The organism is Streptomyces humicola, from assembly GCF_024436035.1.
GTDB classification, from domain to species: Bacteria; Actinomycetota; Actinomycetes; order Streptomycetales; family Streptomycetaceae; genus Streptantibioticus_B; species Streptantibioticus_B humicola.
The window spans coordinates 1-56,980 of record NZ_JANFNG010000031.1 but is presented as its reverse complement, the minus strand read 5'-3'; the positions used below and the strand labels follow the sequence as shown (position 1 = coordinate 56,980).

Here is a 56,980-nt window from a genome sequence, read left to right as displayed (position 1 = left end):
GGGAGGCGGAGGAGGCCCCCGCCGACGAGGAGCCCGACACCTCGGAACGCGACCGCCTCGCCGCCGACGGCGCCAATGCCCGCCAGACCGAGATGGAGGCGCGGCTTCAGGTCAGGACCCACGAGGAGCGGGTCAAGGGCCTGGCAGGACGCGCCGACGCACTCGACCGCAGTGCCCGCATGGAGCGCGAGGCGCGCGCTCGCGCCGCCCAGCGCAGGGCGCGCCTGGAGCACGAGGCGCGGGTCGCCTCTGCGGTGCTCGCCGGTGCGCGCGGGCTGCTCGACTATGTCACGGTCTCCCTCGGCCGCGCCGAGCAGGAACGGGCTGCCGCCGAGCGGGCGAAGGCCGAACGCGAGTCCGCGCTCAGCGCCCAGCGCGAATCGTCCCGTGCCCTCAAGGCGGAGCTGGACACACTCACCGACTCCGTCCACCGCGGCGAGGTGCTCGGTGCCGAGAAGCGGCTGCGGATCGAACAGCTGGAGGCCAAGGCGCTGGAGGAGCACGGCGTCGAGCCGGCCGGCCTCGTCGGCGAGTACGGCCCCGACCAGCTGGTCCCGCCGCCGCCGGCGCCCGAGGGCGAGGAGCCGTCCGACACCGGGCCGCGCCCGTACGTCCGCGCCGAGCAGGAGAAACGCTTGCGCGCCGCGGAGAAGGCGTACCAGCAGCTCGGCAAGGTGAACCCGCTGGCGCTGGAGGAGTTCGCGGCACTCGAAGAGCGCCACAAGTTCCTCAGCGAGCAGCTGGAGGACCTGCGCAAGACCCGCGCCGACCTGCTGCAGGTGGTCAAGGAGGTCGACGAGCGCGTCGAACAGGTCTTCACCGCCGCGTACCAGGACACCGCGCGCGAGTTCGAGGGCGTCTTCTCGCGCCTGTTCCCGGGCGGCGAGGGGCGCCTGGTGCTCACCGACCCGGACGACATGCTCGCCACCGGCGTCGATGTCGAGGCGCGCCCGCCCGGCAAGAAGGTCAAGCGGTTGTCCCTCCTGTCCGGCGGCGAGCGGTCGTTGACCGCCGTGGCGCTGCTGGTGTCGATCTTCAAGGCGCGTCCGAGCCCCTTCTACGTCATGGACGAGGTGGAGGCGGCGCTCGACGACACCAACCTGCAGCGGCTGATCGGGATCATGCGGGAGCTGCAGGAGAGCTCACAGCTGATCGTGATCACTCACCAGAAGCGGACGATGGAGGTCGCCGACGCGCTCTACGGGGTGTCGATGCAGGGTGACGGCGTCTCCAAGGTGATCAGCCAGCGGCTGCGGTGACGCGGCCTTCGCCAGCTGCCTTCAATATCTGAACGAATGGACTGGCATGCCGTGTCCCAATCGTTTCACTTTCCTCTATTGACTTAGAAACTTGAAGGCATAGTCTCTGACGCGTTGCTTTTACATTCGAGTGGTGGCGGTCGGGGGTTGGCCGAACACTCGAACGCCCCAGCCCCACCGGGACGGCTCAGAGCAGAGCCTCAGGAGATCACGTTGACCACCATCGCTCAGGCGACAGGGACCGGCGGTCGCAAGACCGCGCCGGAACATCTCGGCCATGTCATCTTCATCACCGCCGCGGCCGCCATGGGCGGCTTCCTTTTCGGCTACGACAGCTCCGTGATCAACGGTGCCGTCAACGGCATCCAGGGCAAGTTCGGTATCGGCTCGGGCGAGCTCGCCCAGGTCGTCGCCGCGGCGCTGCTCGGGTGCGCGCTCGGCGCCGCGACGGCGGGCCGCATCGCCGACCGGATCGGCCGCATCCGCGTCATGCAGATCGCCTCCGTCCTCTTCGTCGTCAGCGCGATAGGCTCTGCGCTGCCGTTCGCCGTCTGGGACCTGGCCGGCTGGCGCATCATCGGCGGCTTCGCCATCGGCATGGCCTCCGTGATCGGCCCCGCGTACATCGCCGAGGTCGCCCCGCCCGCCTACCGCGGCAGGCTCGGCTCGTTCCAGCAGGCCGCGATCGTCATCGGCATCGCCATATCGCAGCTCGTCAACTACGGCATCCTGCAGGCGGCTCACGGCCAGCAGCGTGGCACGATCGCCGGCCTGGAGGCCTGGCAGTGGATGCTCGGCGTGATGGTGGTCCCGGCCGCCGTGTACGGTCTGCTCTCCTTCGCGATCCCGGAGTCCCCCCGCTTCCTGATCTCGGCGGGCCGCTACGACGCGGCGAAGAAGGTTCTCGGTGAGGTCGAGGGCGAGGGCAGCGACCTGGACGCCCGCGTCGCGGAGATCGAGAACGCGATGCGCAGCGAGCACAAGTCCACGTATCGGGACCTGGTCGGCAAGGGCGGACTGCTCCCGATCGTCTGGATCGGCATCGGCCTGTCGGTCTTCCAGCAGCTCGTCGGCATCAATGTGATCTTCTACTACTCGGCGTCGCTGTGGCAGTCCGTCGGCATCGACCCGACGAGCTCGTTCTTCTACTCGTTCACCACGTCGATCATCAACGTGATCGGCACCGTGATCGCGATGATCTTCGTCGACCGGATCGGCCGCAAGCCGCTGGCGCTGATCGGCTCCGTCGGCATGGCCGTCTCGCTCGGCGTCGCCGCGTGGGCGTTCTCCTACAAGACCGGCACCGGTGCCAACATCTCCATGCCGCACCTGCAGGGCACCCTCGCGCTGGTCGCCGCGCACAGCTTCGTGCTCTTCTTCGCGCTGTCGTGGGGAGTGGTCGTCTGGGTCCTGCTCGGCGAGATGTTCCCGAACAAGATCCGCGCCGCCGCGCTGGGCGTCGCCGCCTCCGCGCAGTGGATCGCCAACTGGGCGATCACCGTCACCTTCCCGTCGCTGTCGGACTGGAACCTCTCCGGCGCATACGTGATCTACACGCTCTTCGCCGTGCTCTCGATCCCGTTCGTGCTGATCTTCGTCAAGGAGACGAAGGGCAAGACCCTGGAGGAGATGGGCTAACCCCCCCGCCGCTCGTCTCTTCCAGTCCTCCGCGGTGCCCCTGCTCATCCCTGAGCTGGGGCACCGCTGTTTTGCCTCCGGCCATGGCACCGACTCTATCATTGTGATATCACTTTATTAGGGAGCAGGAAACAGGGGAGGTGGGGGGACCATGGGTCACAGACGGCTGGAGGTCGACGGGGTCTCCAAGCGCTACGGCGAGACCGTGGCGCTGGACGCGATGACCTTCGACGTCCACGCGGGGGAGATCTTCGGGTTCGTCGGCAGCAACGGCGCCGGCAAGACCACGACCATGCGCATCGCGCTGGGCGTGCTCGCCGCCGACGCCGGCGAAGTGCGCTGGGACGGTGCGCCGGTGACGCATCGGACCCGGAACCGGATCGGCTACATGCCGGAGGAGCGCGGTCTGTATCCGCGCATGCGGGCAGGCGAGCAGCTGGAGTACCTCGCGCGCCTGCACGGGCTGAGCCGGTCCGAGGCGAGCCGAGCCACCCGCCAGTGGACCGAGCGCCTGGGCGTCGCCTCCCGGATCGGCGACGAGGTACAGAAGCTCAGCCTCGGCAACCAGCAGCGCGTCCAGCTCGCCGCGGCCCTGGTGCACGACCCGGAGATCCTCGTCCTGGACGAGCCCTTCTCCGGCCTGGACCCGGTCGCCGTGGATGTGATGAGCCAGGTGCTGCGGGACAAGGCCGATGCGGGCGTTCCGGTGATCTTCTCCAGCCATCAACTGGAGCTGGTCGAGCGACTCTGCGACCGGGTGGGCATCGTCCGCTCGGGAGCGATGGTGGCCTGCGGCGCGGTCGGCGAGCTGCGCTCGGGCGGTGCCGAACGGATCCTCGTGGACGCACCCCAGGCCCCGCCCGGCTGGGCCGCCGGGCTCCCCGGCGTCACGGTCGTGGGCGACGCCACCGGCCCGACACTGCTGGAGCTCGCGCCCGGCGCGGACGACCAGGCGGTGCTCCGGGCGGCTCTGGCCACCGGCCCGGTACGGGAGTTCGCCCGGCGACTGCCCTCCCTGACCGACCTGTTCCGCCACGTCGTCAGCAACGAGCACACCGAGCACACCGAGCACGTCGAGGACACCGGGGGGACGGCGGCATGAACCGCACCGCGCGCGAGGCCGTGGGGCTCATTGCCCAGCGGGAGTTGACGATGCGTCTGCGCAGCAGGGCGTTCCGGATCACGTTGGTCCTGATGGTGCTCATGGTGGTCGGCATGAACATCGCGCTCCACCTGGCCCACAACAGCGGCCCGAGCATCATCAGGATCGGGCTGCTGCGGCAGGACACCGCGCTGTCCGCGCCGCTGCAGGCCGCAGACCGGAACGTGGCGGCGGTCACCGTGCCGGACCTGGCGAGCGGGCAGAGCGATGTCCGCAAGGGCACGCTTGCCGCGTTCGTCCGAAGCGGCCCCGACGGGCTCGCGGTGACCGTCGCCAAGACCCTGGACCCCACCCTGGGCGGCGCCCTGACCACGGTGGCCCGCGAACGGGCCCTGGCCGCCCAGATCATCCGCCTCGGCGGAGACCCGGTGCTGGTGGCGCGCGCCGCGGGCGCGGCGACCGTCCATGTCACCTCGCTCCAGCCGCCCGCCCCGGCGCGTGACCAGCAGCGCCTGATCTTCGGCATCGTCGTCCGGCTCCTGCTCTACCTCACGTTCATGATCTGCGGACCCCTGATCGCTCAGGGCGTGGTGGAGGAGAAGAGCAGCCGGGTGGTCGAACTGCTGCTGGCCACCGTCCGGCCCTGGCAGTTGATGGTGGGCAAGGTGCTCGGCACCGGAGCGCTCGGCCTGCTCCAGATCGTGGTGGTGGGCGGCGCCGGGCTGATATCCGCCCGCCTCGCCAGGACGCTCACCCTGCCGCTGAGCGGTTCGCTGGGTACGCTGGCGTGGTCACTGGCCTGGTTCCTCGCCGGGTTCGCGCTCTTCTCGCTGCTCTTCGCAGCGGCCGGGTCGTTGGTCTCTCGTCAGGAAGACCTCAGCGGCGTGCAGTTCCCGGTGCTGGCGCCCATCATCATCGCGTGGGTGCTGGGCATCTCCACGCTGCCCGGCCACCCGGACAGCGGCCTCGTCGCGGCGCTGTCGATGGTGCCGTTCTTCGCCCCCGTCCTCATGCCGATGCGCATCGCGCTGGGGACCGCGCCGGTGTGGCAGGCGTTCACCGCCCTCGGCCTCACACTGCTGCTGGCCTTCCTGATGGTCCGCCTAGCCTCGCGCATCTACCGCAACTCCGTGCTGCGCAGCGGAGCCCGCGTCACCTGGCGGGAGGCGCTGCGCGCGGCCTGAGCATCCGGTCCCGGAGCTCAGGCCGCGCGACCCGCCGGCCGATCAGGACGACACGCGGACCGGAGCGGCCTCTTCCGTCCCGCGGGAACGCACCGGCCGCACAGCGGCAGCAGGCCGCGGAAGCACCGCGTAGACGCCCGCCGCCAAGGCGATCGTCGCCGCCCACCCCAGCCCGTTGCGCCCGGTCCAGCTCCCCGCGAGCGGCCCGGCGAACCACGACACCGAGGTGAAGCACAGCCCTGCCACCAGCGCGGCGGCCCACGCGGTCATCGCCTGCCAGCAGAAACCGCCCCGGTACCAGTACGCGCTGGTGCGCGAGGTGTCCATCAGCGCCTCCGCGTCGTACTCGCGCCCGCGCAGCATGTCCACGCCGAAGACGCCGATCCACGCGGAGAAGGAGACCGCGAGCAGCGTCAGGAAGGAGATGAAGGAGCTGATGAAGCTCGTGGCCACGATCATCAGCAGCGAGCCGAAGACGAGGCTGATCACCGCATTGACGCTCACCGCCCATGCCCGAGGAATGCGGAAGCCCAGTGTCTGGGCGGTGAATCCGGCCGAGTACATCGACATGCTGTTGATCAGCAGCATGCCGATCAGCGCGATGAACAGGTACGGCACCGACAGCCACGTCGGCAGCAGCTTGCCGATGAAGGAGACCGGGTCGGTGGCGTGCGCGAGATCCGGGGTGCCGACCGCCATGACCGCGCCCATCAGCACCATCGGCACGACGACGATGCCCGCGCCGCCGATCGTGTTCCCCACGATGCCCTTGCCGGAGGCGGTGCGCGGCAGGTAGCGGGCGAAGTCCGCGCCGGACGGCGCCCAGCTGATCCCTCCGGCGGCGATGGTGCCGATACCCGCGATGAGCAGCGCGTTGCTCCCAGCCGGCCGGGAGAAGACGGACGACCAGTCGGTGTTGGCGATCAGATAGCAGAGCACGGCGACGCTGAAGGCGCCGAAGAGATACGCCGACCACTTGTTGCACACCAGCAGCACCTTGCGTCCCATGCCGCTCACGGTGAAGGTGCAGCCGACGAAGAGCAGCAGGGTGACCACGATCAGCACCGTGTTGCTCTTGATGCCGAAGAGCAGGTCGAGGATGGTCAGCAGCGCGTAGGCGCCGGTGACCGCGTTGATCGTCTCCCAGCCCCAGCGTGCGATCCAGGTGACCGCACCGGGGAAGAGGTTGCCGCGCTGCCCGAAGACCGCGCGCGAGAGCGTCATGCCGGGGGCGCCGCCGCGCTTGCCGGCAATGCTCAGGACGCCCACGATCCCGTACGAGACGACGGGAGCGAGGATCGCGACGAGCAGGACCTGGTAGAGGTTGAGTCCGTTGGAGACCACCAGGCCGGCGCCCATGGTGAGCAGCAGAACGCTGATGTTCGCCGCCACCCAGGTGGGGAAGAGTTCGCGGACGCGTCCGCGCCGCTCGGTGTCCGGAACGGGTTCGATGCCGCGGGTCTCTATCGCGCCTTCGGCATCGAGAGCGGACGTCTGCTCCATGTGAGGGGTTCTCCGTGCGATGTCGGTGCGATCGTGCGATGCACTGTTCGTACGTACGAGTGAAAAATGACGAGTCGGTCGAAGTGAGCATAAAGGACGAATAAAGCGGGCCTGCCCGGCGTGATGCGGACCCGAACGGGGACTCTACGCGCGTTGCATCTCGCTGGCCAGAGGCGATTCGCGTGGTGTGCGCCATTCTCCGCCCACACGGCTTTATCAGAGCTTTGTACGGTGGCCGGGAAGCGGTGGCCGTGGCCGATACTGGGTGGCGTTATGGAAACCGTCATCCTTGCCGTAGTCATCGCCTTGGTCGCGATCGCCGCACTCAGCGGTCTCGTGGTCAGCAGCCGCCGCAAGAAGCAGCTGCCGCCTTCGCCCACCCCCCCGTCGGCGGAGCGTGAGGTCACCGCCCCGCCGCCCGAGCCGCACGTCGGCGACGAGGCCGAGCTGGGGCGGGACGAGCCGCGCCGCACCATCGAAGAGGTCGACCTGCCCGAGGCGCCGGCCGCGACGCTGGAGCCGGTGGAGGCCGAAGAGCTCGAACGTATCGAGCAGGAGCTCGCAGCCGCCCCGGAGATCGAGGTCCCGGCGCCCACCGCCGGACGTCTCGTCCGGCTCCGCTCGCGGCTCTCGCGCTCGCAGACCTCGCTCGGCCAGGGGCTGCTCTCGCTGCTCTCCCGTGAACACCTCGACGAGGAGACCTGGGAGGAGATCGAGGACACCCTGCTCACCGCCGACGTCGGCGTGGCGCCGACGCAGGAGCTGGTGGAGCGGCTGCGCACCCGCGTCAAGGTGCTCGGCACCCGCACCCCCGCCGAGCTGCGCGCCCTGCTGCGCGAGGAACTGCTGGCGCTGATCGGCACGGACGAGGACCGCACGCTCCACACCGAGAGCCCCGAGGACACCCCGGCGGTGCTGATGGTCGTGGGCGTCAACGGCACGGGCAAGACCACCACCACCGGCAAGCTCGCCCGCGTCCTCGTGGCCGACGGCCGCAGCGTGGTGCTCGGCGCGGCCGACACCTTCCGCGCCGCCGCTGCCGATCAGCTGCAGACCTGGGGCGAGCGGGTAGGGGCGCGCACCGTGCGCGGGCCGGAGGCGGGTGACCCGGCCTCCGTCGCGTACGACGCGGTCAAGGAGGGCATCGCCGAAGGCGCGGACGTCGTGCTGATCGATACCGCGGGCCGGCTGCACACCAAGACCGGCCTGATGGACGAGCTCGGCAAGGTCAAGCGGGTCGTGGAGAAGCACGGCCCGGTCGACGAGGTGCTGCTCGTGCTCGACGCCACCACCGGGCAGAACGGGCTGGTGCAGGCGCGCGTCTTCGCCGAGGTGGTCGACATCACCGGCATCGTGCTCACCAAGCTGGACGGTACCGCCAAGGGCGGCATCGTCGTCGCGGTCCAGCGCGAGCTGGGCGTCCCGGTCAAGCTGGTCGGCCTCGGGGAGGGACCGGACGACCTGGCCCCGTTCGAGCCGGAGGCGTTCGTCGACGCGCTCATCGGCGACTGACCGCGAGACGCCGTACGAGAACGAGCGTGGAGGGGCGCCCCCCGGGCAGGGGGCGCCCCTCCACGCTCATGTCGTTCATGGCGTCATGCGCGGGCCAGTGTCACGGTGCGATGGCGGTGGCAGACGTATGCCAGCGTCCCCAGTAGCAGCCTGGCCTCCGGCGGCTGGGCGGCCGTCGCCGTGGGCGGGCGCAGCCAGCGCACCGGGCCGAGCCCGCCCAGATCGGACGGCGGCGCGGTGACGTACTCACCGAGTCCCAGGCAGTGCAGGTCGAGCCCGGTGTCGTCCCAGCCCATCCGGTAGAGCAGCTGGGGGAGCTCGTCGGCGGCGCCCGGCGCAACGAAGAACAGCGCTCGCCCGGTCGGGGTGGCGAGCACCGGGCCGAGCCGCAGGCCCATGCGCTCCAGCCGCACCAGCGCGCGGCACCCGGCCTCCTCGGCGACGTCCAGGACGTCGAAGGTGCGGCCGACGGGCAGCATCACGGCGGCTCCGGGGGTGAGGGACCAGGCCTCGTCGACCTCCTCGGGCGTCGCCCCGGCCGGGATCTCCCCGGCGAAGTGCAGGACATGCGCGCCGGGGGCAGGGCATTCGTCATCGCCGCAGGAGCAGGCTCCGCCGCCACGGCCGTGCGCCGGGCGTGATGTCCCGGATATCCCGGATGCTGCCGATCGTGAAGCCCATGCCACCTCCAACACTCCGCAAAAGACGTTGGTTACGCACTCGCACATAACGCGTCCATATCGCCCGCCCGTCTCCCGCGCCCTGGCTGACGCTCCGTCGGATGTGCCCCGGTGAAGGGCGCATCGGGTCGCGGGCGGTGGCACGGCAACGCGCACGCGCCCCCGCGTGCTTCGCTCCACCCCGTTCGGAAGGTCATGTGTCAAGTGAATCGCGTAGGACAGCGGAAGAGTTCATTCGAAGGGGTGGCGAATGGTGGCGATTCCGCATCCTCCCTCGCCGGACGGGTGATCGTAGGATTACTTTCGGTTTACGGAACGGTGTCGGTCACGTGGTTCGCGGGTATGCCGGAGGCAATGCACGCACACGTATTCGATGACCGGAGCGATGCGATCGGGACAGCGCGCCCCAATCGGCGGCATGCTGTTGCCGGTTCGAGGTATTGACGGATTGACGGATCGGCAGTTCGTCGCGGAAGTGCAGAACGGACAAGCGGGATGGGGGCGTTACCGGTGGGCGGAAGCGTCACGGAGAGCGGCGCGCACGAGGCGGGCCAGCAGGAGAAGCGGCCCAATGAGCAGCTGGCGTCGTGGTTCCTGCGCAGCGGCTGGTCCAAGGGCGAGCTCGCCCGCCAGGTCAACCGCAGGGCCCGCCAGATCGGCGCGCACCACGTCAGCACCGACACCTCGCGCGTGCGGCGCTGGCTCGACGGCGAGCAGCCGCGCGAGCCCATTCCTCGCATTCTCTCCGAACTGTTCTCCGAACGCTTCGGCTCCGTCATCGCCGTCGAGGACCTCGGGCTGCGCACCGTCCACCAGCCGCCCGCCGTCTCCGGTGTCGACCTTCCCTGGGCGGCGCCGCAGACCGTGGAGCTGATGAACGAGTTCTCCCGCAGCGACCTGATGCTCGGGCGCCGCGGCTTCCTCGGGACCTCGCTGGCGCTCGCCGCCGGACCCGCCCTCGTGGAACCGATGCAGCGCTGGCTGGTGCCCACCCCGGCCGCCGCTTCCGGGGGAGGCGAGGCGTCGCCACGCCCCGCCGGCCAGGGCCGTCCGGAGCGCCCCAGGAGCCTGTCCGTCCCCGAGCTCGAGCTCCTTGAGGCGACCGCCGTGATGTTCCGCCAGTGGGACGCGCAGTGCGGCGGCGGGCTGCGCCGCAAGGCGGTCGTCGGCCAGCTCCACGAGGTGACCGATCTGCTGCAGGAGTCGCACCCCGAGCCGGTCGCCAAGCGGCTGTTCAAGGTCGCCGCGGAACTCGCCGAGCTCGCCGGATGGATGAGCTACGACGTCGGGCTGCAGCCGAGCGCGCAGAAATACTTCGTGCTCGCACTGCACGCCGCCAAGGAGGCCGGTGACCGCCCGCTCGGCGCCTATGTGCTCTCCAACATGAGCCGTCAGATGATCCACCTGGGCCGCCCCGACGACGCGTTGGAGCTCATCCACCTCGGGCAGTACGGCAGCCGGGACAGCGCCACCGCCACCACCCAGTCGATGCTGTACGCGATGGAGGCGCGCGCCTACGCGAGCATGGGCCAGGTGCAGAAGTGCCACCGCGCGGTGCGGATGGCCGAGGACGCGTTCACCGACAGGTGCCTGCAGGAGGACCCGGACTGGATCCGGTTCTTCTCCGAGGCCGAGCTGAACGCGGAGAACGCCCACTCCTACCGGGACCTGGCGTACGTGGCCGGCCGCAGCCCCACGTACGCCTCGCTGGCGCATCCGGTCATGGCGCGCGCCGTCGAGCTGTTCTCCACCGACTCCACGCATCAGCGCTCCTATGCGCTCAACCTCGTCGGCATGGCCACCGTCCATCTGCTGGAGCGGAATCCGGAGCAGGCGGCCGACCTGACCGTGCGGGCGCTCGAAGTGGCGAAGAAGGTCCGGTCCGAGCGGGTCAACACGCGGATCAGGAAGACCACGGACGCCGCGGTGCAGGATTACGGGGAGGTTGCGGAGGTGGTCCAACTCGGCGAGCGGCTCGCCGCCGAGCTGCCCGACGACTGCGAGACCGCGCAGGCGGTCTGACCCCACAGACCCCGGCCGCGGCGGCCAACCCGATCAGCCCGACTAGGCTCCCCCACCGCCAGGTCGACGGGCAACCGCCGCGGCCGGTCACGTGTTGCGTACCAGTGCCCCCCTGTGGCGGTATACGGCGTGGCATGTCGGCCACGTACGACAGGCGGCGATTCACTTGTCCGTAACACGGGCTTCTTCTTCGTCACGGCCGTGAAACATCGAACGGCGGTGGTTGAAACCCGCCTGCGTCAATCTCATGGCCACAGCCGGCCCAACCCCCGCGCCGCGCCAGCGGCTGATGTCACTGCGCCAGCACGGACCGTAACGACGACGAGGAGACGCCGATGCCTGTTGGCATCATGACGACGCTTGCCGCCGACAAGCCCGCGCTCGATACAGGCGCGACCGCCTTCATGCTGATCAGCGCCGCCCTGGTCATGGTGATGACCCCCGGCCTCGCCTTCTTCTACGGAGGCATGGTCCGGGTCAAGAGCGTGCTGAACATGCTGATGATGAGCTTCATCAGCCTCGGCATCATCACCATCTTGTGGACGCTCTTCGGCTTCAGCGAGGCCTTCGGCACCGACCACGCCGGAATCATCGGTGGTACCGACTGGCTCGGCATGCGCCACATCGGGCTCACCGAGCTGTGGCCGAGCACCGGCATCCCGGTCTATGTCTTCGCCGTCTTCCAGCTGATGTTCGCGATCATCACTCCGGCGCTGATCAGCGGCTCGCTCGCGGACCGCGTGAAGTTCACGGCCTGGTCGCTGTTCATCACCCTCTGGGCGATCATCGTCTACTTCCCTGTGGCCCACTGGGTCTGGGGCACCGGGGGCTGGTTGAACAAGCTCGGCGTGATCGACTTCGCCGGTGGTACTGCGGTCCACATCAACGCGGGTGCGGCGGGTCTCGGTGCCATTCTCGTCACCGGCAAGCGGGTGGGCTTCAAGAAGGACCCGTTCCGGCCGCACAACCTGCCGCTGGTCATGCTCGGCGCGGGGCTCCTGTGGTTCGGCTGGTTCGGCTTCAACGCCGGCTCGTGGCTCAAGGCCGACGGCGTCGCCTCGGTGGTCTTCACCAACACCCAGGTCGCCACGGCCGCCGCGATGCTCGGCTGGCTCGCCTACGAGAAGCTCCGCCACGGTTCCTTCACCACCCTCGGCGCGGCCTCCGGCGCGGTCGCGGGCCTGGTCGCGATCACCCCGTCCTGTGGCTCGGTCTCGCCGCTCGGCGCGATCGCGGTCGGCGCGATCGCGGGTGTGGTGTGCGCCTGGGCGGTGGGCCTGAAGTACAAGTTCGGCTTCGACGACTCGCTCGACGTGGTCGGCGTCCACATGGTCGGCGGCATCATCGGCTCCCTGCTGATCGGCTTCTTCGCCACCGGCGAGGTCGGCCAGACCGCCAAGGGCCTGTTCTACGGCGGCGGCTTCGGCCAGCTGGGCAAGCAGGCGATCGGTGTCACCGCCGTTCTGCTCTACTCCCTGATCGCCTCCGCCGTCCTTGCCAAGCTGATCGACCTGGTGATGGGCTTCCGGGTGACCGAGGACGACGAGGTTTCCGGCATCGACCAGACCGAGCACGCCGAGACCGCCTACGACTACTCGGGCGTGGGCTCCGCAGCCCGCAGTTCGCTCGCGGCCGTGACCTCGTCGGACCGCACGGAGGAGACCCCCAAGGCGACCGAGGCCGCCGAGACTGCCACGAAGGTGGATGCATGAAGCTGATCACCGCGGTCATCAAGCCGCACCGCTTGGACGAGGTCAAGGACGCTCTGCGCGACTTCGGAGTCCACGGCCTGACGGTCACCGAGGCGAGTGGATACGGACGGCAGCGCGGACACACCGAGGTCTACCGGGGCGCCGAGTACACCGTCGATCTGGTACCCAAGATCCGTATCGAGGTGCTCGTCGAGGACGCCGACGCGGAGGAGCTGATCGACGTCGTCGTCAAGGCCGCCCGCACCGGAAAGATCGGTGACGGCAAGGTCTGGAGCATCCCGGTCGAGACTGCAGTCCGCGTCCGCACGGGTGAACGCGGGCCGGACGCCCTGTGACCGTCCGGTCGCAAGGATGGGATCGACGACCGGCATTGGAGATCGCGTGACGGACCGTGCCACCCCGGTGACCGGGAACGCCTCCGGAGCCCCCCACCACGACCCGAGCACGCGATCGGCCGATGCCGGATCAGAGCCCGGCGGGGCCTCGCAGCCCGCCGGTTACGCGGCGGCCCGGCTGGCCCTCCTGGGTGGGGAGGTCCGGCCCGGGCCGTCGCGCCGCTCCGAGCTCGCCGGACTCACCGACGCGTGGCTCGGACGGCTCTTCGACGCGGCGGCGCAGGACGCCGGGGTGGCTGGCGGATGCTCCCTCGTCGCCGTCGGCGGCTACGGCCGCGGCGAGCTCTCCCCGCGCAGCGACCTCGACCTGCTGCTTCTGCACGACGGCCCGGCCGACGAGAAAGCGGTCTCGGCGCTCGCCGACCGCCTGTGGTACCCGATCTGGGACCTCGGCCTCGACCTCGACCACTCCGTGCGGACCGCCGCGCAGGCTCGCGAGACCGCACGCGAGGACCTCAAGGTCCAGCTCGGCCTGCTCGACGCACGGCACATCGCGGGCGATGCCGCCCTCACCGCCTCGATGCGCACCGCCGTCCTCGCCGACTGGCGCGCCCAGGCGCCCAAGCGGCTCCCCGAACTCCACGAGCTGTGCGCCGAACGCGCTCATCGCCAGGGTGAGTTGTCCTACCTCCTCGAACCCGATCTGAAGGAGGCGCGCGGCGGGTTGCGCGATGCGACCGTGCTGCGCGCCGTCGCCGCCTCCTGGCTCGCCGACGCACCCCGCGAGGGCCTGGACGAGGCCCGCACCCGGCTGCTCGACACCCGCGACGCGCTGCACCTGGTCACCGGGCGCGCCACCGATCGCCTCGCGCTCCAGGAACAGGACGCGGTCGCGGCCCGGCTCGGGCTGCTCGACGCCGACGCGCTGCTGCGCCAGATCTACGAGGCCGCCCGCACCATCGCCTACGCCTCCGACGTCACTTGGCGCGAGGTCGGCCGCGTGCTGCGCGCCCGCACCGCCCGGCCGCGGCTGCGCGGGTTGCTCGGGCGCAGCCGCGCCGAGGCCCCGGCGGAACGCAGCCCGCTCGCCGAGGGCGTCGTCGAGCACGAGGGCGAGGCCGTGCTCGCGCGCACCGCTCGGCCCGAGCGCGACCCGGTGCTGCCGCTGCGCGCCGCCGCGGCCGCCGCCCAGGCGGGTCTGCCGCTCTCCCTGCACGCCGTACGCCACCTCGCCGGAACCGCCCGCCCGCTGCCCGCACCCTGGCCGGCCGAGGCGCGTGAACAGCTCGTGACGCTGCTCGGCGCGGGAGAGCCCACCGTCGAGGTATGGGAGGCGCTCGAGGCCGAGGGGCTGATCACGCGGCTGCTGCCGGACTGGGAACGGGTGCGGTGCCGCCCGCAGCGCAACCCCGTCCATCGCTGGACCGTCGACCGTCACCTGGTGGAGACGGCCGTCCGCGCCACCGAGCTGACCCGCCGCGTCAGCCGTCCCGACCTGCTGCTGATCGCCGCGCTGCTGCACGACATCGGCAAGGGCTGGCCCGGCGACCACTCGGAGGCGGGCGAGGTGATCGTGCGGGACGTGGCCGCCCGGCTGGGCTTCGGACGTACCGACGTCGACACCCTCGCCCTGCTCGTCCGTCAGCACCTGCTGCTCATCCGCACCGCCACCAGGCGCGATCTTGACGATCCCGCGACGGTGGAGTCGGTCGCCGCCGAGGTGCGCTCGGTCGAGACGCTGGAGCTGCTGCACGCGCTCACCGAGGCCGATGCGCTGGCCACCGGCCCTGCCGCATGGAGCGCCTGGCGCGCCTCGCTCGTCGCGGACCTGGTCAAACGGGTCGCGGGCGTGCTCGCGGGGGAGGCCGTGCCGACACCGCCCGCCCGCGAGCCGTCGGCGGAGGAGGAGCGCCTGGCGGTCGAGGCCGCGCGCACCGGGGGCCCGGCCATCGCCCTGCACGCACAGGCCGAGCCGGTCGGCGACGACGGCACGGAACCCGTCGGTGTCGAGCTGCTGCTGGCCGTGCCGGACCGGCCGGGGCTGCTGCCGGCCGCGGCTGGGGTGCTCGCCCTTCACCGGTTGACGGTTCGGGCGGCGGATCTGCGCACCGCGGACCCGATCGGCGCGGGACCGGTGACTCTGCTGAGGTGGCGCGTCGCCGCCGAATACGGTTCGTTGCCCGAAGTGGCGCGGCTGCGCGCCGACTTCGCCCGCGCCTTCGAGGGTTCGCTCGACATCGAGGCACGCCTGGCGGAGCGCGAGGCGGCCTATCCGAGGCGGCGCGGGGTGAAGGCGCCGCCGCCGCGGGTGACGGTGGCAGGCGGCTCGTCGGAGCTGGCCACGGTCATCGAGGTGCGGGCCCAGGACGCGCCAGGGCTGCTGCACAGGATCGGCCGCGCGCTGGAGGACGCCGCGGGCGTCGCCGTCCGCTCGGCCCGGATCAGCACGCTGGGCGCCAACGTGGTGGACGCCTTCTACGTCGTTGGTGCGGACGGCGCGCCGCTGAGCGACGTACGGGCGAGCGAGGTCGCCCATGAGGTGGAACGGGCCCTCGCCTAGGGCGCATTCGTGGCCAAGGGGGCTGAGGCTGCCCGGGGTGCCCAGGGGGCGGGCCGGCCGCCGGGGCGACGCCATGTGGATGGACCCGGCCCAAATGAGGTCCACCGCACAGTGACATCAGCCGACTCCGTCGGCGGGCCGGACGGCCGGAGATTGCCGGGCCGGCTGTTATTCGTCGGCGGGTTGTCAATTCCGAATGCGGGTCACGCCATTCGGGAACGGAAAGGCCGATGGGCCGAGGCAAGGGGCCCCGGCCTATCGGCCTTCAATTCACGGACCGATTCGCCGGTCAGTACGCCGAGTAGACGTTGTCGATCGAACCGTACACGTGGTACGCGTAGTTGCACGCCGCAGTGATGTTGGCGACCGGGTCGAACAGGTCCCAGGCCGTGCCGGAGACGTGGTACTCGTCGAACGTCGGCTGGATGACCTGCAGCAGGCCCTTGGAGGGGGTGCCGGCTGCGGCGTTGGAGTCCCAGTCGTTCTCGGCGTACGGGTTGCCGGACGACTCACGCATGATGTTGCGGTAAATGCCGTCATAGGTGCCCGGGATGCCGTTCTGCTGCATGATCGCGAGCGCGTGGCGGATCCAGCCGTCCAGGTCGTCCGGGTAGGAGACGGCCGGGGCCGAGTAGGCGACGGGGGCCACGTTGATGTCGGTCGGCCTGGTGGCCGCCGCGCCCCTGGGGTGGTCGTGCCGGGCGGGCCTGGCAGCCGGGGCCTGGGGCTTCGCGGGCGCGGCCTTCACGGGGGCGGCCTTCGCGGCAGCGGGCTGCGCGGGGGCCGGCTTGGCCGGCGCGGCGGTGGACGGCGTGGGCTTGGTGACGGTGTGCGCGACCGGCGTGCGCGCCGGGGCGTTCGAGGCCTGTGCCGACCCGGGAACGACCGTGCAGGCCAGGGCGACGGCACCGGCGGCGATGGCGCCGCTCGCGGTGATCACGTGCGTCCGGGTCAGGCGGTTGACGGCAGGAATGGGCATGGGTGCGGACCTCTCCGATTTGCTTTGCCCGCAGTGCCGGTCCCCCTCGGCGAATTGCGCTGCATTCTCGCCATGCGGCGCCCTGCGGCCCGCACATTCTTAGCTTCCGGGAATTGCGTCGGCAATCGCCCTATTTACTATCCCGACTAGTTGGGCGGGGGGACCTCCGCCCCTGGCCAACGCCCTTCCGGGCGGGCCTGTTAGCGCCGCATAAGTCTACTAAGCAGGTACGTAAGTGATGTAGGTCCTATGTTCGGCGTCACACGGATAAACCCATGGAATCGACACATGGTGACGTATCCGGTGCTCGGCGTGTGTAGCATGAAGCGCTATATGTCCGAATTGCACGGCAAAAGAAAAAGGGAGCGAACCGGACAAAAGGGGGGTCCGATTCGCTCCCGTGCCGTGCTGCGTCAGACGACGATGCGCAACGGGTCTTCCAGCAGATCGACGAGCTCGGCGAGGAACTGCGCCGCCGTGGCGCCGTCGCACGCGCGATGGTCGACGGAGAGATTGAGCTCGAGCGTGTGCCGGGCGACCACCTCGTCACCGACGACCATCGGCTGCTTGCTGATGGCGCCGACCGCGAGGATCGCGGCCTCCGGAGGATTGATCACCGCCTGGAAGCCGTCGACCCCGAACATGCCGAGATTGCTGACGGTGAAAGTGCTGCCGCCCAGTTCCTGCGGCGTCAGGGTCCTGGCGCGGGCACCCGCCGCCAGCTCGCGGGTGCGTGCTGCCAGTTCGGTGAGCTGGAGACGGTCGGCATCCCTGACCACCGGCACCAGCAGGCCGTCGTCGGTGGCCACGGCGACGCCCAGGTGGACGCGCCGGTGGTGGAGCAGGCGGTCGTCCACCCACGAGGAGTTCAGGTCGGGGTGGCGGCGGAGCGCGGTCGCACAGGCCTTGAGGATCAGGTCGTTGGGGCTGACCTTGTTCTCCTCGCGCCCGTCGTTGACCACCGAGCGGAACTCGCGCAGCGCCTCCGCGTCGACCGTGCGCCGCAGATAGATGTGCGGCGCCTCCTGCTTGCTCTGGACGAGCCGTCGTGCGGCGACCTTGCGCAGCCGGCTGAGCGGAGCCTCGACGGAGTCCTTCCCGTCGTCCGTGGCGGCGGCCGGTGCCGCGCCCGCGGCGCTTGCCGTGCTCGCGGCCTGCGCTGCGTCTGCTGGTTTCGCGGCGTTTCCTGCGTTTGCTGCGTTTGCTGCGTTCTCGACGTCGGCCCGTATCACCCGGCCGCCGGGACCGGTGCCGGTGATCGCCGCGATGTCCAGGCCGTACTCCTTGGCCAGCCGGCGGGCCAGCGGAGACGTGGGCGCGCGCCCGTCCTGCGGCTGCGCCGCGGCAGCGACGGCAGGCGCCGTCGCTGTGGCAGGAGCCTGGGCCTGGGCCCGGGCAGGTGCCGGGGTCTCGGGAGCCGCCGGTGGCCGCGTGGGCGCTGTGGGTGGCGTCTCGCCCGTCGCGACCAGCACCGCGATCGGCTCGCCGATCTTCGCCGTACCCCCCTCCGGTACGAGAATCTCGGCGAGCGTTCCCTCCTCGTACGCCTCGTGCTCCATCACGGCCTTGTCGGTCTCGATGTCGACCAACGAGTCACCGGCAGCTACGGGGTCGCCCGGCTTCTTGTGCCAGGCGGCGATCACGCCCTCCTCCACCGTGTCGGAGAGCCGGGGCATAAAGATCTCGGTCATCGGTGGTTCTCCTAGCTCTCCTAGCGAAGGCGGCCGGTGGCCCGCAGCGTGCGGCGCGCGGCGGCGGCGAGGGACTCGGCGCACGGCAGGGCCGCCGTCTCCAGGGACTTGGCGTAGGGGAGCGGCACTTCGGCCATGGCCACCCGCGCGACGGGCGCGTCCAGCCAGTCGAAGGCCCCCTCCTGGATGGTCGCGGCGATCTCGGCGCCGATGCCGTACGTCAGCCAGTCGTCCTCGGCGACGACGGCCGAGCCCGTCCTGCGCACCGACTCGACGATCGTCGTACGGTCCAGCGGCCGCAGGCTGCGCAGGTCGACGACCTCGGCGCTGACGCCGTCCTTCGCGAGCTCGTCCGCGACCTGCAGCGCGACACCGGCCATCCGTGAGTAGCCGATCAACGTGATGTCCGTGCCGGGCCGGACCACGGCGGCGCGGCCGATCTGAGCGACCTCCGGCTCCGCGTCCGGCTCGTCCGGCACCTCTCCCTTGGTGTTGTACAGGCCGAGGTTCTCCAGGAAGAGCACCGGGTCGTCGTCGCGTATCGCCGCGCGCAGCATGGAGGCGGCCTCGGCCGGTGTGCTGGGTGCCAGCACTTTCAGGCCGGGGACAAAGGAGTAGAACAGCTCGATGTTCTGCGAGTGCGTCGCGCCCAGCTGCTGGCCGCCGCCGCCCGGTGTACGGATGACCATCGGCACGCTGCACTGGCCGCCGAACATGCCGTAGATCTTGGCCGCGTGGTTGACGATCTGGTCGAGCGCAAGCAGCGAGAAGTTGATGGTCATGATCTCGACCACCGGGCGCAGCCCCAGCATCGCCGCGCCGATCGCCGCGCCGACGAACCCCTCTTCAGCGATCGGGGTGTCCCGCACCCGACGCGGCCCGAACTCCTTGAGCAGTCCTTCGGTGATCTTGTATGAGCCCTCGAAGTGGCCGATCTCCTCGCCGATGAGGAAGACGTTCTCGTCGCGCTGCATTTCCGCACGCAGCGTGTCGCGGAGCGCCTGACGGTAGGTGATGACGGACATGGCAGCCCCCTCAGACCGTGAAGAGCGCGTCGGCGGGCAGCCGGGGCTCGGTGTTGGGTACGGGCGTGGCATAGGTGTGGTCGAAGAGCGTGGAGACCTCCGGGTGCGGGCTCGACTCGGCGAACTCCGCGGCCGCGGTGATCTCCTGCCGTACCTCGTCCTCGAGTGCGGCGAGCCGCTCCTCGTCGAGCACGCCGTCCTTCAGCAGCCGGTCGCGCAGCAGCGGCAGCGGGTCGGCCTCCTTGGCCCGCTCTACCTCCTCCGGGTCGCGGTACCGAGCGGGGTCGACGACGGAGTGGCCGCGCAGTCGGTAGCTGACCGTCTCCAGCAGCGTCGGACGCTGCTCCTCGCGCGCGAGGCGCACTGCTTCGCGCGCCGCCTCCCGTACGGCGAGCACATCGGTGCCGTCCACGCGTACGCCCTTGATGCGGTACGCGGCGGCCCGCCGGTGCAGTTCGGGCTCGGCGGAGGACTCCTGGACCGAAGTGCCCATGCCCAGCTGGTTGTTGACGACGGCGAAGACCACCGGCAGGTCCCACAGGGCCGCGATGTTGAGCGATTCGTGGAAGGCGCCGATGTTGGTGGTGCCGTCGCCCATCTGGCACATGACCACCTCGCGGCCGCCGCGGTAGGAGACGGCGAGCGCGGCGCCGGCCGCCAGCGGGACCTGTCCGCCGACGATCCCGTAGCCGCCCATCAGGCGTGCCTGCACGTCGAACATGTGCATGGAGCCGCCCCAGCCCTTGGAGACGCCGGTCGAGCGGCCGTACAGCTCGGCCATCACGCGGCCTGCGGGGATGCCGCGGCCCAGCGCGTAGCCGTGTTCGCGGTAGTTGGTGAACAGGTAGTCCTCGGGTTCGAGTGCGCTGGTCAGGCCCACGACGGTGGCTTCCTCGCCGAGGTTGAGATGGCAGTAGCCGCCGACTCTGGCCTGCGTGTACGCCTGAGCGGCGCGTTCTTCGAAGCGCCGGACGAGGAGCATCCGGCGGAAGAGGTCGGTCAGGTCCTCCGCATCAGGCGTGGACACCGCCGGTGCGGTGCGGGTTGCGCGCCGGGTCGTCTTGCCGGCCATGTGCGGCCTCCTTCGGTCGCGGGTCGCGCTGTGGATGAGTCGCGCTGTGTGCGTCGCGCCACTCTACGGTTCGATCGATGATCGATCAATTGCCCAGAAGAGCCGTCATGGCACGAAGCGGGCGCCGCTCAGCGGCGCATCGTCGCGCAGCCCAGCACGTGATCGCGCACCAGCACCCCGATGCCCGGTTCCTGCCGGCGGAACGCCTCCACGATCGGCTCGTGGTCCGCCGCCTCCTCGTCCAGGCCGAGGCCGCGCAGCCGCAGCGAGACCGCCGTCCACACCTCCAGACCGAGCGATTCCCACGAGTGCAGCAGTACGCGGTTGCCCGACGCCCGTACGATCTCGCGGTGGAAGGCGAAGACGTGGCGCACCTGCTCAGGCGTGTTCACGGCCGCCCGCATCAGCGCCAGGTGGTGTTCGAGCGCGGTGACGTCCCCGGCGAGCCGCGGTGAGGCCAGCTCCGCCGCCACCTGTTCGAGGCCGGCCCGTACCGGGTAGATCTCCGCCAGGTCGTCCGGGGTGAAGGCGCGCACCCGCGCCCCCCGGTTCGGCGACGACTCGATCAGCCGCAGTGTCTCCAGCTCGCGCAGCGCCTCGCGCACCGGCGCCTGGCTGACCCCCAGCTCCGTGGCCACGCGGCGCTCCACGATCCGGTCGCCGGGCTGCCACCGGCCGGAGACCAGCCCGTCGATCAGTACCTGCCTGATCTGATTCCGCAGCGAGCTGCGGACCAGGGCAGGGGAGGACGGGTGCGTTGCTGTCATGGGCCTGCGCTCTCCGGCGGCGGACGGGATACGGCCATTATCGGGGTACGGGCACTGCCGCGGGCACGGCCGAACCGACGCGACGGCGACGACGGTCCGCAACCGTACGGAACGGTACGGATACCACCGGTGCCGTATGGGCATCGCCGCCGTCCGGATACCCTTGAGGACGACTCATCGCCTGCCCCCGACACGAGGATCAGCGACCGCCGTGTTCGACACTCTCTCCGACCGCCTCGCAGCCACGTTCAAGAACCTCCGGGGCAAGGGCCGCCTTTCCGAGGCGGACATCGACGCCACGGCGCGCGAGATCCGTATCGCCCTGCTGGAGGCGGATGTCGCGCTGCCCGCCGTGCGCGCGTTCATCAAGCAGGTCAAGGAGCGGGCGCTCGGCGCCGAGGTCTCGCAGGCGCTCAACCCGGCTCAGCAGGTCATCAAGATCGTCAACGAGGAACTCATCGGCATCCTCGGCGGCGAGACCCGGCGGCTGCGCTTCGCCAAGCAGCCGCCGACGGTGATCATGCTGGCCGGTCTGCAGGGTGCCGGTAAGACGACGCTCGCCGGGAAGCTCGGCCGCTGGCTGAAGACGCAGGGGCACACCCCGCTGCTCGTCGCGGCCGACCTGCAGCGTCCCAACGCGGTCAACCAGCTGTCGGTGGTCGCCGAGCGCGCCGGCGTCGCGGTCTTCGCGCCCGAGCCCGGTAACGGCGTCGGTGACCCGGTGAAGGTCGCCAAGGACTCGATCGAGCACGCCCGCACCAAGCAGTACGACGTGGTGATCGTCGACACCGCGGGCCGCCTCGGCATCGACGCCGAGATGATGCAGCAGGCCGCCGACATCCGGGACGCGGTCGGCCCGGATGAGATCCTCTTCGTCCTCGACGCGATGATCGGCCAGGACGCGGTCAACACCGCCCAGGCCTTCCTCGACGGCGTCGGTTTCGACGGCGTCGTCCTGTCCAAGCTGGACGGCGACGCGCGGGGCGGCGCCGCGCTGTCGGTGGCGCACGTCACCGGCAAGCAGATCATCTTCGCGTCCAACGGTGAGAAGCTCGACGACTTCGACGCCTTCCACCCGGACCGCATGGCCTCCCGCATCCTCGGCATGGGCGACATGCTCAGCCTGATCGAGAAGGCCGAGCAGACCTTCAGCCAGGCCGAGGCCGAGAAGATGGCGGCCAAGCTGCAGCGCGGCCCCAAGGAGTTCACGCTCGACGACTTCCTCTCCCAGATGGAGCAGGTCCGCAAGATGGGCTCCATCTCCAAGCTGCTCGGCATGCTGCCCGGCATGGGCCAGATCAAGGACCAGATCAACAACCTCGACGAGCGGGACGTGGACCGCACCGCCGCGATCATCAAGTCGATGACCCCGGCCGAGCGGACCGACCCGACGATCATCAACGGCTCGCGCCGCGTCCGTATCGCCCGCGGTTCCGGCGTCGAGGTCGGCGCGGTCAAGAACCTCGTGGAGCGGTTCTTCGAGGCGCGCAAGATGATGTCGCGCATGGCGCAGGGCGGCGGCATGCCGGGGATGCCGGGCATCCCGGGCATGGGCGGCGGGGGCGCCAGGAAGAAGAAGCAGTCCAAGCCGGCCAAGGGCAAGCAGCGCAGCGGCAACCCGATGAAGCGCAAGGCCGCCGAGCAGGCCGCGGCTGCGCGCCGCGAGCAGCAGGCGGAATCGCCGTTCGGACTGCCGGAGGGGCAGGACCCGTCCTCCTTCGAACTGCCAGACGAGTTCAAGAAGTTCATGCGCTGAGTATGGTGAGCAGCCGAGCATGACCGTGCACATCCGACCACCCCGGGCATCCGACGCGCCGGCGTACGCCGAGGCGGTCGTGCGTTCCGCCGAGCACATCGGGGCCTGGAATCCGGTCGAACCCGACGGGCTCGCCGATCTGCTGCGCCGTCAGGGGCCCGGCCTGCGCACCTTCCTGATCATCGACGACGAGGATGGCGGCATCGTCGGCAAGTGCAACGTCGCCAACATCGTGCGGGGGCGTTTCCGCTGCGCCGTGCTCGGCTACGACTCGTATCTGCCGTATGCGGGCACGGGACGCATGACCGAGGGGATGCGCCGGGTCGTCCAGGCATGCTTCGCCGCGCAGCCGGACGGGCTCGGGCTGCACCGCCTGGAGATCAACGTGCAGCCGGAGAACACCCGCTCCATCGCGCTCGCCAAGCGCCTAGGCTTCCGCTACGAGGGGTTCTCGCCGCGCATGCTGTACATCAACGACGCATGGCGCGATCACGAGCGCTACGCGATCACCGCCGACGAATGGCCGGGGCTGTAGGCCGGTCTGCAGCGTCCGTGCGGGTGCCTGTCCGGCAGATCGCGCCGGGCCTGCCGCGGCGCCATGTCAGCATTATCCGGACATGCTCGATTCCGTACCGCCCCGACAGAGCCCTGACCAGCCGTGGCGGTCCGAAGGCGCCCCGCCGCCGTCCCCACCGCAGCCGCCGCGCCGCAGGCAGGCATACCGGCTCGCCGCCGCACCTGCCACGCTCGACGCGGTGGACGATGAGATGCGGCGGATCGTCGACGAGTGCTACGACCGCGCCTGCCGGCTGCTCACCGAACACCGGCCCAAGTTCGACGCGCTCACGACGGCCCTGCTGGAGCAGGAGACCCTGGAGGAGGACGAGGCCTACCGCACCGCCGGAATCCCCCTCATCCCCAAGCCGGAGGCCTGAAGCCGCAGGCCGGAAACGCCCGCCCGGGCGAGGCTCAGACCCGGGCGATCAGATAGCGGAAGACGTTGTCCATGCGCACCGTGCCGTCCGGGTGCCGGTACGGGTGTAGCGCCTCCGTCAGCTCCTTCTCCACCTGCGTCCGGTCGCTCGCCGCCACGGCCTGGTCGAACAGGCCCGTCGAGAACAGCCCGCGCACCGCGCTGTCCATGTCCGGGTACGCGAACGGGCACGCCACCCGCCCCGACCCGTCCAGCCCGAGCCCGGCCGCCCGCGCCAGCTCCTCCAGGTCGTCCCGCCCGCTCACCCGCGCGGGCTCGCTGCCAGGCCGCCGTCCCGGCTCGGCGAGACGTTCCGCCATCCGGAGCACCCGCGCCGTCGCGCACCGTTCCGGCGGACCCCATCCGGCGAGCACCACGGGACTGCCGCGCCCGGCGAGCCGGGCCGCGTCGATCAGCGCGGGAGCCAGCTCGGTACGGGGCGTGGCCGGCTCGAAGGCGGTCACCATCGTGTAGAGGCTCCCGGTGTGCTGGTAGGCCCGCTCGGGCCCGCCGCAGAGCAGCTGCGCCTGCGCGCTGCATCCCGTGGTGCCTCGCTGCGGCTCGGGCAGGAGCCGTTCGCGGGCCAGGGCGAGACGCCGCTCGTCGAGATCCACGCCCGTGACGGTGGCGCCGCGCGCGGCGGCCATCAGCAGCGCGAGTCCGGAGCCGCAGCCGAGGCCCAGCAGACGCGTATGACGACCGACGTCGAGCCGTTCGTACACGGCCTCGTAGAGCGGTACGAGCATCCGCTCCTGGATCTCCGCCCAATCCCGCGCCCTGGCGTCGGCGCGGTCCATGCGTCCCGGTACGAGCGTAGGTGTCATCGAGCAGCCCCAATCCGCCGAGTCGCCGTTGCTTGCCCCCGTATGGCTTGGTGGTCCCGCAAGGCCAGACAACTCCCGTTCCGGCCCCCCGTCCAGAGGTCGTTCGGCCCCTCGTCCAGAGAGTAGGCGCGGACGCCTCCCGCTGCCTCCCGGGCGCCGGGTTGCGGAAGCAGGTCAGCGGCGGTACGGACCCGACGGGGATATCGATTCACGGTCCCCGGCCCGGTCACCGTACGATCTGCGCCATGGCAAAGGCACCCGTACTCACGCCCCAGGCGGAAGACTTCCCGCGCTGGTACCAGGACCTGATCAACAAGGCCGAGCTGGCCGACAACGGCCCGGTGCGCGGCACCATGGTCGTCCGACCGTACGGGTACGGCCTGTGGGAGCGGATGCAGCAGGAGATGGACGCGCGGATCAAGGAGGCGGGCGCGGAGAACGCCTACTTCCCGCTCTTCATCCCGCAGTCCTACCTCACCAAGGAGGCTGAGCACGTCGAGGGCTTCGCCCCCGAGTTGGCCGTCGTCACCCACGCGGGAGGCAAGGACCTCGAGGAGCCGGTCGTCGTCCGGCCCACCTCGGAGACGATCGTCAACGAGTACTTCTCCAAGTGGGTGCAGAGCTACCGTGACCTGCCGCTGCTGGTCAACCAGTGGGCCAACGTGGTGCGTTGGGAGCTGCGCCCCCGCGTCTTCCTGCGCACCACGGAGTTCCTGTGGCAGGAGGGCCACACCTGCCACGCCACCTACGAGGACGCGCGCGATTACGCGGCCCGCATCCACCGCCATGTCTACGGCGACTTCATGACCGACGTGCTCGCCATCGACGTGGTGCTCGGCCGCAAGACCGCGCAGGAGCGGTTCGCCGGAGCGGTCAACACCCTCACCCTCGAAGCGATGATGCGGGACGGCAAGGCGCTGCAGATGGGCACCAGCCATGAGCTGGGCCAGAACTTCGCCAAGGCCTTCAACACGCAGTACCTCTCGGCCGACGGCAAGCAGGAGCTGGTCTGGCAGACCTCCTGGGGCACCTCGACCCGCATGGTCGGCGGCCTGATCATGACGCACGGCGACGACAACGGCCTGCGCGTGCCGCCGCGCCTGGCGCCGGTCCAGGCCGTCGTGCTGGCGATCAAGGGCGACGAGGCGGTGCTCGCCAAGGTGCGCGAGATCGGCGAGCGGCTGAAGGCCACCGGCGTCCGGGTGCGGGTGGACGACCGCACCGACGCCCCGTTCGGGCGGCGCGCCGTCGACTGGGAGCTCAAGGGCGTACCGGTGCGCATCGAGGTGGGCCCGCGCGACCTGGAGAGCGGCACCGCGATGCTGGCCCGCCGCATCCCTGGGGGCAAGGAGCCGGTCGCGATCGACGCGCTCGCCTCCCTGCTGCCCAAGGTCCTGGACGACGACCAGGCGCTGCTGCTGAAGGAGTCGCGGGAACTGCGCGAGTCGCGCACCGCCGATGTCACCACGATCGCCGAGGCCTCGGAGGCCGCCGCCACCGGCTGGGCGCGGATCCGCTGGGCCGACCTCGGCCCGGAGGGCGAGGCGAAGCTCGCCGAGCACGGGATCACGGTGCGGTGCTTGGTCGCAGAGGACGGGTCGGTGCCGGACGCGGATGACGCACCGGGTAACGTCGCTCTCGTCGCACGGGCCTACTGACGGACTGACCGACCGCGCAGGGCCCGGGCGCGCACGACCTGGGAATGAACGGGGCGTACTGCTACGGCAGTACGCCCCGTCTTATTGCCGCTTGATAGAAGACGCACAGCTCATCCATAGACGTCCACACCCGTCCTCCCGCGAACGTATTAAGCCTGTATCATCAGCAGACTCCGTCTGTGGGTGAACTGACGAGTACGTGCAAAATAATTGGGATGGCCCCGGAATCGGAACACCATGACCCCTCTCCTCGTTGTCACGACGTGAGCACGACACCACCAGTCCTCGCCGCCGAGCTGGCAGTCGCGTGGGCCGACATTCAACGGCACCACCCGGAACTGCCGGATCTGGCCGCGCCCGAATCCCTCATCGGGGAGTCCTCGTCCGCCTGCGGGACGGAGCTCTCCTTCGAAAGGCTGCTGCACGAGGCCGTACACGGGATCGCCGCCGCACGCGGCATCCGCGACACCTCGCGCGCCGGCCGCTACCACAACCGCCGCTTCCTGGCGATCGCCGACGAGCTCGGCCTCGACCATGCCGAGGAGCCGCATGCGAGCAGCGGGTTCTCGTTGGTCGTCATGCGCCCCGAGACGCGCAGGCGCTACCGCTCGACGATCGAACGCCTCCAGCGCGCGCTCAAGGCGCACGTCGTGGCGACGGCCTCCGACTCCGCCCGCTCCTTCCGCGGGCCTGCGGCTCGACACGGTTCGTCGGGCGGCGGCGTACGCGTCAAGGCGGTGTGCGAGTGCGGGCGGAACGTCCGGGTCGTCCCGTCGGTGCTCGCCAAGGCGCCGATCATGTGCGGGGCGTGCGGGCAGCCGTTCCGCATTCCGGAAGTGGTCGGGGTCGGCTGACGGCGGCCGATCACACTGACGGCGGACGACGGCAGAAGACGGCAGAAGACCATGGCAGCCGACGGGGCGGTCGCGCCGGTCCCCGCGTGCGGCGCGGCCGGCTCCGTATGGCAGAATGGTCAGCTGAGCACTCGGCAGCCGTGCAGGACCCCTCTCTCCTTCGGCTGACGCGTCCGTCGGGCATCCGGCTCCCACAACCCCACGTGGTGACCTGGTGTGCCCAACCACGTCAAGACCAGGAGAACCCACTCCCGTGGCAGTGAAGATCAAGCTGAAGCGTCTGGGCAAGATCCGTTCGCCTCACTACCGCATCATCGTCGCCGACTCCCGTACCCGCCGCGACGGCCGGGCGATCGAGGAGATCGGCCTGTACCACCCGATGGAGAACCCGTCCTTCATCAAGGTGGACAGCGAGCGCGTCCAGTACTGGCTGGGCGTCGGCGCTCAGCCGACCGAGCCCGTGCAGGCGATCCTCAAGGTGACCGGCGACTGGCAGAAGTTCAAGGGCCTGCCGGCTCCGGCCCCGATGCTCGTCGCCGAGCCGAAGGCCGACAAGCGTGCGCTCTTCGAGGCGGCCGCCAAGGAGGTGTCGGACGAGCCCAAGGGCGAGGCGATCACCCCCAAGGCGAAGAAGTCCGAGAAGAAGGCAGACTCCGGGGACGCAGCGGCTGCGGACGCGGCTGCTGGGTCCGCCGAGCCGACCGAGGCCTGACCATGCTCGAGGAGGCTCTCGAGCACCTCGTGAAGGGCATCGTCGACAACCCCGATGACGTACAGGTCGCTTCACGTACGCTGCGCCGCGGGCGTGTGCTCGAGGTACGGGTCCACCCCGACGACCTCGGCAAGGTGATCGGCCGCAACGGCCGCACCGCCCGCGCCCTGCGCACCGTCGTGAGCGCTCTCGGCGGCCGCGGCGTCCGCGTCGACCTCGTCGATGTGGACCACGTCCGCTGAACACAAGGGTTTCCCGGGGCACGACCGCCCCGGCCCTCATCACCGGCGCGGGGCGGGGACGGCACCAGCCGCCCCGGCCCGTGCCGTTTACTCGCACCGAGAGGTGGCCCAAGTGCAGTTGGTAGTCGGCCGCATCGGCCGCGCCCATGGGATCAAGGGCGAAGTCACGGTCGAGGTCCGCACGGACGAGCCGGAGTCGCGGCTCGCGCCGGGCGCCGTGCTGGCCACCGAACCGGCGTCGGCCGGCCCCCTCATCATCGCGTCCGGGCGCGTGCACAGCGGCCGCCTGCTGCTGCGCTTCGAGGGAGTGATGGACCGCAACGGTGCCGAGGCGCTGCGCAACACCCTGCTCATCGCCGAGGTGGACCCGGACGAGACGCCGGAGGACCCCGAGGAGTACTACGACCATCAGCTCATCGACCTGGACGTGGTGACCTCCGACGGCACCGAGGTGGGACGGATCGCCGAGATCTCCCACCTCCCGTACCAGGACCTCCTGGTGGTCAGGCGCCCTGACGGCAGCGAGCTCATGGTGCCGTTCGTCTCCGAGATCGTCCCGGAGATCGACCTGAAGCTGCAGCGCGCCGTAATCACCCCTCCGCCCGGCCTGCTGGACGAGGCAGAGGTGCAGGTCGCGAGTGCTCGGGAGCGGGACGAGAGCTGATGCGGATCGACGTCGTCACGATCTTCCCCGAGTACCTGGAGCCGCTGAACGTCTCACTGGTCGGCAAGGCGCGCGCACGTGGCCTGCTGGACGTCCGTGTCCACGACCTGCGCGACTGGGCCCACGACAAGCACAAGACCGTCGACGACACGCCGTACGGCGGCGGCCCCGGCATGGTCATGAAGCCGGAGCCGTGGGGCGAGGCGCTCGACGCCGTCCGCGCGTCGGGCGACGGCCGCGAACCCGTGCTCGTCGTCCCGACGCCGAGCGGCCGCCCGTTCACCCAGGAGCTCGCTGTCGAGCTGTCGCAGCGGCCGTGGCTGGTCTTCGCGCCCGCCCGGTACGAGGGCATCGACCGCCGGGTGATCGACGAGTACGCCGAGCGCTGGGAGGTCCACGAGGTCTCCATCGGCGACTACGTGCTGGCCGGCGGAGAGGCCGCGGTGCTGGTGATCACTGAGGCCGTCGCGCGGCTGCTGCCCGGTGTGCTCGGCAACGCCGAATCCCACCGGGACGACTCCTTCTCACCCGGTGCGATGGCCGACCTGCTGGAGGGCCCCGTCTACACCAAGCCGCCGGTGTGGCGGGACCGGACGATCCCCGAGGTGCTTCTCAGCGGCCACCACGGGAAGATCGCGCGCTGGCGCCGCGACCAGGCCTTCCGCCGTACCTGCGCCAACCGCCCGGATCTGGTCGAGCGCTGCGACCCCGCCGCGCTCGACCAGCACGACCGCGCGCTGCTCGCCGAACTCGGCTGGACCGAGCAGGCAGACGGGCGATTTGGGCGAGCGGCGCCGACCATGGAAGAATAGGCCGCTGTGCCTTACGCCAGCCCGGCGCCCCTGCCACAGGGGGACCGACGCCCGGCGGGTGAAGCGGTACACCCGATCTGATACACGACATACCGCTGATGACCTGTGGCATCAGCGAGGAAAGCAGAGACCATGAACCTGCTCGACGCCGTCGACGCGCAGTCCAAGCGCGATGACATCCCGGCCTTCCGTCCGGGTGACACCGTCAACGTCCACGTCCGGGTCATCGAGGGCAACCGCTCCCGTGTCCAGCAATTCAAGGGCGTGGTCATCCGCCGCCAGGGCTCCGGCGTGCGCGAGACCTTCACGGCTCGCAAGGTCAGCTTCGGCGTCGGCGTGGAGCGCACCTTCCCGGTGCACACCCCGATCGTGGAGAAGATCGAGGTCGTGACCCGCGGTGACGTCCGTCGCGCCAAGCTCTACTACCTGCGCGAGCTGCGCGGCAAGGCCGCCAAGATCAAGGAGAAGCGCGAGAGCTGAGGCTGTCGCGTGCCGCCAGGTGGCTACGGGGCGCGTATACAGGCCGGATAGGCTCTGCGCCCGATGGAAACCGAGGCGGAAGAACTGGCGGAGCGCGATCGCTCGTCCGTCCCCCGAGGACGGACGGAGGGGTCGCGCTCCGTTGTACGCTCAGGAGCCGGGCGCGCGGAGACGGTACGCGTATGGTGGCGCGGTCTGGGGCTGTGGCAGGAGGCCGGACTCCTCGCCGTCGCATGCCTCGCGGTGCTCTGCCTGGTCAACGCGTTCCTGGTACAGCCCTTCGTCATCCCCTCGGGGTCGATGGAGAACACCCTGCAGATAGGCGACCGGGTACTGGTCAACAAGCTGGCCTACCACTTCGGGAACCAGCCGCACCGCGGCGACGTGGTCGTCTTCGACGGCACGGGCTCCTTCATCCAGGACGAGCCGTCCGAGAACCCGGTGGTCCGCCTCATCGGCTACGTCGGCAGGCTGGTGGGGCTCGCACCCCCGGAGCAGACGGATTTCATCAAGCGGGTGGTGGGCGTCGGCGGAGACCGCGTCACCTGCTGCGACATGCAGGGCAGGATCACGGTGAACGGGCGACCGGTGGACGAGCGGAGCTATCTGTATCCGGGTGACGCCCCGTCCCAGGTGCGGTTCGACATCGTGGTGCCGCAGGGGAAGCTGTGGGTGATGGGCGATCACCGCAGCGATTCGAGCGATTCACGCGATCATCTCGGCGACCCCGGCGGAGGTGCGGTGCCGGTGGACAAGGTGATCGGACGGGCCGAATGGATCATTTGGCCGTTCAATCGGATGGGTTCGCTGGGCGGTGCGCATGGGTAACCGCGGACGGTCGCGGTATGGGCAGCGCCGTGCCCAGGAACCGCCGGACCGGCCAGGCGGGAGCGGTGGCGGCACCGGGCCCGGCGAGGCGCAGCAGTCCGCGCGGACGGGACCTCGTACCGGTCAGGGGCGCGCCGAGCGGCGGCGTGCGGCACAGCGGATCAAGCGCCGACGGCGCCGTTCCGCGATCAAGGAGGTCCCGATCCTCGTCGGGATCGCCCTGCTGATCGCCCTGGTGCTCAAGACCTTCCTGGTACAGGCGTTCGTGATCCCGTCCGGGTCGATGGAGAACACCATCCAGGTCGGTGACCGGGTGCTGGTCGACAAGCTCACCCCGTGGTTCGGCTCGAAGCCGTCGCGCGGAGACGTGGTGGTCTTCCAGGACCCGGACCACTGGCTGGAGGGCGAACCGCAGCCCAAGCCCGACCCCGAGGGCATCAGGCAGATCAAGGACTTCTTCACCTTCATCGGGTTGCTGCCCGCCTCGAACGAGCAGGATCTGATCAAACGTGTGATCGGTGTCCCGGGCGACACGGTGGCGTGCTGCGACCCGCAAGGGCGCCTCACGGTCAACGGCCAGGCGCTCAACGAGCCGTATGTGATGCCCGGCAATCCGCCGTCGATGATCCGCTTTTCGGTGAAGGTGCCTGCGGGGCGCCTGTGGGTGATGGGCGACCACCGCTCCAACTCCGCCGACTCCCGGTACCACATGAATGATCCCGGAGGGGGTACGGTCCCGGAAAGCGATGTGGTGGGACGGGCCGTCGTGATCGCATGGCCTGTGTCGCACTGGGCGACGCTGCCGGAACCGAGCACGTTCGCCTCGGTGCCGGACGCGCGCGCCGCCGGGACATCGACCGCGGGCAATGCCAATAATCGGCAACGATTGATCCAACTCCCGACTCCTGCGGAACTCTCGCTCGTTATGGGAGTGGTGGGCCTGCGCCGTGTTCGCGGCGGGCCATGGCGTGGAGTGAGGAGTGGATGTGGGGGACGTGGCAGTCGGCGCACGATCCGGACCAGGAGAGCCCGAAGGGCAGGGCGCCCGGGCGAGCGCGGTCGAGGAAGAGGCGGCGGCGGTGAATCTGGGCAAGTCCCCTGACGAGGACGGCACCGTCCCCGGAGGTCCCGGGAGCTCCGGGGCGCCCGAGGGCCCCGGCACGTCGGGTAAGTGGGACGGGGACGACCCCAAGGGCGGCAGGAGCGAGGAGGGCAAGGCCGAGAAGAAGCCTCGTTCCTTCTGGAAGGAGCTGCCGATCCTCATCGGCATCGCTCTCGTCCTCGCTCTGATCATCAAGACCTTCCTGGTGCAGGCGTTCTCCATCCCGTCCGCCTCCATGCAGGACACCCTGCAGATCGGTGACCGGGTGCTGGTCGACAAGCTGACCCCGTGGTTCGGCTCCAAGCCCGAGCGCGGGGACGTGGTGGTCTTCCACGACCCTGGCGGCTGGCTCGGCGAGAACCCGGCCCCCAGCAGCAACCCGGTCGCCTCCGGCATCCAGACGGTGCTGAGCTTCATCGGCCTGATGCCGTCGGCCAACGAGAAGGACCTGATCAAGCGGGTCATCGCGGTCGGCGGTGACACCGTGGAGTGCCGCGGCACCGGGCCGGTCTACGTCAACGGAAAGCCGCTCAACGAGCCGTACATCTACCCGGGGAACACTCCGTGCAGTGACAAGCCGTTCGGCCCGATCAAGGTTCCGGCGAACCACATCTGGGTGATGGGTGACCACCGGCAGGACTCGCTCGACTCCCGCTACCACCAGAACCTGCCGGGCGGCGGCACGGTCTCCGACAAGGAGGTCGTCGGCCGGGCCATCGTCATCGCATGGCCGGTCAACCGCTGGGCGACGCTGCCCGTGCCCTCCACCTTCAATCAGCCGGGGATCAACTCGACCGCTTCGGCGGCGCTCGGAGCGACTCCTGCCGCGCTCGGTCTCGCCGGAGCGGTTCCGTTGGTGCTGGTGCGCCGACGCCGGTTGATGAAGAACATGTCGAAGAAGGCGTCGCTGATCGAAAAGGCTGCCGAGTAGTGCTGGGCGCCGCCGGTACCGCCCGGTAGGGTGCCGCGCATGAGCAGCCAGAGCGCGGGTGCGCGACGCGGTAACGGCGGCCACGGCCGCTTGGGCACCATTCTGTCCGGGTTGGCGGTGGCCGTCGGCTGTGTGTTGTTCCTGGGCGGGTTCGCCTGGGGTGCCGTGGAGTACCAGCCGTACACCGTGCCGACCGACTCGATGCAGCCGACCGTCAACCCCGGCGACCGGGTGCTCGCCCAGCGGATCGACGGCAGTGAGGTGCACCGCGGCGACGTGGTGGTCTTCGAGGACCCGACGTGGGGCAACATCCCGATGGTCAAGAGGGTCGTGGGCGTCGGCGGCGACAAGGTCGCGTGCTGCGACAAGCAGGGGCGACTGACGATCAACGGCACTCCGGTCGAGGAACCGTATCTGCACACCACTGGCCCCGCCTCGCCGGTCGGGTTCACCGCCACTGTGCCGGCGGGGCAGCTGTTCATGATGGGTGACAATCGGCCCGTGTCCGACGACTCGCGGGCGCACATGACCGACGGGGACCACGGCGCGGTGCCGCGTAGCGACGTCCAGGCCCGGGTCGACGCGATCGCCTGGCCGTTCTCGCGGGTCGGGACGATGCAGCGCCCCGCCTCCTTCGCGGCGCTGCCGGGCGGGGTCTCGCAGCCGGGTCCTGTCGTCCTCGTGGTCTCCGCGGTCTCCGCGGGCGCCGTGCTGATCATCGCCGGTGCGGCGTACGGCCCGCTCGCGCGGCGCCGCAGCCTGCGCGGTAACCGACGCCGGGTCCCGGCCACGGTGTGACCAGCTGTGACCGGGGTCTGAGTCGGTCGGCGATTCACCGCTGCGGCCTCTTGCGGAGAAGTACTCCCGGCTCGTGAGATGCTGCGTGGAAGCGGAGCGCGACTGAACGCGGGGGAACGCACGGCTGAAGGGGAACGCCATGAGCGCCGAGGACCTCGAAAAGTACGAGACCGAGATGGAGCTGAAGCTCTACCGGGAGTACCGCGATGTCGTCGGTCTGTTCAAATATGTGATCGAGACGGAGCGGCGCTTCTACCTCACCAATGACTACGAGATGCAGGTGCACTCGGTGCAGGGCGAGGTGTTCTTCGAGGTGTCCATGGCCGACGCATGGGTGTGGGACATGTATCGGCCGGCTCGCTTCGTGAAGAAAGTGCGCGTCCTGACGTTCAAGGACGTGAACATCGAGGAGCTCAACAAGAGCGACCTGGACCTGCCCTCGGACGACTCCGGCTTCAGCGGCTGATCAACCGCCGGCACCCAGTCTCCCCCTGGCGAGTGACAAGGTTGTCCACAACCCGCGAGTAATCCACCGAATCCCTCCATGATCATCCGGAGGGCTCCGGGGCCGGCACAGTCGGTCCCGGAGGTGGTGACGATGAACGCCGCGAACGCCACGAACGTACGGTCCGCGCTCGGCCGCTACGGAGAGGAGCTCGCCGCCCGGCGGCTGACGGAGGCGGGGCTGACCGTGCTCGCCCGGAACTGGCGGTGCAGATCCGGCGAGATCGACATCGTCGCCTCCGAGGGCGACGCGCTGGTGATCTGCGAGGTCAAGTCGCGCCGCGCCGGGCCGTACGAGGACCCCATGGCCGCGGTGACGCCGCGCAAGGCCGAACGGCTTCGGCGTCTGGCCGAATGCTGGCTCACCGAGCACGGAGGAGCGCCGCCGGGCGGGGTCCGCATCGATCTCGTCGGGGTGGTCCTGCCCGACCGCGGGCCCGCCCGCGTCGAGCACGTCCGGGGGGTGGCCTGAATGGGATTCGCCCGCACCTGCTCGGTGGCGCTGGTCGGCGTGGAGGGCGTGGTCGTCGAGGTCCAGGCCGACCTGGAACCGGGCATCGCCGCCTTCACCCTTGTCGGGCTTCCCGACAAGAGCCTGTCCGAAAGCCGCGACCGGGTACGGGCAGCCGTCGTCAACAGCGGCGAGACCTGGCCGCAGAAGAAGCTCACGGTCGGCCTGAGCCCGGCCTCCGTGCCCAAGAGCGGCAGCGGCTTCGATCTCGCTGTGGCCTGCGCCGTGCTTGCCGCTGCCGAGCGCATCGCACCCGCCGCGATCGCCGACCTGATGATGATCGGCGAACTGGGCCTCGACGGCCGGGTACGCCCGGTGCGCGGGGTGCTGCCCGCCGTCCTCGCGGCCTCGGACGCCGGATACCGGCATGTGGTGGTCGCCGAGCGCACCGTGGCCGAGGCGTCCCTCGTGCCCGGAGTCTCCGTCCTCGGCGTGCGCAGCCTGCGCCAGCTGATCGCCGTGCTCAATGACGAGCCGGTGCCGCAGGAGCCGCCCGAGGACGGCGAGGGCCGCCCGGACGCTCTCGGCGCCGGCCTGACCGTGCCCGGCGCCGGCATCGGGCCCGGTCTCGGCCTCGGGTGCGAGGGCAGGCAGCCGGACCTCGCGGACGTCGCAGGACAGCGCAGCGCACGCAAGGCGCTGGAGACCGCGGCCGCCGGAGGCCACCACCTCTACCTGTCCGGTCCACCGGGGGCAGGCAAGACCATGCTCGCCGAGCGGCTGCCGGGCCTGCTGCCGCCGCTCGCCGCCAAGGAGTCGCTCGAAGTCACGGCCGTGCACTCCGTCGCCGGGATTCTGCCGCCCGGCAAACCCCTGGTCGACGCCCCGCCGTACTGCGCCCCGCACCACTCCGCCACCATGCAGTCGATCATCGGCGGCGGCAGCGGCCTGCCGAGACCGGGCGCCGTCTCCCTCGCCCACCACGGGGTGCTGTTCCTGGACGAGGCGCCCGAGTTCCACGCCCACGTGCTGGATGCGCTGCGGCAGCCCCTGGAATCCGGCCACGTCGTGGTGGCGAGAGCTGCCGGGGTGATGCGGCTGCCTGCCCGCTTCCTGCTCGTACTCGCCGCCAACCCGTGCCCTTGCGGACGCTACGCGACGCTCGGCGGGGGCTGTGAGTGCCAGCCGAGCATCGTGCGGCGGTACCAGGCGAGGCTGTCCGGGCCCCTGCTCGACCGGATCGATCTGCGGGTCGCGGTCGAGCCGGTCAGCAGATCGGAGCTGCACCGCCACGGCGCCGGGGCCGAGCCCACCGCCAAGGTGGCCGCTCGGGTGCGGGAGGCGCGCGAGCGTGCCGCGACCCGCTACGAGGGGCTGCCCTGGCGGACCAACAGCGAGGTGCCCGGGCACGAGCTGCGCACCCGCTGGCGGCTACGGACCGGTGCGATGCGCGATGTCGAACGTGAGATGGAACGCGGCCTGCTCACCGCGCGCGGCCTGGACAGGGTGCTGCGGGTGGCCTGGACGGTTGCGGACCTGGCGGGCCACGACCGCCCGGACTTCGGCGACGTCGCCGAGGCGCTGGAGCTGCGCACGGGAGTGCACCGCGGGGTGCCCGCCACGGTGGGCGGGTCGATTGTGTGAGGGGCGCGGAGAAGCCAACGGGAGGGGCTGTGAGTACAGGCGGTGGGGAGGAGCGGCGGGCGCGTGCCGCGCTCACCAGGATCGCCGAGCCGGGGGACGAGACGGTCGGCCGCTGGTTGCGCGAGCGGGGGCCGGTACGGGTGCTGCGCGCGCTCTCCGGCGAGGAGGAGCTGCCGGGCGTGACGCCACGGCGGGCGGCGGGGTACCGGCTGCGCAGCGCGCGGGCCGATCCCGACGCCGATCTGGCGGCCGTCCGGGAGCTCGGCGGGCGCTTCATCTGTCCGGGCGATGTGGAGTGGCCCGCCCAGTTGGACGATCTGGGGGACCAGCGCCCCATCGGGCTGTGGGTGCGCGGACGCGCGTCGTTGCGGCCGTGGGCGCTGCGGTCGGTCGCCGTCGTGGGCGCCCGGGCCTGCAGTGACTACGGGACCCAGGTGGCCGCCACGCTCGCCGCCGACCTGACCGAGCGCGGCTGGACAGTCGTCTCCGGCGCCGCCTTCGGCATCGACGGTGCCGCTCACAGGGGTGCGCTCGCCGCCGCCGGCGCCACCATCGGCGTCCTCGCGTGCGGCGTGGACGTGACGTATCCGCCGAGCCATGCCCGGCTCATCGCACGAATGGCCGAGCAGGGCCTTCTCGTAGGCGAGTTGCCGCCCGGCGACCACCCGACGCGCGGCCGCTTCATCCTGCGCAACCGCGTCATCGCCGCGTTGACGCGGGGCACCGTCGTCGTCGAGGCGAAGCTGCGCAGCGGCTCGCTCATCACCGCCCGCCGGGCACGCGGTCTCGGCCGCATCGTGATGGGGGTGCCCGGCGCGGTCACCTCGGCGCTGTCGGAGGGCGTGCACGAACTGCTGCGCGGTGACGGTCTGTTGGTCACCGACGCGGCGGAGGTGATCGAACTGGTCGGCAGAGTGGGGGACGATCTTGCGCCAGAGAGACGGGGGCCGCTTGTGGGGCGGGACCTGCTGGAGCCGGAGGCCGCGCGGGTGCTGGACGGGCTGCCAGCACACGGCGGTGCCAATGCCGAGACGGTCGCGGTGCGGTCGGGCACCGGCCTCGACGAGACGCTGGGCCGCCTTCACGAGTTGCGGGCGCTGGGCTTCGTGGAGCGAGAGGGGGACAGCTGGGCACTGACGCCCGTCGCCCGAAGGTGACAATGCCCCGGATCCGATGACGGTCAACACACCATCAGGCGACCGGAGCGTTGTTGACCTGGGCCGACGGGGTGACGAGGTTGGGGGCTGGGTCCGGACCGCTTTAATGCTCAACAGCCGCAACTCCTGAGGGAGAACACGCCCCGGCCGTGTATCACCCTGCGGCGGAACGTATCTGCGGTCGGCTCACCCGAACGTCGTAGCACTGTGCGACGCTCGGGTCACGCTACGCTCGCGGAGACCCGATTCCTCACCTACGTCACGGCAGAACGGCTCAAGGCGACGCATGCCCCAGCACACCTCAGGGCCTGACCGCACGGCAGCGGCGACCGACGACCACTCAGTCCCCCTGAGCGCGCGGACGGCCGCCCCTGCCTCCACGCCGCTGGACGAACTGTGGCGGTCGTACAAGGCCACCGGGGAGGCGCGGCTGCGCGAGCAGCTCATCCTGCACTACTCGCCACTCGTCAAGTACGTCGCCGGACGGGTGAGCGTCGGCCTGCCCTCCAACGTCGAGCAGGCCGACTTCGTCTCCTCCGGGGTGTTCGGCCTCATCGACGCCATCGAGAAGTTCGACCCCGACCGTTCGATCAAGTTCGAGACCTATGCGATCACCCGGATCCGCGGGGCGATGATCGACGAGCTGCGGGCGCTGGACTGGATTCCCCGCTCGGTGCGCCAGAAGGCGCGGGCGGTGGAGCGCGCCTACGCAACCCTCGAAGCAAGGTTCCACCGCACTCCGAGCGAGGCCGAGGTCGCGGCGGAGATGGACATCGGCGTCGACGAGCTGCACGGCATCTTCAGCCAGCTCTCCCTCGCCAACGTCGTGGCGCTCGAAGAGCTGCTGCACGTCGGCACGGAGAGCGGCGACCGTCTCAGCCTGGTCGACACACTCGAGGACCGAGCGGCGGACAACCCGGTCGAGGTCGCCGAGGACCGCGAGCTGCGGCGGCTGCTCGCCAGAGCCGTCAACACGCTCCCGGAGCGCGAGAAGACGGTGGTCACCCTCTACTACTACGAGGGCCTCACCCTCGCCGAGATCGGCCAAGTGCTCGGTGTCACGGAGAGCCGGGTGAGCCAGATCCACACAAAGTCCGTCCTGCAGCTGCGGGCGAAACTGGCGGACGTGGGACGGGCTTGAGGACGCGCGTAGCCGGGGTCCGTACAGTGGAGGGGTGCCAAGGATCAAAGCGGCCTCGGTGGCCGAACACCGGACGATGCAGCGCAACGCACTGCTGGATGCCGCGCGCGTTCTGCTCACCGAGGGCGGTACCGAGGCACTGACGTTCCCGGCCCTCGCAGAGCGCACCGGCCTGGCGCGGTCCTCCGTCTACGAGTACTTCCGCTCCCGCGCCGCCGTCGTAGAGGAGCTGTGCGCCGTCGATTTCCCCGTCTGGGCGGCGGAGGTGCAGGCCGCGATGGAGGCGGCCGCGACACCCGAGGAGAAGATCGAGGCGTATGTGCGCCGGCAACTCGCCCTCGTCGGGGACCGGCGGCACCGCGCGGTCGTCGCGATCTCTGCCGGCGAGCTGGACGCCGGGGCCCGCGAGAAGATCCGCGCGGCGCACGGTGGCCTGATCGCCATGGTCGTGGAGGCCCTCGGCGAGCTCGGGCACGACGAGCCGCGGCTCACCGCGATGCTGCTCCAGGGGATCGTCGACGCCGCCGTCCGGCGCATCGAGCTCGGCGCCGCCGAGGATCCGGCCCGCATCACCGAGGCCGCCGTCCGCATGGCGCTGCAGGGCACGCGTCCTTAGCAGGCACGCCCCGACGACGTAGCCCGCCGCGGCCGCGCCGACCGGGCCGTCCGTCGGAGCAGCCGCATCCGGCGGCGCCACGCCGAAGACCGGCAGCAGCCGGGACGGGCCGCCTCGGCGCATCCCCGGCGGCATCAACGACAGCGGGTCGAGATACTCCCCGCCGCGCAGCAGCCCCCAGTGCAGGCAGCCGCCGTCGCAGTGGAACGGCCCCTGTCCCACCGTGCCGACCAGCTGCCCGGCCGCCACCAGCTCCCCGACCGCGACCGCCGCATCCACCGGCTCATATGTGATCCGCAGCCCGCGTGGCTCCGTCAGCTCGATCGCGACCACGCCGCGCCCCGCGACCGTCCCCGCGAAGGCCACACGCCCCGCGGCCGCCGCCCGCACCGGCCGGCCGCGGCCCGCCGCGAGATCCACCCCGCGATGCCCGGCCGCCCACGGCTGCGGCGGCGGCTCGAAGCCGCGCACCACGACCGGCCGCGCCCGCCCAGCGACGCCCGCCACCGGCCACTCCCGAGCCCCCGGATCCCCTGCGGCCGCCGCCCGGCCTGCAGCCCCCAGAACGAGCAGCCCCACTACCGCCACCAGCACGCCCGCCCACCGCGGACCCCCTCGTACCGTCATGACCCCACGGTCCCGCGCCCTCGCCCGCGGCAGGGATCATGGCCTCGATCGGTGGACAACCTGCACACTGTGGACAACCTCGCCACTCATTCGAGTGGCGTTCGCCGTGATCCCGTACAAAACGCACCGTGTCGCCCGGGCCCGCGGGGGTCCCGTACACTTTCCCTTGCGATCCGGGCCACCGGGTCGACTTCGCACGCCCCGCCACCGTCGCATCCGTCACGTCTGTCAGCGGACGACCGCCACGGCGGCCGCGTCTCTCGGTCCTTCGAAGGCTGTTCCACAGGCCATTGGGGCACGACGCGCCGGGGTGTCAGGAGTGGCGGCCGACCGGCCGCCACGGAACCGAGTACCCAAGGAGTACGGCCATGGCCGTCGTCACGATGCGGGAGCTGCTGGAGAGCGGCGTCCACTTCGGACACCAGACCCGCCGTTGGAACCCGAAGATGAAGCGCTTCATCTTCACCGAGCGCAACGGCATCTACATCATCGACCTGCTCCAGTCGCTGTCGTACATCGACCGCGCCTACGAGTTCGTCAAGGAGACCGTCGCGCACGGCGGTTCCATCCTCTTCGTCGGCACGAAGAAGCAGGCCCAGGAGGCCATCGCCGAGCAGGCCACCCGGGTCGGCATGCCGTACGTCAACCAGCGCTGGCTGGGCGGCATGCTCACCAACTTCTCGACCGTCTACAAGCGCCTGCAGCGCCTCAAGGAGCTCGAGGAGATCGACCTCGAGGACGTGGCCGGCTCCGGTCTGACCAAGAAGGAGCTCCTGGTCCTCTCGCGTGAGAAGGCCAAGCTCGAGAAGACCCTCGGCGGTATCCGCGACATGCAGAAGGTGCCCAGCGCCGTCTGGATCGTGGACACCAAGAAGGAGCACATCGCCGTCGGTGAGGCGCGCAAGCTGCGCATCCCGGTCGTCGCGATCCTCGACACCAACTGCGACCCGGACGAGGTCGACTACAAGATCCCGGGCAACGACGACGCGATCCGCTCCGTCACCCTCCTCACCCGTGTGATTGCCGACGCCGTCGCCGAGGGCCTCATCGCCCGCTCCGGCGCCGCCGCTGGCGAGGGCAAGGCCGCCCCGGCCGAGCCGCTGGCCGAGTGGGAGCGCGACCTGCTCGTGGGCGAGAAGGCCAAGGACGAGGAGAAGACCGAGGACAAGGCCGAGGACAAGGCCGAGGAGCAGGGCGAGGCCGCTGCTGCGGAGGCGCCCGCCGCCGAGGCCCCGGCCGCCGACGAGTCCGACAAGGCCTGAACCGCACCCACCGTACGGACCGTACGGCGAAAGACGGCGGGGGACGGACTCGCGGCTCGATGAGCCCGGCCCCCGCTGCCGGTCGCGGTACAACGCGGTAGTGCCGGTAGATCACCGGTAGACGACCACCGACTTTTCGAGAAGAGATTCACTGACCATGGCGAACTTCACCGCCGCCGACGTCAAGAAGCTCCGCGAGAGCACCGGCGCCGGCATGATGGACTGCAAGAAGGCGCTGGACGAGGCTGGAGGCGACCTCGACAAGGCCGTCGAGATCCTGCGCGTCAAGGGCCAGAAGGGCGTCGCCAAGCGCGAGGGCCGCAGCGCCACCAACGGCGCGGTCGTCTCCCTCATCGAGGGCGGCAAGGCCGGTGTGCTGGTCGAGCTCAACTGCGAGACCGACTTCGTCGCCAAGGGCGACAAGTTCGTCGAGGTCGCCGAGACCATCGCCAAGCACGTCGCCGCGACCAAGCCGGCCGACCTCGATGCGCTGCTCGCCTCCGAGATCGAGAGCGGCAAGACCGTCCAGGCCTTCGTCGACGAGGCGAACGCCACCCTCGGCGAGAAGATCGTGCTGAGCCGCTTCGCGCAGTTCACCGACGGTTTCGTCGCCTCCTACCTGCACCGCACCAGCCCGGACCTGCCGCCGCAGGTGGGCGTCCTGGTCGAGCTGGACAAGGGGACCGCCACGGAGGAGGCAGCAGCGGCGGTCGCCAAGGACATCGCGCAGCACATTGCCGCCTTCGCGCCGAAGTTCCTCTCCCGCGAGGAGATCCCGGCCGAGACGGTCGAGAACGAGCGCCGCGTCGCCGAGGCCACCGCGCGCGAGGAGGGCAAGCCCGAGGCCGCCCTGCCGAAGATCGTGGAGGGCCGGGTCACCGGCTTCTTCAAGGAGAACGTGCTGCTCGACCAGCCGTTTGCCAAGGACAACAAGAAGTCCGTGCAGAAGGTGCTCGAGGAGGCCGGTGTCACGCTCAAGCGTTTCGCCCGCTTCCGCGTCGGTGTCTGAGCACGGCAGCGAATGACCGTCGACCCCGATAGGGTCGAATGCGGCCGACCTCGCGCCGGTCGGCTGCAGAGGTGACGAGGAGGCCATTGCCGCAGAGGGAACGATCAAGGACCCACGGCAATGGCCTCCTTCGTACGTGCACGAGGAGAACCCCATGGATCAGGACGCCCATAACGACAAGGCCGACCAGGCCGTCAAAGGCGGCAGCCGCAGCGACCGCAGAAGCCCACGGCGGTTCCTGCTGAAGCTGTCCGGTGAGGCGTTCGCCGGAGGCGGGGGACTCGGTGTCGATCCCGACGTCGTGCACGCCATGGCCCGCGAGATCGCGGCGGTCGTCCGGGACGGCGCCGAGATGGCGCTCGTGATCGGTGGCGGCAACTTCTTCCGCGGTGCGGAACTGCAGACGCGCGGCATGGACCGGGCCCGCTCCGACTACATGGGCATGCTCGGCACCGTCATGAACTGCCTCGCCCTCCAGGACTTCCTGGAGAAGGAGGGCATCGAAACGCGGGTGCAGACCGCCATCACCATGGGCCAGGTCGCGGAGCCGTACATCCCGCTGCGTGCCGTACGCCACCTGGAGAAGGGCCGCGTCGTCATCTTCGGCGCCGGCATGGGGATGCCGTACTTCTCCACCGACACCACCGCCGCGCAGCGCGCCCTCGAAATCCACGCGCAGGGCCTGCTGATGGGCAAGAACGGTGTCGACGGAGTCTACGACTCCGATCCCAAGGTCAATCCCGACGCCGTCAAGTTCGACGCCCTCGAATACGGCGAGGTGATCACCCGCGACCTGAAGGTCGCGGACGCCACCGCGATCACGCTGTGCCGGGACAACAAGCTCCCCATCCTGGTCTTCGAGCTCCTCACCCCGGGCAACATCGCCCGCGCGGTGAAGGGTGAGAAGATCGGCACGCTGGTGAGCGAGCACGGCACGCGGGACTGAGAACGACAACTCCGCTCCGGCCGAAGGGCCCGGTACGGGGATGGACAACACGCTGCCGGTTCGACACCGTGCAGGATGACGCACAACACCAAGACGTAATAAGCAGGGAAGACGCGCGCAGGGGCGAGGCTCTGCGAACTCAATTGACGCAGGAGCACATGGTGATCGAAGAGACCCTCCTCGAGGCCGAGGAGAAGATGGAAAAGGCGGTCGTGGTCGCCAAGGAGGACTTCGCCGCGATCCGTACGGGCCGTGCCCACCCGGCGATGTTCAACAAGATCGTGGCCGAGTACTACGGCACGATGACGCCCATCAACCAGATGGCGTCGTTCTCGGTGCCCGAGCCGCGCATGGCGATCGTGACCCCGTTCGACAAGAGCTCGCTGCGCGCCATCGAGACCGCGATCCGCGACTCCGACCTCGGCGTCAACCCGTCGAACGACGGCAACATCATCCGGGTGGTGTTCCCGCAGCTGACCGAGGAGCGCCGCAAGGAGTACATCAAGGTGGCCAAGCACAAGGCGGAGGACGCCCGCGTCTCGATCCGCAGCGTGCGCCGCAAGGCCAAGGAGACCCTGGACAAGCTCATCAAGGACGGCGAGACCGGCGAGGACGAGGTGCGCCGCGCCGAGAAGGAGCTCGAGGACACCACGGCCAAGTACGTGGCCCAGGTCGACGAGCTGCTCAAGCACAAGGAAGCCGAGCTGCTCGAGGTCTGATGAACGACTCTTCGCGGGGGGCTCCGCCGGGCACTGGCTATTGGGGAGCCCCCGAGCAGCAGCCTGCCCCCGGTCCCGCGTACGACGGCATCGAGGCGGCCGACGACCACAGGACGGCGCAGACTCGACGCATGCCACCAGTACCGGACGCCGAAGGCGGGAAACCCGGGGAGTCCCCGGTGCCCGGCCCCCGCGCGAAGACGACGGACAAGAGCAAGAAGCAGGCGGGCCGCAACCTGCGCGCCGCGATAGGCGTCGGCCTCGGACTGGGCGTGGTCATCCTCGCCTCGCTCTTCGTGGTGAAGAGCCTGTTCGTCGTGGTCGTCGCGGCCGCCGTCGTCGTCGGCCTGTGGGAGCTGACCAGCCGTCTGGAGGAGCGCAAGCAGATCAAGGTGCCGCTGGTGCCTCTGGCCGTCGGCGGTACGGCGATGGTCGTCGCCGGATATCTGCGGGACGCCGAGGGCGCGTGGGTGGCGATGGCACTCACCGTGCTGGCGGTCATGGTGTGGCGGATGACCGAGGCACCGGAGAACTATCTGCGGGATGTCACCGCAGGTGTCTTCGCCGCCTTCTACGTGCCGTTCCTCGCGACCTTCGTGTCGATGATGCTCGCCGCGGACGACGGTCCGTGGCGGGTCTTCGTCTTCCTCCTGCTCACCGTCGTCAGCGACACCGGCGCCTACGCCGTCGGCTGGCGCTTCGGCCGACACAAGCTCGCCCCGCGCATCAGCCCGGGCAAGACCCGCGAGGGCCTGATCGGCGCGGTCACCTTCGCGATGGCAGCCGGTGCGCTGTGCATGCAGTACCTGATCCACCACGGTTCCTGGTGGCAGGGCCTGCTGCTCGGCCTCGGCGTCGCGGCCAGCGCGACCCTGGGCGACCTGCTCGAATCCATGATCAAGCGTGACCTGGGCATCAAGGACATGGGCACCCTGCTGCCGGGCCACGGCGGGCTGATGGACCGCCTCGACTCGCTGCTGCCCACCGCACCCGTGGTCTGGCTGCTGCTGGTGATCTTCGTCGGCTCGGGCTGACCCGGGCGTCTGCGACACTGGTACGACCATGCCTCAGCCCGGAGAACTCACTTTCGCTGTGCCGCGCGGAGCCAGGAAGCCCCCGCGGCATCTCGCCGACCTCACCCCCGCCGAGCGCCGCGACGCCGTGGCGGGCCTCGGCGAGAAGCCGTTTCGCGCCAAGCAGCTCTCGCAGCACTACTTCGCGCGGTACGCGGACGACCCGGCGAGCTGGACCGACATCCCGGCCGCGGCGCGCGAGAAGCTCGCCGACGGCCTGCTGCCCGAGCTGATGTCGGTGGTACGGCACATCTCCTGCGACAACGACACCACCCGCAAGACGCTGTGGCGGCTCTTCGACGGCACACTCGTGGAGTCCGTCCTGATGCGCTACCCGGACCGGGTCACCATGTGCATCAGCTCGCAGGCCGGCTGCGGCATGAACTGCCCGTTCTGCGCCACCGGACAGGCCGGCCTCACCCGGAACCTGTCGACCGCCGAGATCGTGCACCAGATCGTCGCGGGCATGCGATCCCTCCGGGATGGGGAGATCCCGGGCGGCGCGGCCCGCCTGAACAACATCGTCTTCATGGGCATGGGCGAGCCGCTCGCCAACTACAACCGCGTCGTCGGCGCCATCCGCCGCCTCACCGACCCCGAGCCGGACGGCCTCGGGCTCTCCCAGCGCGGTATCACCGTCTCCACCGTCGGCCTCGTCCCGGCGATGCTGCGCTTCGCCGACGAGGGCTTCAAGTGCCGTCTCGCGGTCTCCCTCCACGCGCCCGACGACGAGCTGCGCGACACCCTCGTGCCCGTCAACACCCGCTGGAAGGTCCGCGAGGTGCTCGACGCCGCCTGGCACTACGCCGAGGTGTCGGGCCGCCGGATCTCCGTCGAGTACGCACTGATCAAGGACATCAACGACCAGGCGTGGCGCGCCGACCTGCTCGGGCGGCTGCTCAAAGGCCACCGGGTGCACGTCAACCTGATCCCGCTCAACCCCACGCCCGGCTCGAAGTGGACGGCCTCTCGCCCCGAGGACGAGAAGGCATTCGTCCGCGCGCTGGAGCACCACGGGGTGCCCGTTACCGTCCGGGACACCCGCGGCCAGGAGATCGACGGGGCCTGCGGCCAACTCGCCGCGTCCGAAAGCTGAGACCGCCCGCCAGGGATTTGCAGCCCGCTGATATCGTAGATTCGCACAAATATACAGTCCGACAGGGGAGCGCGCGAAGCGCTGAGAGTGCGGCCCGGGGCCGCAGACCCTCGAACCTGATCCGGCTCGTACCGGCGTAGGGAGTTCGGCCATGCAGGCCAATTCGCAGAGCACAGCCACGTCCGCCAACCGGTGGAGAACTGTCGACATCGTCGTCGCGGCCGTCATCGGCGCCGCGTTCGGCGTCATCTTCTGGGCGTGGAACGCCCTGTGGGACGGCGCCGCGAGCGTCATCCCGCTGCCCGGGCGCGCCGTGATCTACGGTGTCTGGCTCATCCCGGCCGTCCTCGGCCCCCTCGTCATACGCAAGCCGGGAGCCGGCATCTTCTGCGAACTGGTGGCCGCCTCCGTCGCCACCCTCTTCGGTTCGCCGTGGGGCCTGGTCACCCTGCTCTACGGGGTGCTGCAGGGCATGGCGGGCGAGTTCGGCTTCGCCTTCACCGGCTACCGGGTGTGGCGCTGGCCGACCGCCGTCGCGGGAGGGGCGCTCGCGGGAGTGGCGGCCTCGCTGCTCGACAACGCGCTCTACTACGCCTCCAACTCGACCGCCTGGCAGCTGATCTACGCCGCGATCGTGGTCGTCAGCTCCGCCGTCGTCGCCGGGCTCGGCAGCCTCGCGCTCACCAAGTCCCTCGCCCAGACCGGAGCGCTGGACCCGTTCCCGTCCGGCCGCGAGCGCGCCGCGGTCTGAGCCGGCGACGCGCACGATGAGCACCGTACGACTGCGCGGTTTCGGCCACCGGCACGCCGGGCGCCGCCGCTGGGCGGTGCGCGGCGTCGACCTGGAGATCGCGGACGGCGAGCGGGTGGCTCTGCTCGGCCCCTCGGGAGCGGGCAAGTCGACCCTGCTCGCCGCGCTCGCCGGCCTGCTGCCGCCGGAATCAGGCGAGCGTGAGGGAACCGTCGAGATCGACGGTGAGGAGCCGCGCGCGGTCCGCGACCGGATCGCCATGGTCTTCCAGGACCCACAGTCCCAGCTGGTCATGGAGCGTGCCGGCGACGACGTCGCCTTCGGCCTGGAGAACCGCGGCACACCCGGCGAACTCATCCGGCCGCTGGTCGAGGACGCGCTGCGGCGCGTGCGGTTCCCGTACCCGTACGAGCGGCGCACCCACGCGCTCTCCGGCGGCGAGCAGCAACGGCTCGCGCTCGCCGGTGCGCTGGTCACCGGACCCGGGCTGCTGCTGCTCGACGAGCCGACCGCCAACCTCGACCCGGCCGGTGCCGCGCTCGTCCGCGAGGTGCTCGCCGGGATCGACGGGACCACGCAGATCGTGGTCGAGCACCGGATCGCCGAACTCACCTCCCAGCTCGACCGGGTGATCGTCCTCGAACCCGGCGGCGGGATCCGTGCCGACGGCCCGCCCGCTCGCATCTTCGCCGAGCACGGCGAACGGCTCGCCGCGGACGGCGTATGGGTGCCGGGCCACCCGGTCCCGGCGCACCCACCCCGGGTGCCGGCCGGCGAGCCACTGCTGCACGCCCGGTCGCTCACCCATGAGCCGGTGTTCACCGCGGATGCCCTTCCCGAGGTGACCGTACGGGCGGCCGAGGCAATGGCCGTCGTCGGACCCAACGGTGTCGGCAAGTCGACACTCGCGCTGATGCTCGGCGGGCTGCTCGTCCCCGGCGGCGGACGGGTCGAGGCCACGGGTGCACTGGCGGGCGCGGACGACGCCATGCCCCCGCACAAGTGGCGCGCCCGAGCCCTGGCGGCACGCATCGGCTCGGTCTTCCAGAACCCGGGGCACCAGTTCGTAACGGCGAAGGTACGGGACGAGCTCGCGCTCGGCGGAGCGGAAGCGGCGCGCGTCGACGAACTCCTCGGCCGTCTGCGCCTCGACGCGCTCGCCGAGGCCAATCCGCACACGCTCTCCGGCGGCGAGCAACGCCGCCTCTCCGTCGCCACCGCACTCGCCGCGGCGCCGCGGCTGCTCGTCCTCGACGAGCCCACCTTCGGGCAGGACCGCCGGACCTGGAGCGAACTGGTGGTGCTGCTCGCGCAGTTGCGCGATGAGGGGCACGGTGTCGTCGCCGTCACCCACGACCCGGACTTCTGTGCCGCACTGGGCGCCCGCGAACTGCGCCTGGGCGTACGGCGACTGGCGGCCGTGTGATGGCCGTGGCCGGCCGTATGGCACCGATCGCCGACCGGAACGCGCCGCTCGCCCGCCGCAATCCGGTGGCCAAACTGGGCGCGGCGGCGGTCCTCGCGCTTGCTCTCGTCGTCAGCCTCGACCCGGTGGGGCCTGCCGTGGCGCTCGTCGTCGAGCTGTTCGCCGTACCGTTCTTCGGGATCCGGTACGGTGCGCTGGCGCGCCGGATGTGGCCCCTGCTGATCAGCGTCGCCGGCGCCGAGGTCACGCTGCTGCTCTTCGCGGCGGAGCGCGAGCACATCGTCGCCTCGGCACTCGCGCTGGGGCTGCGGCTGCTCGCGGTGGCCCTCCCCGGCGTCCTCGTCTTCGCCACCACCGACCCGACGGACCTCGCCGACGCGCTGGTGCAGAACGCCAGGGTGTCGCCGCGCTTCGCCATCGGCACGCTGGCCGCATGGCGGTTGGTGCCCCTGCTCGGCGACGAGTGGCGACTGATCAACGCCGCGCGGCGCGCGCGCGGCGTTGAAGGGGGCCGCAACCCGGTCGCCCGGCTGAGGCTGTTCGCCTCGGCCTCCTTCACTCTGCTGGTGGGTGCGATACGGCGCGGTACGCGCCTGGCCACGGCGATGGACGCACGTGGCTTCGACTCGGGAGCCCGTCGTACGAGCGCCCGCACACAACGGTTTGTGCGCGCGGACGCGGCTCTGGTGGCCGGGGCGTGTGCGCTCGCCGCACTGGCGGTGGGCGCGAGCGTCGGATCGGGTGCGTTCCGGCCCCTGTTCAGCTGACGTGTTCAGCGGAGTTCGGCCGAGCGTGCGGCTGGGCCCTGCCCGGGCGATCTTTGCGGGCCCGCGACGCTTACAGCGAGGTCAGCCGCTGCCGGGGCGGGCGCACCTCGCTGCGGTGTCGGGCTCGCCCACCGCGCAGCCCCGGCGGCATATCGCCTGCAATGGCCCGGTACGAGGGCGCGCCCCTCCGCCGTGCGATTCTCCCCCTGCCTTCGACGGAAGGCACCCCCTGCACCGGACTCCACGGGGCTGATCCTCGAAGGTCGCCCGGGCAATACGCCCTAGGCCGCGAACGGCAGCGACGCCAGCCAGGCGACGCTCGAGGTCACCGGGGCGAGGACGAGGAGGAGGGCGGCGGCGCGCAGCAGGGTCGCGCGGCGCATCAGGGAGGCAGGCGCACCCAGCGGGCCGAGCACCGCGACCGCCTCCCGGCGCGCACGCTGCGCCTCCGATGCCGTGGTGAGTACGGTCGCGGCCGGGCAGCCGAGGACGAGGGCGGCGCCGAGCGCGGTGAGCGGCCCCAGCGGATGCGCACCCGGTGCGTACAGCCGGAGCGCTGCGAGCGCCGCCGACGCCGCCGCGCACAGCACGCCCAGCGGCTGCCCGATCCGGGAGGCGTCCTGCTGGAGCGTGCGCCCGGCGAGCAGCCGCAGCGCCCCCGGACGGCAGGCGGACAGCAGCCGTCCGCTGAGGTGGACGAGGCCGGGTCCGGTGAGGACGAGACCGGCTGCCGTGAGCAGCCAGCCGAGCAGCACGGCGGGCGCGATCCGGCCGAGGCCGCCGGGTAGCGGCAGCAGCGATCCGACGGCGGGTCGCGTCAGGTCGCTCGCGTAGACCTCGATCGCGAGACCGGCCGCCGTCAGCGCCACACCCCACGGCAACCCCGACGGCGTCCCGTCGGCGGTCGCACCGGGCGCATCCGACCGCCGCGGGCGCAGTACGACCGCGCACACGGCGCCACCGGCGAGTGGCACCGCGAGCAGCAGCGTGAGCACCGCCCCGACCGGCATCGGTACGCCGGCGACCGCGAAGCGGTCCCACCACCACACGAACGCCGGCAGCGCCACCGCACTGCCGAGCAGGCACTCCATGGCGACCTGGGCGGCCGCCAGCAACGTCATCCTGCCCGGCCCGAGGCCGGCCGCGGTCAGCCCCGCGCTCTGGTGTCCGCCCGGCCTGCTACGGCAGACGGCGACCGACAGGTGCACCGCGGCGGCGAGCGGCACGACGCACCAGACGAGCCGTACTACGGATCCGCTGGTGTCCCAGGGACGGGCCATGGTGTGGCCGAGCGCGGTGAGCAGCAGGAATCCGGTGCCCGCGGAGGCGGCGGGGACGAGTGCGCGGCGCAGCAGCGCGGCCGGCCGCTCGCCGCGGATCAGGCGGAGGCCGGGCACGAGGCGCCCTCCGGCTGGGGTCCCTTCGGCAGCGAGGCCGAGCGCACGCCGTCCACGAGGCCGACCGCGCGGTCGGTGAACGCCACGACCTCGGGATCGGAGGTGGCGAGCAGCACCGTGATGCGGTGCGTCCTGGCGGCGGTGGTCAGGGTGCGCAGCACCTGAGCGGCGTCGGGGCGGTGGAGGGGGGCCGTCGGGTCGTCAGCGAAGAGCACCTCGGGGAGCGAGACGAGAGCGCGGGCGACCGCGACCCGCTGACGCTGGGCCTGGTGCAGCTCGGCGGGGCGCCGCCGGGCGCAGTCACCGACGTCGAGCCGGTCCAGCCACTCCTGGGCGGTGTCGCGGGCGCTGCGGTGCGGGATGCCGCACAACAGCAGCGGAAGCGCGGCATTCTCACGTGCGGTCAGTTCGGGGACGAGTTCGGGCGAGCTGCCGACCCATCCGAACCGGTCGCGGCGCAGCCGTTCACGGGCGCCGGCCGGGAGGGTGTGCACGGGGGCGCTGTTGAACCACACTTCGCCCTGTTCCGGCGTCAGCTGCCCGGACATGCACTTGAGCAGGGTGGTCTTTCCGGAGCCGCGCGGACCGACGATCCCGAGGATCTCGCCGTCCCGCACGCCGAGCGACACGCCGAGCAGGGCGGGCGAGCCCTGATAGGCGTAGTGCAGCCCGCGCGCCCACAGCACGTCGTTGTCCGGCGGAGCCACCATGCCGACTACCTCCGCTTGTCCTGTTCGTCCTTGTCCGTGTCCTCTCACCGGTTGAACGAACGCACGGAGTTTGGGTCACTGTGCGCGCGGGCCCCGAGCGATCCGCAAGGGAGGGAAACGGATCGCCCGGGGCCCGCGAGCCTCAGTGGCCTGTCGGCCTCGGTGGCCTCAGCGGATCACAGCTTGCTCGACGCCTCGGCGAGCACCGTGCGCAGGATCTGCTCGATCTCGTCGAAGGTCGCCTGGTCGGAGATGAGCGGGGGCGAGAGCTGCACGACCGGGTCGCCACGGTCGTCGGCCCGGCAGTAAAGGCCGTTCTCGTAGAGCTTCTTGGAGACGAAACCGTAGAGCAGGCGCTCGCACTCCTCGTCGGTGAAGGTCTCCTTGGTGGCCTTGTCCTTGACGAGCTCGATGCCGTAGAAGAAGCCGTTGCCGCGCACATCGCCGACGATCGGCAGGTCGTGCAGCTTCTGCAGGGTCTTGAGGAAGGCGGCTTCGTTGTCGAGGACGTGCTGGTTGAGGCCCTCACGCTCGAAGATGTCGAGGTTGGCCAGCGCCACCGCGGCGGAGACCGGGTGGCCGCCGAAGGTGTAGCCGTGCAGGAAGGTGTTGTCCTCCTTGTAGAACGGCTCGGCGATGCGGTCGGAGACGATCGCGGCGCCTATCGGCGAGTAGCCGGACGTCATGCCCTTGGCGCAGGTGATGATGTCGGGCACGTAGCCGAACTTGTCGCACGCAAACATCGTGCCGAGGCGGCCGAAGGCGCAGATGACCTCGTCCGAGACGAGCAGCACGTCGTACTGGTCGCAGATCTCGCGGACGCGCTGGAAGTAACCGGGCGGCGGCGGGAAGCAGCCGCCGGCGTTCTGCACCGGCTCCAGGAAGACGGCGGCGACGGTCTCCGGGCCTTCGAAGAGGATCTGCTGCTCGATCTGGTCGGCTGCCCAGCGGCCGAAGGCCTCCGGGTCGTCGCCGTGGATCGGGGCGCGGTAGATGTTGGTGTTGGGGACCTTGTGGGCGCCGGGCACCAGCGGCTCGAAGGGGGCCTTCAGCGCGGGCAGGCCGGTGATGGACAGCGCGCCCTGCGGGGTGCCGTGGTAGGCGACGGCCCGCGAGATCACCTTGTACTTGGTGTGGTTGCCCTTGAGCTTGTGGTACTGCTTGGCGAGCTTCCAGGCGGTCTCGACGGCCTCGCCGCCGCCGGTGGTGAAGAAGACCTTGTTCAGGTCGCCTGGGGCGTAGTTCGCCAGGCGCTCGGCCAGCTCGATCGCCTTGGGGTGGGCGTAGGACCACACCGGGAAGAAGGCGAGCTCCGCGGCCTGCTTCGCGGCGACCTCGGCCAGTTCCTGGCGGCCGTGGCCCGCCTGGACGACGAACAGGCCGGCGAGGCCGTCGAGGTACTTCTTGCCTTCGCTGTCGTAGATGTACGTGCCCTCGCTGCGCACAATCGTGGGCACGGGAGCGTTCTCGTACGACGACATGCGGGTGAAGTGCATCCACAGGTGGTCGTACGCAGTCTTCGAGAGGTCTGCGCTCATGGCTATCTGGTTCCCCAGGTGTAGGTCTGCTTCCGGAGCTTGAGGTAGACGAAGCTCTCGGTGGAGCGCACGCCGGGCAGCGTGCGGATCCGCTTGTTGATCATCTCCAGGAGGTGGTCGTCGTCCTCGCAGACGATTTCGACCAGCAGGTCGAAGGAGCCGGCGGTCACGACGACGTACTCGACCTCTCCCATCTCCGCCAGGGCATCGGCGACGGGTTCGATGTCGCCCTCGACGTTGATGCCGACCATCGCCTGCCGGCGGAAGCCCACGGTGAGCGGGTCCGTGACGGCGACGATCTGCATGACGCCTTGGTCGAGGAGCTTTTGTACTCTCTGCCGCACCGCTGCCTCGGAGAGGCCTACGGCCTTGCCGATCGCGGCGTACGGGCGGCGCCCGTCCTCTTGGAGCTGCTCGATGATCGCCTTGGAGACGGAGTCGATCACCGGAGCAGTGCTCCGGTCCTTCGGGTCAGGTGTACGCGTGGCCACACAGCCCACTGTGCACGAGAGCTCGTCGTTGGCGCAACCCCTCTGCGATGAAATCAGTTGTCAAGAGAGAGAAAAAGTACTGATTCCATTGTTCGCTGGGTGTGGGTATGTCGAATACGGTCGTTCTACGGCTAGGGTGGGAGACGTCTCACCGATCGGACACAGCACACCGGACACAGGACAGGAGAAGGCAGTGAGCGAGCTCCGTACCTTGCGCAACTACATCGACGGGGAGTTCCGCGACGCAGCCGACGGACGCACCACTGACGTGGTCAATCCGGCCACGGGCGAGGCATACGCCACCGCGCCGTTGTCCGGCGCAGCCGATGTGGACGCGGCCATGGCGGCCGCGGCGGCAGCCTTCCCGGCCTGGCGTGACACCATCCCGGCCGAGCGGCAGAAGGCGCTGCTGAAGATCGCCGACGCGGTCGAGGCGCGTGCGGACGAGCTGGTCGCCGCCGAGAGTGAGAACACCGGCAAGCCGATCGGGCTGACCGCGTCGGAGGAGATCCCGCCGATGGTCGACCAGATCCGCTTCTTCGCGGGCGCCGCGCGGATGCTGGAGGGCCGCTCCGCGGGCGAGTACATGGACGGGTTCACCTCGATCATCCGGCGCGAGCCGGTGGGCGTGTGCGCGCAGGTCGCGCCGTGGAACTACCCGATGATGATGGCGGTGTGGAAGTTCGCTCCCGCGATCGCCGCCGGCAACACGGTCGTCCTCAAGCCGTCCGACACCACCCCGGCCTCGACCGTGCTGCTCGCCGAGATCATCGGGGAGATCCTCCCCAAGGGCGTCTTCAACGTCATCTGCGGCGACCGCGACACCGGTCGGCTGATGGTCGAGCACGACACCCCGGCGATGGCTTCCATCACCGGCTCGGTGCGCGCCGGCATGCAGGTCGCCGAGAGCGCGTCGAAGGACCTCAAGCGCGTCCACCTGGAGCTCGGCGGCAAGGCCCCCGTCGTGGTCTTCGAGGACGTCGACATCGCCAAGGCGGTCGAGGACATCTCGGTCGCCGGTTTCTTCAACGCGGGCCAGGACTGTACGGCCGCCACCCGCGTCCTCGTCCACGAGTCGATCCACGACGAGTTCGTGGCCGCCCTGGCCAAGGCCGCCGCCGACACCAAGACCGGTCAGCCGGACGACGAGGACGTGCTCTTCGGCCCGCTCAACAACGCCAACCAGCTCAAGCAGGTCTCCGGCTTCATCGAGCGGCTGCCCGCCCACGCCAAGGTCGAGACCGGCGGTCACCGCGTCGGCGAGAAGGGCTACTTCTTCGCCCCGACCGTCGTCTCCGGCCTGAAGCAGGACGACGAGATCATCCAGAGGGAGGTCTTCGGCCCGGTCATCACGGTGCAGTCCTTCTCCGAAGAGAAGCAGGCGGTCGAGTGGGCGAACGGCGTCGAGTACGCGCTCGCCTCCTCGGTGTGGACCAAGGACCACGCCCGCGCGATGCGGATGTCCAAGGCGCTCGACTTCGGCTGCGTGTGGATCAACACTCACATTCCCCTGGTGGCGGAGATGCCGCACGGCGGCTTCAAGAAGTCCGGCTACGGCAAGGACCTGTCCGCGTACGGCTTCGAGGACTACACCCGCATCAAGCACGTGATGACGTCGCTCGACGGCTGACGAGGCGCTGCGCCGAGCTCGCCTGAGCCGCCCAGGGCCCCGGGTTACGCACCGTAACCCGGGGCCCTGGCGCCCTGACACTCTCCACCGAGGAATTCCCCACAAGCTGAATGCTCAGACCTTGGCTTGGGCGTACGCGTCGATCTCCGCCGCCAGCTTCGCCTTCGACGCGTCGTCCATGAACGACGCCTCGACCGCGTTCCTGGCCAGGGCCGCGACGCCCTGTCGGTCGAGCTCCAACAGGCGTGCGGCGACGGCGTATTCGGTGTTCAGGTCCGTGCCGAACATCGGCGGGTCGTCGGAGTTGACGGTGACGAGGACCCCGGCGTCGATCATGGTGCGGATCGGGTGCTCCTCGAGCGTCGTGACGGCGCGTGTGGCGATGTTGGAGGTGGGGCAGACCTCCAACGGGATGCGCCGATCGGCGAGATGGGCGAGAAGCGCGGGGTCCTGCGCCGCGCTCGTACCGTGGCCGATGCGCTCGGCGCCCAGGTCGTCCAGCGCGTCCCAGATGGTCCGCGGCCCCGTGGTCTCGCCCGCGTGCGGGACGCTGCGCAGTCCGGCGGCGCGGGCCTTGTCGAAGTAGGGCTTGAACTGGGGCCGCGGCACGCCGATTTCGGGTCCGCCGAGTCCGAAGGAGACCAGCCCCTCGGGAGCGTGCCGCAGGGCGAGGTCACAGGTCACCTCGGCCGACTCCAGGCCCGCCTCGCCGGGGATGTCGAAGCACCAGCGCAGCACGGTTCCGAACTCGGCCTCCGCCGCCTTGCGGGCGTCCTCGATCGCCTCCATGAACGCGGGCGCCGGGATGCCGCGCTTGACCGAGCTGTAGGGGGTGATGGTCAGCTCCGCGTAACGGATGTTCTGCCGGGCCATGTCCCGGGCGATCTCGTACGTCAGCAGCCGTACGTCCTCCGCGTCGCGTATCAGGTCGACCACCGAGAGATAGACCTGGATGAAATGGGCGAAATCGCGGAAGGTGAAGTATTCGGCGAGTGCGTCCGGATCAGCCGGTACCGTCGAATCGGGATGGCGGGCGGCCAGCTCCGCGACGATGCGGGGTGAGGCGGACCCGACGTGGTGGACATGCAGCTCCGCCTTGGGCATTCCGGCGATGAAGGCGGCCAGGGAGTCGGTGTCGGCGGCGGAGCGGGCGGTCATGCGGTCCTCCTGCGGGTGGCTGGTCCGGCCATCGTAGATGGCCCGGACCTCGGGCCATGTCGTAATTCCACGTCATAGGATTGCGGGACGTATCTCAGGAAGGCACATATGTCCGACGCGCCCCACTCGCCCGAGCGCCGCGACCTGTGGGCGCCGCCTCAGGACGCCGTGCCGCCTCCGCCCCCGCCCCCGCCTCCCGCGCCCAGCCCGCCTCAGCCGCCGTATCCGACCCCGGACGCGTCCGGTTACGGGTACGGGTATCCGTATGCCGCCTGGCTGCATCCGGCGCCGCGCAACGGCCTGGGCACCGCCGCCCTCGTCCTGGGGATCGTCGGCACCATCGCGGCGGTTACCTGCCTCGGGGTGCCGTTGGGGCTGCCGCTCGGGGTGCTGGCGCTGATCTTCGGGATCATCGGGCGCCGCCGGGTGCGCAGGGGCGAGGCGACCAACGGCGGACAGGCGCTGGCGGGTTCGGTCCTCGGGGTGATTGCCGTGCTCGTCTCGATCGCGATGATCGCCCTCGTGGCGACCTCGGTCGTGGGGGACTTCTTCGGCTCGGGCACGTCGCTGACGTCAAGCCGGGGCACGTACGACAACCCGCTGGGGCCCGGTGGCACCGCCTCCTACGGCGACGGCACCAAGGTGACCGTCTCCGCGCCGCAGACCTTCACCCCGCCGTCGGGGGTGAGCGGCTACACCTCGGGCGACGGCGCTTATCGCTTCACCGTCAGCGTGCGCAACACGGGTCTGACCGATCTCAACCTCGGCGACTACACGTACTACGGGACCGGTGGCGCCGACGAGAAGGACCTCAACGAGATCTCCGCGGACGCCGGCGCGCTCGCCGAGGATTTCCCCGACACTCTCGCGCCGGGCCACTCCGCGACCGTCGTCTTCGCCTTCGACGTGCCCAAGGGCGTGACGCCGATGCAGTTCGACTTCGAGCCGACCACCGGCCACCAGGACGCGTACTGGCAGCTCGGCCTGCGTTGACCAGCGGCGTTGACGAGCGGCGTCGGGACGCGCCAACGCGGGCCCGGACCGTCCCGCGGGATGGTCCGGGCCCGCCGCTTCGCTACGCGGTCAGCTGATGTCGAGCGCCGTGTCGTCGACGACGAACGAGGTCTGCGCGCCGGACTTCTCGGCTCCGGTGAACTTCAGCGTCACCGTCTGGCCCGCGAGTGCGGAGAGG

General features: G+C 70.5%; 51 protein-coding genes, 3 pseudogenes and 1 riboswitch (1 of these 55 cut by a window edge). Of the genes and pseudogenes, 40 read left to right on the top strand and 14 right to left on the bottom strand.

Translation table 11 applies throughout. The features are described from left to right. The 4 genes from smc to NGB36_RS27565 all read left to right on the top strand — a co-directional run. Positions 1-1,259, top strand: partial view of a chromosome segregation protein SMC gene (smc, locus tag NGB36_RS27580; RefSeq protein ID WP_255923248.1) — the 3' end only. 2,293 nt of this gene lie to the left of the window's left edge; only the last 1,259 of its 3,552 coding nucleotides appear in the window; its start codon lies beyond the left edge, outside the window; it ends in the stop codon at positions 1,257-1,259. A 213-nt stretch (positions 1,260-1,472) separates the two neighbouring features. Beyond that, the gene (locus NGB36_RS27575) at positions 1,473-2,897 is read left to right on the top strand and encodes a sugar porter family MFS transporter (protein ID WP_255923247.1); all 1,425 of its coding nucleotides are present in this window, start codon (positions 1,473-1,475) and stop codon (positions 2,895-2,897) included. Between the two features lie 151 nt (positions 2,898-3,048). Next, positions 3,049-3,999: an ABC transporter ATP-binding protein gene (locus tag NGB36_RS27570; protein ID WP_255923246.1), complete on the top strand. Its 951-nt coding sequence runs from the start codon at positions 3,049-3,051 to the stop codon at positions 3,997-3,999. After that, positions 3,996-5,183, top strand: coding sequence for an ABC transporter permease (locus NGB36_RS27565; protein ID WP_255923245.1), 1,188 nt, complete (start codon positions 3,996-3,998; stop codon positions 5,181-5,183). The genes NGB36_RS27570 and NGB36_RS27565 overlap by 4 nt, the downstream gene beginning before the upstream one ends. Before the next feature lie 42 nt (positions 5,184-5,225). Here NGB36_RS27565 and NGB36_RS27560 read toward each other — a convergent pair whose 3' ends face one another. Beyond that, positions 5,226-6,686 carry a purine-cytosine permease family protein gene (locus tag NGB36_RS27560; protein ID WP_255923244.1) on the bottom strand — a complete coding sequence of 487 codons (1,461 nt, stop codon included), beginning with the start codon at positions 6,684-6,686 and terminating at the stop codon, positions 5,226-5,228. Between the two features lie 273 nt (positions 6,687-6,959). On the opposite strand from NGB36_RS27560, the gene ftsY reads away from it, so the two are divergent. Then, complete coding sequence (gene ftsY, locus NGB36_RS27555) at positions 6,960-8,198, top strand: signal recognition particle-docking protein FtsY (RefSeq protein ID WP_255923243.1); 1,239 nt, start codon at positions 6,960-6,962, stop codon at positions 8,196-8,198. Positions 8,199-8,281: 83 nt separating this feature from the next. Here ftsY and NGB36_RS27550 read toward each other — a convergent pair. Beyond that, positions 8,282-8,879, bottom strand: a pseudogene (locus NGB36_RS27550) (bifunctional DNA primase/polymerase). Positions 8,880-9,373: 494 nt separating this feature from the next. On the opposite strand from NGB36_RS27550, the gene nsdA reads away from it, so the two are divergent. The 4 genes from nsdA (at position 9,374) to NGB36_RS27530 (ending at position 15,507) form a co-directional block, all read left to right on the top strand. Further along, the gene (nsdA, locus tag NGB36_RS27545) at positions 9,374-10,900 is read left to right on the top strand and encodes a transcriptional repressor NsdA (RefSeq protein WP_255923242.1); all 1,527 of its coding nucleotides are present in this window, start codon (positions 9,374-9,376) and stop codon (positions 10,898-10,900) included. Positions 10,901-11,235: 335 nt separating this feature from the next. Continuing rightward, complete coding sequence (locus tag NGB36_RS27540; protein WP_255923241.1) at positions 11,236-12,612, top strand: ammonium transporter; 1,377 nt, start codon at positions 11,236-11,238, stop codon at positions 12,610-12,612. Further along, positions 12,609-12,947, top strand: a complete 339-nt coding sequence (locus NGB36_RS27535) for a P-II family nitrogen regulator (protein ID WP_255923240.1) — start codon at positions 12,609-12,611, stop codon at positions 12,945-12,947. Before NGB36_RS27540 ends, NGB36_RS27535 begins: the two co-directional genes overlap by 4 nt. A gap of 16 nt (positions 12,948-12,963) precedes the next feature. Further along, positions 12,964-15,507: a [protein-PII] uridylyltransferase gene (locus NGB36_RS27530; protein WP_505016753.1), complete on the top strand. Its 2,544-nt coding sequence runs from the start codon at positions 12,964-12,966 to the stop codon at positions 15,505-15,507. A gap of 289 nt (positions 15,508-15,796) precedes the next feature. Here NGB36_RS27530 and NGB36_RS27525 read toward each other — a convergent pair whose 3' ends face one another. The 5 genes from NGB36_RS27525 to NGB36_RS27505 all read right to left on the bottom strand — a co-directional run bounded on the left by NGB36_RS27525 (position 15,797) and on the right by NGB36_RS27505 (position 21,041). Further along, a complete protein-coding gene (locus tag NGB36_RS27525) occupies positions 15,797-16,486 on the bottom strand; it encodes a transglycosylase SLT domain-containing protein (RefSeq protein ID WP_255923239.1) in 690 nt (229 codons plus the stop codon). 413 nt (positions 16,487-16,899) lie between these two features. Then, on the bottom strand, positions 16,900-18,177 hold the full coding sequence (locus NGB36_RS27520; RefSeq protein ID WP_255923238.1) for a dihydrolipoamide acetyltransferase family protein: 1,278 nt from the start codon (positions 18,175-18,177) through the stop codon (positions 16,900-16,902). Positions 18,178-18,197: 20 nt separating this feature from the next. After that, positions 18,198-19,202: an alpha-ketoacid dehydrogenase subunit beta gene (locus NGB36_RS27515; RefSeq protein ID WP_255923237.1), complete on the bottom strand. Its 1,005-nt coding sequence runs from the start codon at positions 19,200-19,202 to the stop codon at positions 18,198-18,200. A gap of 10 nt (positions 19,203-19,212) precedes the next feature. Beyond that, a complete protein-coding gene (gene pdhA, locus NGB36_RS27510; RefSeq protein WP_255923236.1) occupies positions 19,213-20,274 on the bottom strand; it encodes a pyruvate dehydrogenase (acetyl-transferring) E1 component subunit alpha in 1,062 nt (353 codons plus the stop codon). Positions 20,275-20,402: 128 nt separating this feature from the next. Continuing rightward, positions 20,403-21,041 (bottom strand): GntR family transcriptional regulator, encoded by a 639-nt coding sequence (locus NGB36_RS27505; RefSeq protein ID WP_255923235.1) that lies wholly within the window; start codon positions 21,039-21,041, stop codon positions 20,403-20,405. Positions 21,042-21,252: 211 nt separating this feature from the next. Here NGB36_RS27505 and ffh point away from each other — a divergent pair, with 211 nt between their 5' ends. From ffh to NGB36_RS27490, 3 genes and pseudogenes are all read left to right on the top strand, one after another. Next, positions 21,253-22,797 carry a signal recognition particle protein gene (gene ffh, locus NGB36_RS27500; RefSeq protein ID WP_255923234.1) on the top strand — a complete coding sequence of 515 codons (1,545 nt, stop codon included), beginning with the start codon at positions 21,253-21,255 and terminating at the stop codon, positions 22,795-22,797. Between the two features lie 19 nt (positions 22,798-22,816). Beyond that, positions 22,817-23,332, top strand: coding sequence for a GNAT family N-acetyltransferase (locus tag NGB36_RS27495; RefSeq protein WP_255923233.1), 516 nt, complete (start codon positions 22,817-22,819; stop codon positions 23,330-23,332). Between the two features lie 163 nt (positions 23,333-23,495). Continuing rightward, a pseudogene (locus NGB36_RS27490) lies at positions 23,496-23,732 on the top strand (ATP-dependent zinc metalloprotease FtsH); the annotation flags it as partial. 34 nt (positions 23,733-23,766) lie between these two features. Here NGB36_RS27490 and NGB36_RS27485 read toward each other — a convergent pair. After that, positions 23,767-24,567: a methyltransferase domain-containing protein gene (locus tag NGB36_RS27485; RefSeq protein ID WP_255923232.1), complete on the bottom strand. Its 801-nt coding sequence runs from the start codon at positions 24,565-24,567 to the stop codon at positions 23,767-23,769. 272 nt (positions 24,568-24,839) lie between these two features. Here NGB36_RS27485 and proS point away from each other — a divergent pair, with 272 nt between their 5' ends. The 17 genes from proS to NGB36_RS27400 all read left to right on the top strand — a co-directional run bounded on the left by proS (position 24,840) and on the right by NGB36_RS27400 (position 39,188). Then, a complete protein-coding gene (gene proS / locus NGB36_RS27480) occupies positions 24,840-26,252 on the top strand; it encodes a proline--tRNA ligase (protein WP_255923231.1) in 1,413 nt (470 codons plus the stop codon). 263 nt (positions 26,253-26,515) lie between these two features. Further along, complete coding sequence (locus tag NGB36_RS27475; RefSeq protein ID WP_255923230.1) at positions 26,516-27,106, top strand: hypothetical protein; 591 nt, start codon at positions 26,516-26,518, stop codon at positions 27,104-27,106. 253 nt (positions 27,107-27,359) lie between these two features. Beyond that, a complete protein-coding gene (gene rpsP, locus NGB36_RS27470) occupies positions 27,360-27,818 on the top strand; it encodes a 30S ribosomal protein S16 (protein WP_255923229.1) in 459 nt (152 codons plus the stop codon). Between the two features lie 2 nt (positions 27,819-27,820). Next, a complete protein-coding gene (locus NGB36_RS27465) occupies positions 27,821-28,060 on the top strand; it encodes an RNA-binding protein (RefSeq protein ID WP_255923228.1) in 240 nt (79 codons plus the stop codon). 112 nt (positions 28,061-28,172) lie between these two features. Then, a complete protein-coding gene (rimM, locus tag NGB36_RS27460) occupies positions 28,173-28,724 on the top strand; it encodes a ribosome maturation factor RimM (RefSeq protein ID WP_255923227.1) in 552 nt (183 codons plus the stop codon). After that, complete coding sequence (gene trmD, locus NGB36_RS27455) at positions 28,724-29,536, top strand: tRNA (guanosine(37)-N1)-methyltransferase TrmD (protein WP_255923226.1); 813 nt, start codon at positions 28,724-28,726, stop codon at positions 29,534-29,536. Before rimM ends, trmD begins: the two co-directional genes overlap by 1 nt. 132 nt (positions 29,537-29,668) lie before the next feature. Beyond that, positions 29,669-30,016 carry a 50S ribosomal protein L19 gene (gene rplS / locus NGB36_RS27450; RefSeq protein WP_255923225.1) on the top strand — a complete coding sequence of 116 codons (348 nt, stop codon included), beginning with the start codon at positions 29,669-29,671 and terminating at the stop codon, positions 30,014-30,016. A gap of 63 nt (positions 30,017-30,079) precedes the next feature. After that, positions 30,080-30,844 carry a signal peptidase I gene (gene lepB / locus NGB36_RS27445; protein WP_255923223.1) on the top strand — a complete coding sequence of 255 codons (765 nt, stop codon included), beginning with the start codon at positions 30,080-30,082 and terminating at the stop codon, positions 30,842-30,844. Beyond that, positions 30,837-31,946, top strand: coding sequence for a signal peptidase I (gene lepB / locus NGB36_RS27440; protein WP_255923222.1), 1,110 nt, complete (start codon positions 30,837-30,839; stop codon positions 31,944-31,946). The genes lepB (NGB36_RS27445) and lepB (NGB36_RS27440) overlap by 8 nt, the downstream gene beginning before the upstream one ends. Next, positions 31,840-32,877, top strand: a complete 1,038-nt coding sequence (gene lepB / locus NGB36_RS27435) for a signal peptidase I (RefSeq protein ID WP_372509546.1) — start codon at positions 31,840-31,842, stop codon at positions 32,875-32,877. Before lepB (NGB36_RS27440) ends, lepB (NGB36_RS27435) begins: the two co-directional genes overlap by 107 nt. A 39-nt stretch (positions 32,878-32,916) precedes the next feature. Then, on the top strand, positions 32,917-33,675 hold the full coding sequence (gene lepB / locus NGB36_RS27430) for a signal peptidase I (protein ID WP_255923220.1): 759 nt from the start codon (positions 32,917-32,919) through the stop codon (positions 33,673-33,675). Between the two features lie 139 nt (positions 33,676-33,814). Continuing rightward, complete coding sequence (locus NGB36_RS27425) at positions 33,815-34,141, top strand: DUF2469 domain-containing protein (RefSeq protein WP_255923219.1); 327 nt, start codon at positions 33,815-33,817, stop codon at positions 34,139-34,141. 132 nt (positions 34,142-34,273) lie between these two features. Next, complete coding sequence (locus NGB36_RS27420) at positions 34,274-34,651, top strand: YraN family protein (protein WP_255923218.1); 378 nt, start codon at positions 34,274-34,276, stop codon at positions 34,649-34,651. Then, entirely contained in the window at positions 34,652-36,274 is a 1,623-nt protein-coding gene (locus NGB36_RS27415) for a YifB family Mg chelatase-like AAA ATPase (protein WP_255923217.1), read from the top strand. Positions 36,275-36,303: 29 nt separating this feature from the next. Further along, entirely contained in the window at positions 36,304-37,431 is a 1,128-nt protein-coding gene (dprA, locus tag NGB36_RS27410) for a DNA-processing protein DprA (RefSeq protein ID WP_372509544.1), read from the top strand. A 286-nt stretch (positions 37,432-37,717) separates the two neighbouring features. Next, entirely contained in the window at positions 37,718-38,572 is an 855-nt protein-coding gene (whiG, locus tag NGB36_RS27405; protein ID WP_255923214.1) for an RNA polymerase sigma factor WhiG, read from the top strand. A 58-nt stretch (positions 38,573-38,630) separates the two neighbouring features. Then, on the top strand, positions 38,631-39,188 hold the full coding sequence (locus tag NGB36_RS27400; RefSeq protein ID WP_255923272.1) for a TetR/AcrR family transcriptional regulator: 558 nt from the start codon (positions 38,631-38,633) through the stop codon (positions 39,186-39,188). Between the two features lie 204 nt (positions 39,189-39,392). Here NGB36_RS27400 and NGB36_RS27395 read toward each other — a convergent pair. Next, a pseudogene (locus NGB36_RS27395) lies at positions 39,393-39,815 on the bottom strand (peptidoglycan DD-metalloendopeptidase family protein); the annotation flags it as partial. A 368-nt stretch (positions 39,816-40,183) separates the two neighbouring features. Here NGB36_RS27395 and rpsB point away from each other — a divergent pair. The 9 genes from rpsB (at position 40,184) to NGB36_RS27350 (ending at position 48,864) form a co-directional block, all read left to right on the top strand. Beyond that, complete coding sequence (gene rpsB, locus NGB36_RS27390) at positions 40,184-41,077, top strand: 30S ribosomal protein S2 (RefSeq protein ID WP_255923213.1); 894 nt, start codon at positions 40,184-40,186, stop codon at positions 41,075-41,077. Between the two features lie 157 nt (positions 41,078-41,234). Then, complete coding sequence (tsf, locus tag NGB36_RS27385; RefSeq protein WP_255923212.1) at positions 41,235-42,086, top strand: translation elongation factor Ts; 852 nt, start codon at positions 41,235-41,237, stop codon at positions 42,084-42,086. A gap of 154 nt (positions 42,087-42,240) precedes the next feature. Then, the gene (gene pyrH, locus NGB36_RS27380) at positions 42,241-43,032 is read left to right on the top strand and encodes a UMP kinase (protein WP_255923211.1); all 792 of its coding nucleotides are present in this window, start codon (positions 42,241-42,243) and stop codon (positions 43,030-43,032) included. 161 nt (positions 43,033-43,193) lie between these two features. Then, the gene (gene frr, locus NGB36_RS27375) at positions 43,194-43,751 is read left to right on the top strand and encodes a ribosome recycling factor (protein ID WP_255923271.1); all 558 of its coding nucleotides are present in this window, start codon (positions 43,194-43,196) and stop codon (positions 43,749-43,751) included. Continuing rightward, the gene (locus NGB36_RS27370) at positions 43,751-44,785 is read left to right on the top strand and encodes a phosphatidate cytidylyltransferase (protein ID WP_255923210.1); all 1,035 of its coding nucleotides are present in this window, start codon (positions 43,751-43,753) and stop codon (positions 44,783-44,785) included. The genes frr and NGB36_RS27370 overlap by 1 nt, the downstream gene beginning before the upstream one ends. A 28-nt stretch (positions 44,786-44,813) precedes the next feature. Then, on the top strand, positions 44,814-45,920 hold the full coding sequence (gene rlmN / locus NGB36_RS27365) for a dual-specificity RNA methyltransferase RlmN (protein ID WP_255923209.1): 1,107 nt from the start codon (positions 44,814-44,816) through the stop codon (positions 45,918-45,920). Positions 45,921-45,973: 53 nt separating this feature from the next. Further along, a riboswitch (TPP riboswitch) is annotated at positions 45,974-46,081 on the top strand. Continuing rightward, positions 46,072-46,671, top strand: coding sequence for an ECF transporter S component (locus NGB36_RS27360; protein WP_255923208.1), 600 nt, complete (start codon positions 46,072-46,074; stop codon positions 46,669-46,671). (Overlaps the previous riboswitch by 10 nt.) Positions 46,672-46,687: 16 nt before the next feature. Next, the gene (locus NGB36_RS27355; protein WP_255923207.1) at positions 46,688-48,097 is read left to right on the top strand and encodes an ABC transporter ATP-binding protein; all 1,410 of its coding nucleotides are present in this window, start codon (positions 46,688-46,690) and stop codon (positions 48,095-48,097) included. Positions 48,098-48,114: 17 nt separating this feature from the next. Next, positions 48,115-48,864, top strand: coding sequence for an energy-coupling factor transporter transmembrane component T family protein (locus tag NGB36_RS27350; RefSeq protein ID WP_255923206.1), 750 nt, complete (start codon positions 48,115-48,117; stop codon positions 48,862-48,864). 281 nt (positions 48,865-49,145) lie between these two features. Here NGB36_RS27350 and NGB36_RS27345 read toward each other — a convergent pair whose 3' ends face one another. The 4 genes from NGB36_RS27345 to NGB36_RS27330 all read right to left on the bottom strand — a co-directional run bounded on the left by NGB36_RS27345 (position 49,146) and on the right by NGB36_RS27330 (position 53,009). Beyond that, complete coding sequence (locus tag NGB36_RS27345; RefSeq protein WP_255923205.1) at positions 49,146-50,261, bottom strand: hypothetical protein; 1,116 nt, start codon at positions 50,259-50,261, stop codon at positions 49,146-49,148. Beyond that, entirely contained in the window at positions 50,243-50,971 is a 729-nt protein-coding gene (locus NGB36_RS27340) for an ABC transporter ATP-binding protein (RefSeq protein ID WP_255923204.1), read from the bottom strand. Before NGB36_RS27340 ends, NGB36_RS27345 begins: the two co-directional genes overlap by 19 nt. Positions 50,972-51,147: 176 nt before the next feature. Continuing rightward, positions 51,148-52,527 carry an aspartate aminotransferase family protein gene (locus tag NGB36_RS27335; RefSeq protein ID WP_255923270.1) on the bottom strand — a complete coding sequence of 460 codons (1,380 nt, stop codon included), beginning with the start codon at positions 52,525-52,527 and terminating at the stop codon, positions 51,148-51,150. Next, positions 52,512-53,009: an Lrp/AsnC family transcriptional regulator gene (locus NGB36_RS27330; protein WP_372509542.1), complete on the bottom strand. Its 498-nt coding sequence runs from the start codon at positions 53,007-53,009 to the stop codon at positions 52,512-52,514. The genes NGB36_RS27335 and NGB36_RS27330 overlap by 16 nt, the downstream gene beginning before the upstream one ends. A gap of 184 nt (positions 53,010-53,193) precedes the next feature. On the opposite strand from NGB36_RS27330, the gene NGB36_RS27325 reads away from it, so the two are divergent. Beyond that, entirely contained in the window at positions 53,194-54,630 is a 1,437-nt protein-coding gene (locus tag NGB36_RS27325) for a gamma-aminobutyraldehyde dehydrogenase (protein WP_255923202.1), read from the top strand. Positions 54,631-54,744: 114 nt separating this feature from the next. On the opposite strand, the gene NGB36_RS27320 is transcribed toward NGB36_RS27325, so the two are convergent. Further along, positions 54,745-55,788: an adenosine deaminase gene (locus tag NGB36_RS27320; protein ID WP_255923201.1), complete on the bottom strand. Its 1,044-nt coding sequence runs from the start codon at positions 55,786-55,788 to the stop codon at positions 54,745-54,747. Positions 55,789-55,896: 108 nt separating this feature from the next. On the opposite strand from NGB36_RS27320, the gene NGB36_RS27315 reads away from it, so the two are divergent. After that, positions 55,897-56,781, top strand: coding sequence for a DUF4190 domain-containing protein (locus NGB36_RS27315; protein WP_255923200.1), 885 nt, complete (start codon positions 55,897-55,899; stop codon positions 56,779-56,781). Positions 56,782-56,980: the final 199 nt, after the last annotated feature.

Excerpts from the sequence above, each read along its gene's own strand:
- NGB36_RS27370 (WP_255923210.1), top strand. The coding sequence starts at position 43,751 with ATGAACGACTCTTCGCGGGGGGCTCCGCCGGGCACTGGCTATTGGGGA.
- tsf (WP_255923212.1), top strand. The coding sequence starts at position 41,235 with ATGGCGAACTTCACCGCCGCCGACGTCAAGAAGCTCCGCGAGAGCACC.
- whiG (WP_255923214.1), top strand. The coding sequence starts at position 37,718 with ATGCCCCAGCACACCTCAGGGCCTGACCGCACGGCAGCGGCGACCGAC.
- NGB36_RS27320 (WP_255923201.1), bottom strand. The coding sequence starts at position 55,788 with ATGACCGCCCGCTCCGCCGCCGACACCGACTCCCTGGCCGCCTTCATC.
- NGB36_RS27355 (WP_255923207.1), top strand. The coding sequence starts at position 46,688 with ATGAGCACCGTACGACTGCGCGGTTTCGGCCACCGGCACGCCGGGCGC.
- ftsY (WP_255923243.1), top strand. The coding sequence starts at position 6,960 with ATGGAAACCGTCATCCTTGCCGTAGTCATCGCCTTGGTCGCGATCGCC.
- NGB36_RS27565 (WP_255923245.1), top strand. The coding sequence starts at position 3,996 with ATGAACCGCACCGCGCGCGAGGCCGTGGGGCTCATTGCCCAGCGGGAG.
- NGB36_RS27315 (WP_255923200.1), top strand. The coding sequence starts at position 55,897 with ATGTCCGACGCGCCCCACTCGCCCGAGCGCCGCGACCTGTGGGCGCCG.
- NGB36_RS27415 (WP_255923217.1), top strand. The coding sequence starts at position 34,652 with ATGGGATTCGCCCGCACCTGCTCGGTGGCGCTGGTCGGCGTGGAGGGC.
- NGB36_RS27535 (WP_255923240.1), top strand. The coding sequence starts at position 12,609 with ATGAAGCTGATCACCGCGGTCATCAAGCCGCACCGCTTGGACGAGGTC.
- NGB36_RS27515 (WP_255923237.1), bottom strand. The coding sequence starts at position 19,202 with ATGTCCGTCATCACCTACCGTCAGGCGCTCCGCGACACGCTGCGTGCG.
- NGB36_RS27540 (WP_255923241.1), top strand. The coding sequence starts at position 11,236 with ATGCCTGTTGGCATCATGACGACGCTTGCCGCCGACAAGCCCGCGCTC.
- NGB36_RS27360 (WP_255923208.1), top strand. The coding sequence starts at position 46,072 with ATGCAGGCCAATTCGCAGAGCACAGCCACGTCCGCCAACCGGTGGAGA.
- NGB36_RS27495 (WP_255923233.1), top strand. The coding sequence starts at position 22,817 with ATGACCGTGCACATCCGACCACCCCGGGCATCCGACGCGCCGGCGTAC.
- rplS (WP_255923225.1), top strand. The coding sequence starts at position 29,669 with ATGAACCTGCTCGACGCCGTCGACGCGCAGTCCAAGCGCGATGACATC.
- trmD (WP_255923226.1), top strand. The coding sequence starts at position 28,724 with ATGCGGATCGACGTCGTCACGATCTTCCCCGAGTACCTGGAGCCGCTG.
- NGB36_RS27420 (WP_255923218.1), top strand. The coding sequence starts at position 34,274 with ATGAACGCCGCGAACGCCACGAACGTACGGTCCGCGCTCGGCCGCTAC.
- pdhA (WP_255923236.1), bottom strand. The coding sequence starts at position 20,274 with ATGGCCGGCAAGACGACCCGGCGCGCAACCCGCACCGCACCGGCGGTG.
- pyrH (WP_255923211.1), top strand. The coding sequence starts at position 42,241 with ATGGATCAGGACGCCCATAACGACAAGGCCGACCAGGCCGTCAAAGGC.
- lepB (WP_255923223.1), top strand. The coding sequence starts at position 30,080 with ATGGAAACCGAGGCGGAAGAACTGGCGGAGCGCGATCGCTCGTCCGTC.
- proS (WP_255923231.1), top strand. The coding sequence starts at position 24,840 with ATGGCAAAGGCACCCGTACTCACGCCCCAGGCGGAAGACTTCCCGCGC.
- NGB36_RS27520 (WP_255923238.1), bottom strand. The coding sequence starts at position 18,177 with ATGACCGAGATCTTTATGCCCCGGCTCTCCGACACGGTGGAGGAGGGC.
- NGB36_RS27425 (WP_255923219.1), top strand. The coding sequence starts at position 33,815 with ATGAGCGCCGAGGACCTCGAAAAGTACGAGACCGAGATGGAGCTGAAG.
- NGB36_RS27465 (WP_255923228.1), top strand. The coding sequence starts at position 27,821 with ATGCTCGAGGAGGCTCTCGAGCACCTCGTGAAGGGCATCGTCGACAAC.
- lepB (WP_255923220.1), top strand. The coding sequence starts at position 32,917 with ATGAGCAGCCAGAGCGCGGGTGCGCGACGCGGTAACGGCGGCCACGGC.
- lepB (WP_255923222.1), top strand. The coding sequence starts at position 30,837 with ATGGGTAACCGCGGACGGTCGCGGTATGGGCAGCGCCGTGCCCAGGAA.
- NGB36_RS27505 (WP_255923235.1), bottom strand. The coding sequence starts at position 21,041 with ATGACAGCAACGCACCCGTCCTCCCCTGCCCTGGTCCGCAGCTCGCTG.
- NGB36_RS27560 (WP_255923244.1), bottom strand. The coding sequence starts at position 6,686 with ATGGAGCAGACGTCCGCTCTCGATGCCGAAGGCGCGATAGAGACCCGC.
- rpsB (WP_255923213.1), top strand. The coding sequence starts at position 40,184 with ATGGCCGTCGTCACGATGCGGGAGCTGCTGGAGAGCGGCGTCCACTTC.
- nsdA (WP_255923242.1), top strand. The coding sequence starts at position 9,374 with ATGGGGGCGTTACCGGTGGGCGGAAGCGTCACGGAGAGCGGCGCGCAC.
- NGB36_RS27485 (WP_255923232.1), bottom strand. The coding sequence starts at position 24,567 with ATGGACCGCGCCGACGCCAGGGCGCGGGATTGGGCGGAGATCCAGGAG.
- NGB36_RS27350 (WP_255923206.1), top strand. The coding sequence starts at position 48,115 with ATGGCACCGATCGCCGACCGGAACGCGCCGCTCGCCCGCCGCAATCCG.
- NGB36_RS27340 (WP_255923204.1), bottom strand. The coding sequence starts at position 50,971 with ATGGTGGCTCCGCCGGACAACGACGTGCTGTGGGCGCGCGGGCTGCAC.
- NGB36_RS27530 (WP_505016753.1), top strand. The coding sequence starts at position 12,964 with ATGGGATCGACGACCGGCATTGGAGATCGCGTGACGGACCGTGCCACC.
- NGB36_RS27525 (WP_255923239.1), bottom strand. The coding sequence starts at position 16,486 with ATGCCCATTCCTGCCGTCAACCGCCTGACCCGGACGCACGTGATCACC.
- rlmN (WP_255923209.1), top strand. The coding sequence starts at position 44,814 with ATGCCTCAGCCCGGAGAACTCACTTTCGCTGTGCCGCGCGGAGCCAGG.
- NGB36_RS27570 (WP_255923246.1), top strand. The coding sequence starts at position 3,049 with ATGGGTCACAGACGGCTGGAGGTCGACGGGGTCTCCAAGCGCTACGGC.